Here is a 56,015-nt window from a genome sequence, read left to right as displayed (position 1 = left end):
CCGGAGCTGGCCTATTTCGGCGTTCATCCGGTGTCTCTGCTGATGTTTCTGGCTTATATCTATGGTGTGCGCCTGACTTCGGAGGTGCGCGAACGGCCGATGTGGCGCGCGGTCAACACCGACGAGACGCGCACCGACGAGCCTGAGGACCCCGACGAGGCTCAGCGCTCGGCGTGGGGGCCGGCCATGGCCTTTGCGGGCCTCGTCGTCGTGATGGCGCTTGGTGGCTGGGTGATCGGGCAGTCGGGTCAGGTCTTGATCGCGCGTTACGGCCTCGCCTCCAGCCTTGTTGGCGCCGTCGTTACCGCAGTCATCACATCGTTGCCGGAACTGGTGACCACCCTTGTTGCCGTGCGGCGCGGGGCGCTGCAACTGGCGGTGGGCGGCATCATCGGGGGCAATACCTTTGACACGCTCTTTCTGGTCGGGGCCGATATCGCTTATCGGGATGGCTCGATCTATCACGCGGTGTCGGACAATGATCTTTATTGGCTGGCGACGGGCCTGTTGATGACGGGTGTGTTGCTGGCCGGGCTGATCGTCCGCCAGCGGCAGGGGCCCGGCCGGATCGGCATGGAAAGCGTGCTGATGATGGGGATCTACGGCCTTGCGCTCGTCCTTGTGTTCAACAGTTGAGCGCGCTTGCGATTGACCGCACCGCGCGGCGCCTCTAATGCGATGCCATGACGCATGATGACAAAAAACCGGCCAAATCCGCAGCCGCCGCCAAGCAGAAGCCCAAGCCGAAACCCAAGCGGCAGGAGGTCTATACCCTCTTGGTCGAAATCGGGCGCAAGTCCGGTGACGGCCTGCCCAAGGGCGCGACCGGCGCGGCCCTGCTGATCTATGCCAGCGGCGTGGACGAGGCCGAGGCCGTGCGCGAGACGGTCGCCATTCTCAAGCAGGCGGACACCGCGCCGCTGGATGTCAGCGGCTACGGCACCCTCGCCGAGCGGGAGGCCGAGGGCCACAAGATCGGCGGCGAGGACCGCGCCCTGATGCAGCGCGCGCTGGACGAGAATGCCGTGATCGTTGCGCAGATGACGCCATTCTTTGGCGATGAGGGCCGCACCGAGGCGCTGGATCTGGGGCTGGATGGCGACTGAAGCCTCACGCCCTTGACCTTGAGATATCAGTTGGCGCGCGCGGCGCGTATTGCGCACCCTTCTCCGTCGATAGCTGAGATTCAGATTATGGGACCGCCCTCAATGCCCTTGCGCCGGCTTCAGGCCGCGCGGTGCATCGCCAGGGTGCGGGCCTCGAACGGTTTGAGCACGGGCCAGATCGGGCGCGCATGTTCGGGCAGGCGCGCCGCATCGACAGTGCCCAGCGGCGAGGCGGCCAGCGCCGCACGATCACGGCGCAAACGCCCGATGTAAAGGCTCTCGACCGGGCAACCCGAGGCGACGATCGCCTGATGGTCGGGCAGCAAAACATGGTAATACGTCACCAAATCCGGCCCTTGCGCATGATAGGCGGACGAGCCGTTGACGAGGTGGCGCGCGGGCACCAGCGCGGCTTCGGTGCCGAACATGTATTCCACCTGGCTGCCGCCGATGACGAGCCTTTGGTGCGGTGCGATGACGATGTCGCGCGTCAGGCCGAAGAAGGGGGCGCGCAGCCGCACGGGCCGCAGGGAGCCGTGTGCAGGCACGCTCTGCGTGACCACGCGCAGGATCGGCAGAACCTCGCCCCTCGCTGTCAGCACCGTGTCGCCGCGCCTCAGGCGCGCGATGGGCACCTCGCCGCGCGGGGTGGCGATGCGCACGGTGGCCGTCAGCCCCGGCATGGCGCCAATGGGCTCGACCTCGTCCGAGACGGCGACAAAGCCGACATCGGGGTCCATCACCCGGTGCGCCGGAAATCGCGTCAACATGCGCAGATCCTCCAGCGCGACCGGATGGCCCGGTGGCACCATAGCGCGCCGCACCACTCCGCTGGCCAGATGCTTGAGCGTCAGCATCCCCGGCCCGTCATCACGCCACAGATAACGCACCCGCACCTGATCGCTGCGCCCGTCAAGGTCATGGTTGAGCACCGCGTGCCTCACGTCCCCGCCCAGCGCGTCGATCAGGATGATGCCGCCCGTTGGCACCACCTTCAGCGATAGAAGGCCGCCCTCCGGCACGGCCCTGTCAAAGCTCAGCAGGGTCTGCGGACGCGCGTCGGGGGACAGATACGTATCGATCAGGATCGTGCCCGCGCGGGCATAGCCGTCGAGGGATTGCGGCGGCTCGTGCAGCGCCTTGTCCAGCCCTGCGGGGTTGAACCGTCCGCCGCTATGGTTGGCGATGCCGATCCAGCCCATTAGGCCGCCCGCGTCCCGGCCATCAAGAGCTGCGCCTCATAGCCGCGCAGCATGCGGCGCGCGGCGGGGCTATAGCCCTCGCCAGTCTCGCGGCAAATCTGCGGAAAGAGCGCGCAGATCTCATCGACGATCTCGGCCTCGAAACTGTGTGCGGTTTGCGGGCCGGGCAGGAAGCTCTCGGTCTCAAGCCCCTCGGAGAAGACCACCTGATGGCGGTCGAACAGGATATGGACGTATTCCACCTCGCCGCCGGGCACGCGCCGCACGCTGGTGCCATTGACCAGATCGCGCGCCGCCACCAGCACCTCTCCCTCGCCAAAGAGAAGTTCGGCCAGACTGTCACGGATCAGCACCCGGTGCAGCGGCGACAGCGCCAGCGCGCCGTGGGCGCCGAATGTGCCTGCGTCGATATGGATGGGGGCGAAATCGCCCGTTGCCGCGATGCGGCGGCTGCCGATCCAGCGCAGGGGCTGCGCGCCCTCGTCGCGGGTGATGACCAGATCGCCGGGCACCAGTGCCTCGACCGGTTTTTGCCCGCCGGGTATGCGGATCATCGTGCCCGCGACAAAGCAGGGCACGCTGTCGACCAGAACGAAGCCGGTATCACTGACGCCCGTTGCGTTCTCGACCGTATAGGTGAATGAGAATTCTTCGACGTCACCATCGCCGGCAAGGCCGAGCGTGCCGTCCGCGTTGAGCTGAACCGTCTGGCCACTGTTCAGCGTGACGGTCGATCCGACGGCTACGGCCTGACCGTTGATATGCGTGATCGTCAGGCTGCCCGCGCCATTGTTGACATCGTTGGCCAGCACGTCTAGCGACTTGGATCCGTCTGGGTCCAGCTTGGTCACATCGTCCATCGCCAGAACGCTGCTCTGGATACTGCCGCCCGCGATGATCAGCGTGCTGTCATAATTGGCATCGTTCACATCGGCGATGCCGATCCGGATCGAGTTCGTCTCATTCGCGATGACCGGCATCTTGAGCGTGAGGTTGACGGTAAAGCCGTCCATCTCGGTGTTGTACTGGCTGCTGGTGTTGTCGATGAAGAGGTTGCCGTTGGCCCCGGCGTTGAGGTTGTTGGGGTCGATGTCGCCATCCCCGACGCTCAGCTGGACTTGCTGGCCGTTGATCCAGACGCCAACAAAATCCTGAAAGGCGCCGACCGCGTATTCGGGGTATTCATCCGATGAAAAGACGAACTGCATGGTCAGCATGTCGCCTGATGGGGTAAAGTCGACGTCGATATACGAGGCGTCATAGGTCGGCGCGCCTGCGGCCGCATTGAATTCGGCAACATTATTCGGACCATCCGAGTTGGTGGTCTGGTTCGAGCTGGTGTTCGCGCCCTGCCACCAGCGGGTGTTGCTGGTGAAGCCGCGCAGATCCCCCGTCGAGAACATGACGCCCGTATCGCCGGGCATCACGCCGGGCGAGATCGCGTCACCGTTGGAGTATATGCCCGAACTGTCTCGGTCGCCCGTGTAGGTGGCGCTTTCGATGATGACGTCGGGGCCGAACATCTCTTGCGCCATCTGTTCGGCGGATGCGTTTCTGTTGATAGGTATCTCGGTGCCGGAAACCATATGTCATCCCTCAAATCGGTCCGAGGCATGCACAAACGGCACAGCTTGGCAGAAGCCAAAGGCTCTGCTGCCGCACACCTGAAGCGGCATCAATGATGCGCTTCGCCGTCTTTCGAGAGCTTGCTCATACCCCTGCCGTATTGCCCTGCCTCGGGCCTGTCTTTTTTATTGCTCGAGAAATACCGATCTTTTGACGCAAAGTTAACTTTTTTCACGCACCGCTTTGCAGATTTTTTTGAGAATTTGCAAAGGCAGGGCAACCGGGGTAGCCATCGCCGTGATTTATCCCGTTTGCCGAGGCCCCATGACCCATACGCCCATCGACCCCGCCGCACTGACCGCCGCATTGATCCGCTGCCCGTCCGTCACCCCCGAAGAGGGCGGCGCGTTGGGACTTCTGGAGGATACGCTGTCGGCGGCTGGCTTTGCCTGCTGGCGGGCCGATCGGGGCGGTATTGCCAATCTTTACGCACGTTGGGGCGAAAAGGGCGCGGCGCGCAGCTTTGGCTTCAACGGGCATACGGACGTTGTGCCGCTGGGCGATGAGGCGGCTTGGACGGTGGCCCCTTTTGGAGCTGAGGTGCGTGATGGCATGATGTGGGGCCGGGGCGCGACGGACATGAAATCGGGTGTTGCAGCCTTTGCCGCCGCGGCCGTGGATTTTGTGCAACAAACGCCCCCAGATGGCGCCGTGATCCTCGCCATTACCGGCGATGAAGAGGGCGACGCGCTGGACGGCACCGCCGCGATCCTCGACTGGATGAAGGACAAGGGCGAGGCGATGAGCGTCTGCCTTGTGGGCGAGCCGACTTGCCCCGAGGAAATGGGCGACATGATCAAGATCGGGCGCCGCGGCTCGCTGAGCGCGTGGGTCACGATTACGGGCAAGCAGGGTCATTCGGCTTATCCCCACCGCGCCATCAATCCGCTGCCGGCCATGGCCCGGCTGGTGGACCGGATCAGCCACCATACGCTGGATGAGGGGACCGATCACTTCGACCCCTCGACACTGGCCGTGGTGACCATCGACACCGGCAATGCGGCGACCAATGTCATTCCGGCAACCGTGCGCGCGACGATCAACATCCGCTACAACGATCTGCACAGCGGCGACAGCCTGACCGAGTGGCTCCAAGGCCAGCTCGATAAGGTCTGCGACGAGATGGGCACGCGCGGCGCGATGACGGTCAAGAACTCGGGCGAGGCGTTCCTGACGCCGCCAGGTGATTTTTCGGATCTGATCGTGCGCGCGGTCGAGGCCGAGACGGGACGCACACCTGTGCTCAGCACCTCGGGCGGCACGTCCGACGCGCGCTTTGTCAAGGATCACTGCCCGGTGGTGGAATGCGGCCTCGTCGGCAAGACGATGCATCAGGTCGACGAGCATGTCAGCATCGCACAGATCCACCAGCTCAAGGCGATCTATGGCCGCATCCTGCGCGATTACTTCGGCTAGGGTATGCGCCCGACGCTCGTCATCATGCTGAAAGAGCCGCGTCCCGGCCGTGTAAAGACCCGGCTGGGGCAGGGCATCGGCATGGTCGCCGCCGCGTGGTGGTTTCGCCATCAGACAGCGCGCCTGCTGCGCCGCATTCAGGACCCCCGCTGGCGCGTGGTGCTGGCGGTTGCACCTGACCGGGACGGCATGGCCAGCCGTATCTGGCCCGCACATCTGCCGCGCGTGGCGCAGGGCAGGGGCGATCTGGGCGAGCGGATGGCACGCATCATGCGCGTGATGCCGCGCGGGCCGGTCTGCATCATTGGCGGCGATATTCCCGGTATCGGGCGCGCGCAAATTGCGCGCAGCTTTGCGGCGCTCGGCGCGCATGATGCCGTCTTTGGCCCCGCCTCCGATGGCGGCTATTGGCTGATCGGGCTGAGGCGCGTGGGCGGGATGCCCGCAGGCTTCCTGCATGGCGTGCGCTGGTCGACGAAACACGCGCTCGACGACAGTGTGGCGAGCCTGCCGGGCGCGCGCATCGCGCTGGTAGATACCTTGCGCGATGTCGATACTGCCGCCGATCTGCCGAAGGCGCATTAGCGCGCTCTGCGGCCTCTTTCAGCCGCCATTGCGGCGTGATACGCAAAGCGCATGAACCAGATGCCCACCAAAGCCGAGATCCTGCAATGGATCACCGAGAATCCCACGCTTGGCGCCAAGCGCGAGATCGCCAAGGCGTTCGGCATCAAGGGCGCCGCGCGGATCGACCTCAAGCGCATCCTCAAGGAGCTTGAGGCCGAGGGCCATCTGGAAAAGCGCAAGAAAACCTATCGCGACCCGGACCGCCTGCCGCCGGTCAGCGTGCTGCAAGTCCTGGGCACCACCCCCGATGGCGACCAATTGGCCAAGCCGCTGGAATGGCACGGCGAGGGGGCAGAACCTGTCGTCATGCTGATTCCGCGCGCCTCGGACCCCGCGCTGGGCGAGGGCGAGCGCATATTGGCGCGGCTTCAGGCCGTGCGCGGCGAGGCGCATCATTACGAGGCGCGGCTGATCCGGCGCATTGGGTATAACCCTTCCAAGGTGCTGGGCATTTACCGCAAGGGCACCGAGGGCGGGCGCATCCTGCCCATCGACAAGGGGATGGGCAAGGAATGGCAGGTCGATGCCACCGCCACCGGGGGCGCGCAGGACGGCGAGCTGGTCGAGGGCGAGGCCGCGGGGCCAAAGGGCCGCATGGGCCTGCCGCGCGCGCGCATCACCTCGCGTCTGGGCGATCCATCGGCGCCGCGCGCCGTGTCGCTGATCGCCATTCATCAGCACGGCATCCCGGACGAATTTCCCGATGATGTCATCGCCGAGGCCGACGCGCAAAAGCCTGCGGGCCTGAAGGGCCGCGAGGATCTGCGCCACCTGCCGCTGGTCACGATCGACCCCTCGGATGCGCGCGATCATGATGACGCCTGTTATGCCCATTCTGACGACGCGCCGGATAACGCCGGCGGCCATGTGATCTGGGTCGCCATCGCCGATGTGGCCCATTACGTCACGCCGGGCTCTGCACTGGACGCCGAGGCGCGCAAGCGTGGCAACTCCAGCTACTTCCCCGACCGCGTGGTGCCGATGCTGCCTGACCGTCTGTCGGGCGATCTATGCTCGCTCCACGAGGGGGTGCCGCGCGCCTGCATTGCGGTTCGGATGCGCGTCGACGAATTCGGGCAGAAACTGGACCAGAGCTTTCACCGGGGCATCATGCGCTCTGGCGCGTCGCTGACCTATCAGGAGGTGCAGGCGGCGATGGATGGCGATCCGAGCGCGCGCTGCGCCGAGATGATGGATGACGTGATCCGGCCCCTTTATGCGGCCTATGCGGCGCTGAAACAGGCGCGCGGCACGCGCCAGCCCCTCGATCTGGACCTGCCCGAGCGCAAGGTGGTGCTGAGCGAAGAGGGCAAGGTTCTGAGCGTCAATTTCAGCGAACGCCTTGATGCGCACAAGCTGATCGAGGAATTCATGGTGCTGGCCAATGTCGCGGCTGCCGAAACGCTGGCCGAACGAAAATCACCGCTTCTCTACCGGGTCCATGAGGAGCCGGCGGAGGACAAGCTGGACAGCCTGCGCGAGGTGGCCGAGGCGGCGGGGCTGGTGCTGGCCAAGGGGCAGGTGCTGCGCACCGCGCATCTCAACGCGCTGCTGCATGGGGCTGCGGGGACCGACCATGCCGAGCAGATCAACATGAGCACGCTGCGCGCCATGACGCAGGCGTATTATGCACCTGCAAATTTCGGCCATTTCGGCCTCGCGCTGAAATCCTATGCACATTTCACCTCGCCCATCCGCCGCTATGCGGACCTGATCGTGCACCGCGCGCTGATCTCGGCCCATGGCTGGGGCGATGACGGCCTTGCGCCCTACGAGGAGGATCAACTGGAGGGCACTGCCAAGCATATCTCCGACACCGAGCGGCGCAGCATGATGGCCGAGCGGGACACCAATGACCGCTATCTGGCCGCCTTCCTGTCCGAGCGCGTGGGCGAGGAGTTTACTGGCCGCATCAGCGGTGTCGCCAAGTTCGGCGCCTTCGTGCGGCTGGACGAGACGGGCGCCGATGGACTGATCCCTGTGCGCAATATCGGGCATGAGTATTTCCACTTCGACGCCGATAGCGCGACGCTGATGGGCGCGGATTCGGGCCGCATCGTCACGCTGGGCCAGCGGGTGACGGTGAAGCTGGCCGAGGCCGCGCCGGTGACGGGCGGCATCGCGCTGGAGCTGATCAGCATCGAGGGCAAGGAAATGCCACAAGGGGGCGGCAGGGGCCGCAGCCGCGGCAAACCGCCCAAGCGCAAGCTGGGCGCAGCCAAGAAGAAGACCGCGAAAACCGCACGCAAGGTAGAGCGCAAGCGGCGCAGCTAAGGCGTTACGCGGGCCCGGTCACGCGGTTGACATGGCCCATCTTGCGGCCCGGCTTGACCTCGGCCTTGCCATAGAGGTGCAGCGCACACGCGCCGTCGCGCGCCAGATCCGGCACCACGTCCATATCGTCGCCGATCAGGTTTTCCATCACCACGTTGGAATGTCGCTTGCCATCGCCCAAGGGCCAGCCCGCGACGGCGCGGATATGCTGTTCGAACTGGTCGACGGTGCAGCCATTCTGCGTCCAATGCCCCGAATTATGCACGCGCGGCGCGATCTCGTTTACTATGAGGCCCTTGGGCGTGACAAACAGCTCGACCCCCATGACCCCGACGTAATCCAGCCTGTTCAGGATCTGCGCGGCGATCAGCACCGCGTCGCTGCGCTGTGCGGGCGTCAGCTTGGCGGGGATGGTCGTTGTGCGCAGGATGCCCTCTTCATGCACGTTCTGGCCGGGATCATAGGCCGAGACGTCCCCCGCCGCATTGCGCGCGGCGATCACCGAAATCTCATGCGTGAAATCGACAAACCCTTCATAGATGCTGGGCGCGCCGTTCATATCGGCCAGTGCGGCCTCGGCGTCGTTCGGATCCTTCAGCCGCACCTGCCCCTTGCCGTCATAGCCAAAGCGGCGGGTCTTGAGGATTGCGGGCAGGCCGATCTCGGCCATCGCCTCGGTGATGTCGACACCGTCGTCGATGGCCGCGAAGGGCGCGGTTTTCAGGCCCAGATCATTGAGAAACGCCTTCTCTACCAGCCGGTCCTGACTGACGCGCAGCGCCGCACGGTTGGGATGGACGGGGCGCAGGTCTTCCAGAATATCCAGCGCCGAGGTGGGGATATTCTCGAACTCATAGGTGATGACGTCGCAGGCATCCGCAAAGATGCGCAGCGCGCCCTCGTCCTCGTAGGGCGCGGCGATGTGGCGATCTGCGACATGGGAGGCGGGGCAGCCCTCGCCCGGCTCGAAGATGCAGGTCTTGAAGCCAAGGCGCGAGGCCGCCACCGACAGCATGCGGCCAAGCTGACCACCGCCCAGAATGCCGATGGTCGCGCCGGTTCCGAGGGGTTCAGTCATTGGTGGGCTCCTCCGGGATCGAGGCCGACAGGGCGGCGCGCCAGTCCTCGAGCCGCCCAGCCAGCGCAGCATCGTCATTGGCAAGGATGGCGGCGGCCATGAGGCCCGCATTGGCCGCCCCCGCCGCGCCGATGGCCATGGTGGCGACCGGATAGCCGCGCGGCATCTGAACGATGGAATACAGGCTATCGACACCCGAGAGTGCCTTGGTCTGAACGGGCACGCCGATGACCGGCACACGGGTCTTGGAGGCCATCATGCCCGGCAGATGCGCCGCGCCGCCCGCGCCCGCGATAATCGCCTTGAGGCCGCGCCCCGCCGCCTCGGCGCCATAGGCCCAAAGCCGGTCGGGCGTGCGATGGGCCGAGACGATGCGCAGCTCGTAGGGCACCTCCAGCGCGTCCAGGATATCTGCCGCTTCCTTCATCGTGGACCAGTCCGACTGGCTGCCCATGATGATCCCGACCGTGACTTCAGGCATTGCGCGCCTCCCAGTGATTCAGGCGCGAACCATAGGCGGGCGGGCAGGGGCCGTCCACCACCGCCATGCACCAAAAAGGGCGTTCAGGCGATGATATCGGGCAGCAGGCGATCCTCGATATAGGCGATGCGATCCTTGAGGCGCAATTTTTGCTGTTTGAGCCGTTTGACGGTCAGCGGATCGCGCACCTTGCGCTCCTCCAGCGCCTCGATTGCCTCGTCCAGATCGCGATGCTGGCGGCGAAACTGCTCAAGCTCGACGCGCAGGACGTCGTCTGATTTCATCGCAAGTTCGCTATAGGCGTTCATCGGGGCATGATTCCTGAGATCAAGGATGTGTCAGGGGATAATACGCGCAAACCTGCCCTGCGCCTAGCCCTTGCGCCCCTGCCGTTGAGCGCCCATATTTCACTCAAGGCCCCGCCGCCGATGCATGGGACGGGGCCAATTTGACCAGTCGCTTGACGCAAGGACGTGGCACATGACGAAACTGACGCTGGGGGCGCACCCCTATATGCTGGGCTTTGATCAGCTGGAACGGCTGCTGGAGCGTAGCGCGAAATCCGGCAACGAGGGCTATCCACCCTTCAACATCGAGCAGACCTCCGACAACTCCTACCGCATCACGCTGGCCGTCGCAGGCTTTGGCGAGGAGGATCTGTCGGTCACGGTCGAGGATCGCCAGCTGGTGATCCGTGGACGGCAGGGCGCGGACATGGGCGAGCGGGTTTTTCTGCACCGCGGAATCGCGGCGCGGCAGTTCCAGCGCAGCTTTGTCCTGGCGGATGGCGTGGAGGTGGGCGCGGCGATCATGGAGAACGGACTTTTGCATATCGACTTGACGCGGGCACAGCCCGAGACAGTTGTTCAAACGATAACGATAAACAAACGGAGCCAATAGCCGTCTGAAGGAGGCAATATCATGGATACCGAATTTGAATTCCCGCATGAGGCGGGCCATCGCATCGCCTATGTCCGCTCGGTCGCGGTCGAGGATCTGCCCGAAGACGTGCAGAGCCAGGTCGGCGATCTGACCACGCTCTACGCGGTTCACAGCGAGGAAGGCGAGCGCCTGGCGCTGGTCAGCGACCGCAAGATGGCATTTGTTCTGGCGCGCCAGCACGATCTGGACCCTGTGACGGTGCACTGACGCAGGTGCCCCCTGGCTGGCACCGGATGAGTATTTTTGCCAAGATGAAGGGAGGGGCGCGCACGGGCAGGTTGCCGGTGCGCGCCTTTCTGCGTAAGGGAGGGGCGGTTTTTCCTGCGGAGCGATGTGATGTCCCAGCCTGCGCCCAAGGTGGCGGTCCTGCCCCACGACATGAAGCTGGGGCTGCGCCCGGGCGGTATCCCGCTGGATCGGCTGATCTGGCCGCTGGGCGCGCCCGAGGGCATCGCAGGGCAGACGCTGGCCGATCTGGAGCCGCGCGACCACCTGATCGTCTTTCCGCGCAAATCACTGCACTGGCGCCCCGGTTTTGGCGTCCGTGCGCGCGTGTCGATCATGGTGCTGGAGCCCGAGGCGATCCATGGCGGGCAGTTGAAGTCGCTACGCCGCTCGCACGGGCGGTTCTACAAGGTGCTGAGCCATAATGCGGCGCTGCTGTTGGATATCCCGAATGGCGTGTTTTTCCCCTTTGGCAGCACCTGGGTGCCCGAATGGCGGGGTCTGGATGTCTCCAAGAGCCGGATGATGTCCCTGATCGCGTCAGATAAACGCTCGCAGGAAGGGCACCGGATGCGCCATGCGGTTGCGGCCTGGGCAAAAACCGAGAGAATGGATCTGGACGTGATGGGTCGCGGACATACGCCCTTTGCGGCCAAGGCCGATGGCCTCGCGCCCTATCGCTATTCGGTGGTGATCGAGAACGTCCGCGAGCCGAATTACTTTACCGAGAAGCTGGTGGACGCGATCCTGTGCCGCTGCGTGCCGATCTATTGGGGCTGCCCCAATATCGGGGATTTCTTCGACACGTCCGGCATGATCGTTTGCGAGAACGAGGCCGAGCTCATGGCCGCAATGGCAGCAGCCTCGGAAGAGGATTTCGAGGCGCGCGCGGCCAGGCTGGACGGGGTGCGGGAGGTGGCAGCGGAGTATGGCGATCTCTACGGGCGTGCGGCGCGCGCGGTGTTGGGGCAGATTTGCTGAGTGGGCGGCTAGAGCGCAAAGCTGGAAGACGTGATCCTTCTCCCCGACGGCAGGCCCGCAAGGAACAACACCAAATTGGTGGCCGCTGCGAAGAAGCTGATCGCGGATGTAGCAACCCAAGTTTAGCTGCAAAATTCCGGTATGACCCCGCAGACTGGCCCGCCACACCACATAAAAATCGCCACACCACACGAAGAAGGGGCCGCACTCTTCAGCGCGGCCCCTTTTTCAATCTCACCCGGCGATCAGTCCCATCTGTTCCAGCTTGAGAATGACCTGATGGGCGCAGTTATCGACATCGACATTCTCGGTCTCGACCCGCAGCTCGGGCGTTTCGGGAACGTCATAGGGGTCGGAAATGCCGGTGAATTCCTTGATCTTGCCCTCTCGGGCGAGTTTATACAGCCCCTTGCGGTCGCGGCGCTCGCACTCCTCCAGCGAGGTGGCGACATGCACCTCGACGAAGGCGCCAAAGCTTTCGACGTCCTCGCGCACGGCGCGGCGGGTGGCGGCGTAGGGCGCGATGGGGGCGCAGATGGCGATGCCGCCGTTCTTGGTGATCTCACTGGCGACATAGCCGATGCGGCGGATGTTAAGGTCGCGGTGCTCCTTGGAAAAACCCAGCTCGGAGCTGAGGTTCTTGCGCACGATGTCGCCATCCAGAAGCGTCACCGGGCGCCCGCCCATCTCCATCAGCTTGACCATCAGCGCGTTGGCGATGGTGGATTTGCCTGACCCGGAAAAGCCGGTGAAAAACACGGTAAAGCCCTGATTGGCCCGCGGCGGGCGGGTGCGGCGCAGCTCGGCCACCACCTCGGGGAAGGAAAACCACTCGGGGATTTCAAGAGCCTCTTGCAGGCGGCGGCGCAGCTCGGTGCCCGAGATGTTGAGGATGGTGACATCGTCCTTGTCCTCGATCTCGTCCATCGGCTCGTATTGGGCGCGCTCCTGCACGTAGACCATGTGCTTGAAATCCAGCATTTCGACGCCGATTTCGTCCTGATACTCGCGGAAGAGGTCCTGTGCATCATAGGGCCCGTAGAAATCATCGCCTGCCGAATTCTTGCCGGGGCCCGCGTGATCGCGACCCACGATGAAGTGGGTGCAGCCGTGATTGGCGCGGATCAGGCCGTGCCAGACCGCCTCGCGCGGGCCGGCCATGCGCATGGCCAGGTTCAGCAGGGACATCGCGGTGGTCGATCCGGGGTATTTGTCCAGCACGGCCTCGTAGCAGCGCACGCGGGTGAAGTGATCGACATCGCCCGGCTTGGTCATGCCGACGACGGGATGGATCAACAGGTTGGCCTGCGCTTCCTTGGCGGCGCGGAACGTCAGCTCCTGGTGTGCGCGGTGCAGAGGGTTGCGCGTCTGGAACGCGACGACCTTGCGCCAGCCCAGCTTGCGGAAATAGGCGCGCAGCTCGTTCGGGGTGTCGCGGCGGGCGCGGAAATCGTAATGCACAGGCTGCTGAATGCCGGTGACCGGCCCGCCCAGATAGACGTTGCCCGCCGTGTTGTGCAGGTAGTTGACGGCCGGATGCGCGCTGTCATCGGCGCCAAAGACCTTTTCGGCCTCGCGTGCCTTGTCAGGCGTCCAGCGGTCTGTGACGGTCATCGTGGCAAGGATGACGCCCTCCTGGTCGCGCAGGGCGATATCTTGGCCCAGTTCCAGCGCTTCGGCAAAGGCGTCACTGACATCGAGCGTGATCGGCATGGGCCAGAGCGCGCCCGAGCTAAGGCGCATGTTCTCGACCACGCCATCGTAATCGGCCTCGCTCAGGAATCCCTTGAGCGGGTTGAAGCCGCCGTTCATCAAGAGTTCCAGATCGCAGATCTGGCGCGGCGTCAGATCGAGGCTGACCAGGTCACCGGCCTCTGCCTTGAGCTTTTGCGCCGACTCATAGCTGACGTAGAGTTCGGGAATGGGCGTGAGGTTGTTGATGTTGGTCATGGGATCACTTTCGAAAATTGCCGGCCGGGATGCGGTTTCTTCACGGCGCTCGCACGGCCGTCTGGGCGCCGAGTAGCGCGCCAATGTGGCCAAAGTCTAGCAAAGAGGCTGGTTTTGCGCTCGAAAGGACAGTTTTTTCGCAAAGTGACGCGGCAGGGCCGCATCCGTTCGGCGATCACCGCCCCATGGCGTCAGAATTTACCAAGAGCTCGACCCCCGGCTGAACAGATGCGCGATGCACCTCGCCCGGTGCGGGGGGCGGCGCGGTCATCACATCGGTCAGGCACATCAGAAGGCGGTCGAGAATGGCCGCGCCCAGCACGGGTGCCTCTGCCGATGCCTCGTCCGGCGCATCGCCATGCGCGCCTAGGATGCGTGTGTCGCGCGGCAGCATTGTCGCCAGCCGCCCGGCGGTGCCAAGATACTCCGCCAGTGACGCCCCCGGCACCTGCGCATAAAGCGCGCCGCGATAAAGGTAATCGGCGGCAAAGAAGAGACCCGCCTGTGCATCCCATAGCGATACGCTGTCCGGCGAATGGCCGGGCGTGTGGACCAGTTGCAACTGGCGCCCGCCGAGGTCGATCATCGCATCAAGCTTCAGCCATTCGGCGACGGGAAATGTCGGGGCCTGCCGATCCTCGCGGTCCCCGAGGAACAGCGTGTCGGTGGGCGTCACCTCGCCATTTGCCTCGCAAGCGCGCAGCACCGGCAGATCGGGCAGAACGATCCGGTCAAAGCCAAGGATGTTGCCCAGATGGTCGTAATGCATATGCGAGGGCAGCACGGTCAAAGGCAGATCGGTCAGGCCGGCCACCACGGGCGGCATCGTGCCGTAATAGGATCCGGTGTCGAACAGCAGCGCGCGGTCCGTGCCGCAGATCAGATAGCTCCAGTTCTGCTGGTGATAGCGCGGCTCGCCTATGGCGGTGACGCCCAGCGCGATCTCTTGCAGCTTGTACCACTCCTGTGCGCTCATCCTTCGAACCCCCATCCGTCGGGCAGAAACCCGTGGGGCAGGACAAGCCGCGTCGATGCCTCCTCGCCCAGCCAGACGGACATCGCCGTCGCGGGCTGATCGGGCAGGCAGGCAGCAAGGTAGAGCGTGCCATCCTCATCAGGGGTGCGCGCGGTCTCGAAACCGGCCTCGTTCAGGGCGGCCTCGGCGGCCTCCCAATCGGCGGCGGGCTCGGCGACGAAGGCATAGTCGATATCGGCCACGTCAGGCAGATCGGCCGCTTCGGCTATTTCGGCCCAGACGGCATAGGTTTCGGCCTTCTGGGCCGCGAAATCATGCGTCATGCGTGGCCTTGGCGGTCTGGTCCGTCTGAAGTGCAGGATCGGAGTTCACCGCGTCCTCGTTTTCGGCCATGCCATGCTCGGCCAGCCAGCGCTCGGCCTCCAGGGCGGCCATGCAGCCCATTCCGGCGCTGGTCACGGCCTGGCGGTATTTGTGATCGGTCAGATCGCCCGCAGCAAAGACACCGGGCAGGGACGTCTCGGTGCTGTCCGGCTTGGTCACGACATAGCCGCCCATATGCGTCTCGAGCACATCCTTGACCAGCTCGTTCGCGGGCGCGTGGCCGATGGCGACAAAGACGCCCTTGGCTGGGATGTCGGTGATCTCGCCGGTCTTGGTATGCTTGACCTTGACGCCCTCGACCCCGAGCGGCGCATCGGTGCCATAGACCTCATCGAGCTCGTGGAACCAGAGGGGATGGATCTTGGGGTTCTTCTCAAGGCGGTCGATCAGGATACGCTCAGCGCGCAGTTCGTCCCGGCGGTGGACCAGCGTCACCTTGGACGCGAAATTGGTCAAGAAGAGCGCCTCTTCCACCGCCGTATTGCCGCCGCCGACGACGACGATTTCCTGATTGCGATAGAAAAATCCGTCACAGGTGGCGCAGGCCGACACGCCAAAGCCCTTGAACTTTTCCTCGCTGGGCAGGCCCAGCCATTTGGCGCGCGCACCGGTGCACAGGATGATCGCCTCAGCCACATATTCAGTGCCGCTGTCGGACTGGCAGACATAGGGGCGCTTGGAAAAGTCGATGCTGCTGATGATGTCGCCGATGATCTCGCAGCCCATGGCCTTGGCATGCGCCTCCATCCGGACCATCAGGTCAGGGCCCTGCACCTCGGTGTCGCCCGGCCAGTTCTCGACCTCGGTGGTGGTGGTCAGCTGGCCACCCGGCTCGATCCCCTGCACCAGAACAGGCTCCAGCATCGCGCGGCTGGCATAGACGGCGGCGGTATATCCCGCCGGGCCGGAGCCGATGATCAGAACCTTGGTCTTTTTCGTGCCGGCCATATGCGCGCCCTCTCAAAGCTGTCGTCGTGTGCAGGTCATATAGACCCCGGCGCGCCCCGGCGAAACCCCCGGCTGGCAGGGATGGTGCAAGGGGTTGCATCCCCTCCCGAGGCCGGGGTATGACGCGCAACGATCTTGCGCGCCTGCGCATGATTGTTGCGCAAACCGGCGCGGCTGATATAACAATCGCGAAATCGAATGAGAGCTGAAGCAGTATGGCCACGACCCGTCTGGACCCGATCGACCGCAAAATCCTGGCCGAGCTTCAGGCCGATGGGCGGATGACCAATGTCGAACTTGCCAAGCGCGTCGGAATCTCCGCCCCGCCGTGCCTGCGCCGGGTGCGCACGCTGGAGGAGGCGGGGTTTATCCGTGGGTATCACGCGGATGTAGACCCGCGCGAGTTGGGCTTCGAAGTGCAGGTCTTTGCCAATGTCGGGCTGCAAAGCCAGGCCGAGGCGGATCTGAGCGCCTTCGAGGCGCGCTGCCGTGAATGGCCGCTGGTGCGCGAGTGCCACATGCTGAACGGCGAGGTGGATTTCATCCTGAAATGCGTGGCGCCGGACCTGAGCACCTTCCAGAGGTTTCTCACCGAAGAGCTGACAGCGGCCAGCAACGTGGCCAGTGTCAAGACCGCGCTTGTCATTCGTGGTGCCAAGGATGAGCCGGGCGTGCCCTTTGAAATTCTGGAAGCGCGGCTGGCCCGCGACGCCTGAGGCGCGCGCGTCACGCGATGGCGCGGCCCCCATGGTGGAGTGGCGCGCGGGGGTGCGCCAAGCTGCCGAAATCGGTGGGGCGCAGGATATGTGGAAAAAGCCGCATGAAAAGCGAAAGCTGCTGATATGTCAGCTGGTTCTCGAACCCCGGACCGGGATGATACGTCTCGACGGCAAGGCCAGCGGCGGTGATCGTTGCGTGCCGGCGCAGCGCGATATGAAAGAGCTCCACATCGCCCGGCGGGCTGAGCGCGATCACATGCGTTCCGTCGATCATGTCGTGGATGGGCCGCAGCGTCTGGTCCGCATGCGCGCTGCCCCGCCAGCCGTCCGCGCGCTGGAGCGTGCGCGCGCCGGGGCCAGTCAGAACATCGGCCAGAGGGCGACCAAGACCGAGTGCGCCGGTCTGGATGCGCGTCAAGCGCGCGCCTTCGGGGCGCGCCTCGTTGCGGTTGGCCTGCCATGTCATCCGCCCGATCCAAAGGATGGGCGAGGGACCACGCTCGTTCGTGACGACCCTCATGCCGGGGTCAAGATCCTCGATCGCGACGGGGCCGCGCGTGGTCGTGATGAGCGTGCCGCGCGCAAAGGCCGAGAAAGCGCCGTCAAACACAGGGTGCGGCGGGATCGAGTGCTGCTCAAAGCCGATGCGTGCATCGCTCCGCAGGTAGCTGATTTCGCAGGTGCGCATTCTTGCGCTTGCGCCGCCGCCGCGCATGGCCGGGCCGTCATCGCCATGATGCAGATCGCCGGGCGCGCTGCTGTCGGCGCGCAATGTGCGGGTCAGGCCGAGGTTTGAGGGGGTATAGACCATGAAGTGCGCTGTCCGGAGGAGCTCAGGCGCTGCGCAGGGCGCGGGCCTTGGATTGAACCGGGGTCATCCGCGCGGCCATGGATTTGCGCTGGCCGCGCTGGAACGGCAGGGCGGGGACGTTGCCAGAGGCGCTTTTGAGGGCGGATGCCAGCCAACGCTTCTGCGGTTTGCTCGTGCTCGTCATGTCATGTCTCCTGCGGGTGCCCGCTCTGCGGATCTGGTTGCTATCTCGAAGGATGAAACTGCCAGCGGTTTGCGGCCTTGTTGGGGCAGGCATGTGACATTTGCGGCCCGGAGCGCCAAAAACGCTCCGGCGATCAGGCGGCGGTCCAAACGTGCTGATTCATGGTGGATGATGCGCTTGCCGAGACAGGCGATGCCGCGAGGCTCGAGCCGGAATGCGTGCAATCGGGGCTGATTTGAGGCGCGTTTGCGGTGCCCCCAGCTTAGAGGCGAATGGCCGCGATCAGCCTGCCGTAATCGGCCTCACCCCGGTGGGTCGTGCGGCGGTAGGAATAAAACCGGGTCTCGTCGCCATAGGTGCAATGGCCGGTCCACTCCGCGCGCCCGACCCCTGCGGCGCGCAGCCGCGCGAGGCCGAAGGCGGGCAGATCGAATTGCATCTTGCCGTTCTCACCGGGGGCGAAGTAGCGCGCATGATCGGCGCTCTGCGCGATGAAGGCGGCCACGAAGTCTGCGCCGACCTCATAGGCGGCCTGGCTGATCGAGGGGCCGATGACAGCGGCGATATCCGCGCGCGCCGCGCCGAGGCCCTCCATCGCGTCCACCGTTCTCTCCAGCACGCCGTCCAGCGCACCGCGCCAGCCCGCATGTGCCGCGCCGATCACGCCGGCCTTGGCATCGGCAAAGAGGACGGGCTGGCAATCGGCGGTCAGGATGGCGAGGGCGATGCCGGGGGTGCGCGTCACCATGGCATCGGCGCGGGGCCGCTCGGGTAGGGGCGCGTCCAGCACGGCGACATCCGCAGAATGGACCTGATGCACGGTTTGCAAATGGTCCGGCGGCACATCCATCGCCTCGGCCACGCGGGCACGGTTGATCGCCACGATCTCTCGCTGATCGCTGGACCCGTGACCGCAATTGAGACCTGCAAAGATGCCCGATGACGCCCCGCCACGCCGCGTGAAAAACCCGTGCCGCAGGGGCGCGAGGCTGTCGGCTGTGAGAATTTCGAGCGTCATGACCCCCCTCTCAAGCAAGCAATCCGGGCGGTGGCGCGGCACCCTCGGGATAAAGCGCCATCACCTTGAAGAGCGTCCCCATTTCCGATGGGTGGGTCAAGCGTCGATGTGCAGCGACATGGGCGACCCGCGCCTCCCCGCTCAGCGCCTCGGCCAGCTTTTGTGCGCGCTGCGCGATGCCGAGCCGCTCGAGAAAGACGCCCTGCGCGGTCAGCCGGGTATAGCGCGCGGGTGCGACGGCCAGCGCCAGCGCCTCGAAATCGACATGCGCGGTCAGGTCGGCTTCCCCGGGCGCGCCGAACGGATCGGCCTGCGCATGGGCGCGCAGGGCCTGAAACGTATCGCCAAGACTGCGCCAATCGCCGTAATCCACGATCAGCGTGGCACCGCCCCTCGCGGCGATATGCGCGCCCAGATCGGTGGTGATGCGGGTGGCGGCAGGCGAGAATTCGACGATATCGCCCTCGCCCGTATCCTCCAGCCGGTGCGCCAGCATCGGCAGGAGCGTGGGCGCGCTAAGCGCAAGGGTCAGGCGCTCGCCGTCGCGCGTCACCATGCGCTCGCGCCAGCTGTCGCCGCTCCGCTGGGCCTGCCGGATCGGCAGCGCATCGAAAAATTCGTTGGCCACGGCAAAGAGGGGCAGGTCAGGCAGCGTCTCGACCCCGGCGTGCCACCGGGGCGTATGCCCGTCGAGCGTCTTGGCCTGCACGGCGCGCAAGGCGGCAGATGTCTCGACCAGATGCACCTCGGCCGCGGCGTGAAAGCCGGGCACAGCGCGGGTCGCGCGAAGGATGTCCGCCATGAGCGTGCCGCGTCCGGGGCCCAGTTCGGCGAGTGCAAAGGCGGCTGGCGCGCCCTGATCCAGCCATGTCTGGGCAAGGCAGAGGCCGATCAACTCGCCGAACATCTGGCTGATTTCCGGCGCGGTCGTGAAATCGCCCGCCGCGCCCAATGGGTCGCGCGTGGCGTAATAGCCGTGCGTTGGGTGCATCAGGCAGGCGCTCATGTAGTCGGCCAGCGTCATCGGGCCGTCTGCATCAATCTGCGCGATCAAAAGGCGCGCAAGCTGGGTCATTGGGCCGGGCGCGCCCGCCTCGCCCGCGCCAGCAGGAGTAGCCCGACCGCGATCATCGGCAGGGACAAGATCTGCCCCATGGTCAGGCCCAGCCCGCCGCCCAGTTGCAGCGCATAGCCCATTGGGTTTTCCGGTGACCAGAATTGCGCGTCGGCCTGACGCACGAACTCGACTGCAAAGCGCGCGGCGCCGTAACCGACAAGGAACCACCCGCCAATGCGGCCCGGTGTCTTGAGCGCGCCGCGCCGATAGGCCAGCCAGATAAGGGCGGCGCCGAGCAACACCCCCTCCAGCAGCGCCTCATAGAGCTGCGAGGGATGGCGCGCGCACAGACCCACCACATCCGGGCAGTCCTGCGCGGCGGCCCCCGGAAAGATCACGCCCCACGGCAGATCCGTGGGCCGCCCCCAAAGCTCGGCGTTGATGAAATTGGCGACCCGCCCCAGCGCCAGCCCGATGGGCGCCGCCATGGCAACAAGATCGCCGACCGACAGAACACGCAGCCCGTGGCGCAGCGAAAAGGCGACGCAGGCCACCAGCACGCCCAGCATCCCGCCGTGAAACGACATGCCGCCCTGCCAGACCTGCAGGATATCGGCAGGGTGCGACAGGTAATAGGCGGGCTGGTAAAATAGGACAAAGCCAAGACGCCCGCCCAGAATTACGCCGAGGATAGCCCAGAACAGCAGATCCTCCACCTGCTTGGCCGTCATCGCAGGGCCGTCCTTGCCCCATAGAGCCGTCTTGCACACGGTGGCCCGCACCAGCCGCCAGCCGATGAGGATGCCGACGATATAGGCCAGCGCATACCAGCGCAGCGCAAATTCCATCCCGAAGACGGAAATGGTGAAAAGCTCGGGCGAGACGTTCGGGAAGGGGATGCTGGCTATCATGGCGATGACATGGCCGCGCCGGAGGGGGGAAGTCAACGGGGTTCGGGCATCTTGCCGCTCGGGTTCGCCCGCATCTTGAGATTGGCGCCTGCGCGGCCCATATTGAACGCAACACGCGGCAGTAGCCGCACCATTCCGGGGAGAAAGACATGCAAACTCGCAACAAAGTGATGGACGACATCTCGCAATTGATGACCAACGCGATGGGCGTGGCCCAAGGCGCGCGGCAGGAGGCTGAGACGGCGATGTCCTCGATGGTGGACCGCTGGTTGGCCGATCGCGATTTCGTAACGCGCGAGGAGTTCGACGCAGTGCGTGCCATGGCGCAGAAGGCCCGCGAAGAGAATGAGGCGCTCAAGTCGCGTCTGGACGCGATGGAGGCGGCGGGGGATCGCCGCTGAACCTGTCTGAAGGTTTGAGTGCCGGCGCTGGCCTCGGCCGGCGCTTCGAGCACATTGGGGTGGCTTGCTTGGCCACCGGTCCTCGTCTGATGCTTCGCGCCCCGCGCAATTGGCAAATTGAGGTGATACCGGAGCTGCGGCAGGTGGATGCCCAAGGCGGCGCATCCAAGGCGGGTGCAGGCAAGGATCCGCACACTGTATCTCGCTAGGATTTGCCAGCTTTGATGTTGGCAAGTATTTGCCTTCCCAGAGCCTGACGATGGCCAAGAACCTGCGCGCGTGATATGCATTGACGAGGCGGCCAAAGTTCCACACCTTGGGTGCTCGCGGTCACATATCCGCAGTTTACTATTTAAAAGTGTGTTTTTTAAAGGGGTTCTGCCATGAGATGTTTGGCCGCGCACGAAAGGGTGTCTTGTCTGACAGCATCCCATTCGGTGCTTCCCCAAGCGTCCAGATCAGCGTCCCGATCACAGTCTTGCCCGGCACTTCGGCCCGCACTCATCGCACGCTGCGCGGCCTTCATGGATGAGAGGCGTCAGGAATGAATCAACGGGCTCTCAACCACGTGCGCGCCGTGCAGGATCGTCTTGCACGGCTCCGTGCGCTGCGCCTGATTACGCGCGACTCGCCTGACAAGCTGCGGCGCGACGCGGCCATCATTGCCTATAGCCGCACTCTGGACAGTCTGGTCGAGGATCTGACGGCACTGGACGAGATGGGCCTTCTGAGCGCTTGCCTTCGCCGGCTTGGCTCTCGGACGCAAGAGTTCGGCGCCATGGCGGCTGGCGCGCATGCCTTGGATGCTGAAGGTCAGGATGCGCACCCCAAGGCGGGCGACTGACGCTTTTCGCCGCAAATCCCTGAATCATAGCTCTGGTGGAGCGCGGTGATGCATGGAACCGCTGCGCGCGCAGCGCTGCTGGTCGATGCCTGAGGTCTGCGGCGTGACGCTTCAGGGCTGCACACCGATCGCCAAGCTGACCATTGGTAGTGAGGCGCGCGCGATCTAGCGGGCTGGCACATTCCGTCCACAACTTATTGCGGTTATCCCCAACAAATTGCTTTACAGGTGGGCTTGTGTGCCTCACCATATCTAGTAACGGCATGGGGCGAAACCCCATCCACTTGAGCAGTCATCCAGTGTTTGGGGGCGCCAGATCCCCTCCGCCGGAGCGAACCCAAAGGTGACGACATGGCATTGTCCGAAGAGTTCCTGTCAGACGACATTCACCCGATCGACATGGTCGAAAATCTCGCCGAACATAATGACTGGCAATTTGATCGCGTTGGCGACAATCAGATCGCGATGGCTGTTAAGGGCCAGTGGCGCACCTACTCGGTCACTCTGGCGTGGTCGGCGCATGACGAGACGCTGCGCATGGTCTGCACGTTCGAAATGGACCCTCCCGGCGAAAAACTGCCGGCACTCTTCGAGGCCCTGAACGAGATCAACGATCAGTGCTGGGCTGGCGCCTTTACCTACTGGCGCGAGCAAAAGCTGATGGTCTATCGCTATGGCCTGCTGTTGTCCGGCGGACAGGTTGCCTCGCCCGAGCAGATCGACGGCATCATCACTGCCGCCGTGCTGGGCGCCGAGCGCTACTATCCCGCATTCCAGCTGGTCGTCTGGGGAGACCGCACGCCGCGTGATGCGATGCAGGTTGCCATTGCAGAGGCGTATGGCCGCGCGTAACCTCGCCCCCTGAACCTGAAAACAGGCGAAAGGGATTGAGTTATGGATATGGATTTTGTGGCCGAAAAGGGCCTCGTGCTGCTGGGCTGTGGCAAGATGGGCAGTGCGATGCTGGAGGGTTGGCTGAATGGCGGCCTGCCGCCATCGTCGGTCTGGGTGGTCGACCCCAAGCCGTCCGATTGGGTGAAATCCACCGGCGTCGCCATCAACGGCGATCTGCCTGCCGCACCGGGCATCGTTCTGATCGCGGTCAAGCCGCAGATGATGGGTGATGCGCTGCCCAGTCTTCAGGATATGGGCAACGGGCCGACACTCTTCATCTCGGTCGCGGCAGGCACGCCGATGACGGCCTTCGCCGATGCGCTGGGCGCGCAAAGCCCGATCATCCGCGCCATGCCCAATACCCCCGCAGCGGTGGGCCGGGGCATTACCTCGATCATCGGCAACTCCTACACCAGTGACGAACAGCTTGATCTGGCCGAAATGCTGCTGAAGGCCGTGGGTCAGGTCGTCCGGCTTGAGGATGAGGACCAGATGGATGCGGTCACGGGCGTCTCGGGCTCGGGTCCGGCTTACGTTTTCCACATGATCGAATGCATGGCCAAGGCAGGCGAGGCCGAGGGGCTGTCGCCTGAACTGGCGATGCAACTGGCCCAAGCGACGGTCGCAGGCGCGGGCGCGCTGGCCGAAGAGGCCAAGGAAACGCCCACTGAGCTACGCGTCAACGTGACCAGCCCCAACGGCACGACGCAGGCGGGCCTCGATGTGCTGATGGACGAAGAAAACGGCCTGCCCAGCCTGATGCGCCGCACGGTCGGCGCCGCCGCCAACCGCTCGCGGGAGCTGAAGGATGGCTGAGGACATAAGTTTCGACGATTTTCTCAAGGTGGACATTCGCGTGGGCCGCGTCGTCCGGGCCGAACCCTTTCCCGAGGCGCGCAAGCCCGCCATCAAGATATGGATCGATTTCGGTGACGAGATCGGCGAGCGCAAGACATCGGCGCAGGTGACCAAGCATTACACGCCCGAGACGCTGCTGCACCGCATGGTGATGGGCGTTGTCAATTTCCCGGCGCGCCAGATCGGCCCCTTCATGTCCGAGGTTCTGGTGCTGGGCGTCGCGGATGAGGACGGCGAGATCGTGCTGCTGGCCCCCGATCAGGACGTGCCCATCGGGGGGCGAATGCATTGAGCCGCGTTTTCCTGACCCGGCCCCTGCCCGATAGCGTGATCGCCGCCGCCGAGACGCATTTCGACGTCGAGGTGCGCGCCAGCACTCTGCCGATGAAGCCCGCCGAGATGCGCGCGGCGCTTGCCCTCTATGATGGCGTTTTGCCGACCCTGCGCGACAATTTCGATGCGGGAATTTTCGAGGCAGGGGGGCACCGTTGCAAGGTGCTGGCCAATTTCGGCGTCGGCTACAACCATATCGATGTCGCTGCTGCCCGCGCGTGCGACATCACCGTGACGAACACCCCCGGCGCCGTCACCGACGCCACCGCCGACATCGCCATGACCCTCATGCTGATGAGCGCGCGGCGCGCGGGCGAGGGCGAGCGCATGGTGCGCGGCAATGCCTGGGAGGGCTGGCACCCGACGCAGATGCTGGGCCTGCATCTGGGGGGCAAGACGGTGGGCATAATCGGCATGGGACGCATCGGGCAGGCGATTGCGCGGCGCTGCCATCATGGCTTCGGTATGGATGTGATCTATCAGAACCGCTCGGAAAAGACGCTCGACCTGCCTGCCGAGCGTATGGAGAGCATCGCGGCCCTTGCCGCGCGCGCCGATGTTGTCGTCGTGGCGGTGCCGGGCGGGGCGGATACGCACCACCTGATCGGGACGGATGCCTTTGACGCGATGCAGAGCCATGCGCATTTCATCAACATCTCGCGCGGCGACGTGGTGGATGAGGCGGCGCTGATCTCGGCCTTGCAATCGGGCCATATCGCCGGCGCAGGCCTTGATGTCTATGAGCATGAGCCACAGGTGCCGCCCGCCCTGATGGCATTGGAAAACGCGGTGCTGCTGCCTCATCTGGGGACTGCCGCGCTGGAGGTGCGCGAGGCGATGGGCCTGCTTGCGATTGAAAACCTGCGCGCTTTCTTTGCGGGTGAGACGCCGCCCAACGCTGTGAATTAGGCCGTGGGCACGCCCGCCATCACCGGGAGCGGCGTTTTCACGCCGCCCCATACCATCACCAATGATGAATTGGTGGCGGCGTTCAACGCCTATGCCGATCGCTACAACGCCGATCACGCGGCAGCGATCGACGCGGGCAGGGTCGCGGCCAAGGTCCATTCCAGCAGCGCGTTCATCGCCGGCGCGTCGGGCATCCATCAGCGCTACGTGATGGAGAAATCCGGCATCCTCGACCCCGAGGTGATGCACCCGCGCCTGCCGCCCCGTAGGGACGATCAGCCCAGCCTGATGGCCGAAATGGCGCTGGACGCCTGCCACAAGGCGCTGGCGCAGGCGGGGCGCAGCGCGCGCGAGGTCGATCTGATCATCTGCGCCGCTTCCAATCACGAGCGCGCATACCCAGCGATTGCCGTGGAAATTCAGAGCCTTCTGGGCGCGCAAGGGTTTGCCTTCGACATGAATGTCGCCTGCTCGTCCGCCACCTTCGGGATCAAGGCGGCAGCGGACATGATGCGCGCGGGCGGCGCAAACTGCGCCATCGTGGTCAGCCCCGAGATATGCAGCGCGCATCTGGAATGGCGCGACCGGGACTGCCATTTCATCTTTGGCGATGTCTGCACAGCCGTCATGATCGAACCCGAAGAGCGCGCCCAAGGGCCACATTTTCGCATCCACAGCACCCGCTGCGCGACGCAATTTTCCAACAATATCCGCAACAATGACGGCTTCCTGCGCCGCGCCCATGGCCAGATGGGGGACCGGCGCGACATGCAGTTCATGCAAAATGGCCGCCGCGTCTTCAAGGAAGTGCTGCCACTGGTCGTGAGCCATATCGCCGGTCATCTGGACGAGGCGGAAACAAGCGCCAGCACGCTCAGCCGCCTCTGGCTGCATCAGGCGAACAAGGGCATGAATGATTTCATCGGGCGCAAGGTGTTGGGGCGCGATGCCGCGCCGGACGAGCAGCCGAACGTCTTGCAGAACTACGCCAACACGTCCTCGGCGGGGTCCATCATCGCGTTTTCGCAGCACAGCGATGACCTGCCGCCGGGCGCCAAGGGCATGATCTGTTCCTTCGGCGCGGGCTATTCGGTGGGGTCTGTCTTGGTCGAGCGGGCCTGATCGTCGCGCTGCTGCTTTGCCGCGCGCAGGCCCTGAACGGCGATTTGCGCACCCGGCCATGCAATGCTGAAGGCCGCAACGATTGAGGCCAGAATGGCCCAGAACGACGTGTATCCCAGAACAAAGCACATCACGATCAGCGCGCCGGAAATCGCCGTGCCGCTGAGAAGCGTCAGAAAGACCAATAGCTTGTCCATGGTGTCAACTCCTTGCCCTGCGATGACAACGTTCCGTGCGCCTCTGGCGTTCCGCTGCTCTCAGGCCCCCGCCCGCAGCACCGAGGGCGCAGCGCCATAGCGATGGCGCATCGCGCGGGCCATCGCAGCAGGCGATTCGTAGCCGCAGCGCACCGCGATTTCGCCCACGGTCAGAGCCGTGCTGTCCAGCAGTTTGCGCGCCTCCGACAGGCGCAAATGACGATAGACCGTGCCCGGCGGCGCGCCGAGGGCGCGGCGAAAATGGCGGTCAAGCGTGCGGGGCTGGCAATGCAGGCGCTCTGCGATCGTCTCCAGTGGCAGGGGCCGCTCGACATGGGCGCGCATCTGCGCCAGTGCGGCCTGCACCAGCTTGTCCGATTGTGGCGGCGTCGCCGAGGTATCGCTGCCGTGCATGAACTGGTCCTCGACATCGAGGCGCGCGGCCATCCCGCCGTGATGCGCGATCAACTCCATCATCAGATCGAGCGCGCTCATCGCGCCTGCGCAGGTGATGACCGGCCCGTCGCGCGTCACACGCGCGCGCTCGACCTCGACATCGAGGAATCGCTCGGCAAAGGCGTCCTGAAGATCCCAGTGCAGCGTCGCGCGCCGCCCCGAAAGAAGGCCCGCCGACGCCATCAGCCAAGGCGCCGCATCCATCCCCACCACGCTGCCGGCGCGCTTGGACGCGGCGCGCAGCGCCTTGCGCGCGGCGCTCGTATCATGGCGGATGTGATCGTAACTTGCTAAGATAAATAGATAATCGCAGCGCTCCATCCGCCCCAGCGCGTCATGCGGCAGCACCTGCATACCGCTCGAGCTGCGCGCAGGCTCGCCGGTGAGCGTGGTGATGCGCCACTCGAAAAGCGCGGTCCGGCTGACGAAATTCGCGGCGCGCAGCGGCTCCAGACAATTGGCAAGGCACAGGTTGGAAAACCGGTCGAAGAGCACGAATCCGATTGTCGTGGGGGCGCCCTGCGGTTTTGTCCATTCCTGCATCATTCCTGTCTGATACTGCATCATGGGCGCCAAGGCCAGCGTTAGGATGCGCGGTATATCTGATTCAGAGCTGACACACGTCAGAGCTGACACAAGCCAGACCTCCCGAAAGGACACTTTGATGCCCCTCACCATGAACCGCGACGTTTTCATCACCTGCGCCGTGACCGGCGGCGGCGGCACGCAGGATCGCAGCCCCCATGTGCCCCGCTCGCCCGAGCAGATTGCCGATAGCGCCATCGCGGCGGCCAAGGCCGGCGCAGCCATCGTGCATTGCCACGTGCGCGACCCCGAAACCGGCGCGCCCAGCCGCGACGTCAAGCTATACCGCGAGGTGACCGACCGGATCCGCGCCAGCGATACCGATGTGGTTCTGAACCTGACCTCCGGCATGGGCGGCGACATGATCTTTGGCGACCCCGAAAAGCCCCTGCCGCTGAACGAGGCGGCATCGGACATGGTCGGCGCGTCCGAGCGCGTGGCGCATGTGCTGGAATGCCTGCCCGAGATCACGACGCTGGATTGCGGCACGATGAACTTTGCCGAGGCCGATTACGTGATGACCAACACGCCCGGCATGTTGCAGGCGATGGGCGGCATGATGACCGAGGCAGGCGTCAAGCCCGAGATCGAAGCCTTCGACACCGGCCACCTTTGGTATGCCAAGCAGCTGGTCAAGGACGGCATCCTTGAGCCGGACGCGCTGGTGCAGCTGTGCATGGGCGTGCCGTGGGGTGCGCCCAACGACATGAATACCTTCATGGCGATGGTCAACAATGTGCCCGACACCTGGAACTGGTCGGCGTTTTCGCTGGGCCGCGACCAGATGCCTTACGTTGCGGCCGCCGTGCTGGCGGGGGGCAACGTGCGCGTGGGTCTTGAAGACAACCTGATGCTCGACAAGGGCGTGCTGGCCGAGAACCACCAGCTTGTTACCCGTGCCCGCGAAATCATCGAGCGGATGGGCGCAAAGGTGATGTCGCCCGGCGATGTGCGCGACAAGCTGAACCTGACCAAGCGCGCCCCGAAGTGAGCCCAGAAGTGAGCCAGCGCGTCCTCATCACCGGCGGTGCCTCGGGCATCGGCCTTGGCCTTGCGCTGCGGTTCGCGGCCGAGGGTGCCCGCGTGGCGCTCTGCGATGCGGATGGCGGCGCGGTGGCGCGTGCGGCGTCCCAGATGCCGGACGCCATCGCGCGCCAGGCCGATGTGACCGATGCGGCCCAGATGGACGCCTTTCTGGGCGAGGTCGAGAACGCATGGGGCGGCATCGACGTGGTCTGCGCCAACGCGGGCACCGGCGGCCCGGCGGGCCGGATCGAGGATCTGGACTATGATGCCTGGCAGGCCTGCCTTGCCGTGAACCTGAACGGCGCGTTCCTGACCTGCCGCTGGGCCGCGCGCATCATGCGGGCGCAAGGGGCAGGGACGATCATCATCACCTCGTCTACATCGGGCCAGTGGGGCCACCCCTACCGCGCGCCCTATGCGGCGGCGAAATGGGGGCTGGTGGGCCTGACCAAGACCCTCGCGATGGAGCTGGGGCCCGTGGGCGTGCGCGTCAACGCCATCTGCCCCGGCGCGGTCGAGGGCGAGCGCATGGACCGCGTGGTGGCGATGGAGGCCAAGGCATCGATGCGCCCCGAGGCGGAGGTGCGCGATCAATACGTGCGTGGTGTGTCGATGCGCACATGGGTGACGGTCGATGATCTGGCCGACACGGTCCTTTTCCTTGCCTCGCCCGCTGCCTCGAAAATATCTGGCCAGATCATCGCGATCGACGGCCACACCGAAACCAACGCGCCGTGAGTTCGCATGAACCTGAGCGCATGAAACGGATCTGTATATGACCAAGAAAATGACAGCTGCCATCATCGGCGGCGGTGTGATCGGCGGCGGATGGGCCGCGCGCTTCCTTCTGAACGGCTGGGATGTGCGCATCTTTGATCCCGACCCCGAGGCAAAGCGCAAGATCGGCGAAGTGCTGGACAATGCGCGCCACGCGCTGCCCATGCTCTATGATTACGCCATGCCGGATGAGGGCGCGCTGACCTTCCACGACACGGTAAGCGATGCGGTCAAGGGCGCCGACTGGATTCAGGAAAGCGTGCCCGAGCGGCTGGAGATGAAGCACAAGGTCTACGCCGAGATCCAATCGGCCTGCGATGCGCAAGCCATCATTGGCTCGTCCACCAGCGGCTACAAACCGACCGAGCTTCAGGAGGGCGCCGCGCGCCCCGGCCAGATCATGGTCTGCCACCCGTTCAACCCGGTCTACCTGTTGCCCCTGATTGAGGTCGTCGCGACGGATGCCAGCGACACCGAGACCGTGGATCGCGCCGCCGAACTTCTGACCTCCGTCGGTCTCTATCCCTTGCGGGTGCGCAAGGAAATCGACGCCCATATCGCCGACCGCTTTCTGGAGGCGGTTTGGCGCGAGGCGCTCTGGCTGGTCAAGGACGGTATCGCCACGACCGAGGAGATCGACAATGCCATCCGATATGGCTTTGGCATCCGCTGGGCGCAGATGGGCCTTTTCGAGACCTATCGTGTCGCCGGCGGTGAGGCGGGGATGAAGCATTTCATCGACCAGTTCGGCCCCTGCCTGAAATGGCCCTGGACCAAGCTGATGGATGTCCCCGAACTGACCGACGAACTGGCGCAGATGATCGCGGACCAGTCCGATGACCAGTCCGGCCACCTCACCATCCGCGAGCTTGAGCGCAAGCGCGACGGCAACCTCATCGCCATGATGCGCGCGCTGAAGCAGCAGGGCAATGCCTCGGGCCGCCTGCTGAACGAGCACGAAAAGACGATGCGGCCCGAGCTTGAGGCTGGCACGCCCATGCTGAGCCTGCGGCGCACCATCCCTGTCGATTGGACGGATGTGAACGGGCACATGAACGAGGGGCGCTACGGCCAGATCTTCTCGGACGCTTCCGAAGAGGTGATGGCCTATGTCGGCGCAGATGATGCCTATGTCGCGGGCGGCCACAGCTATTTCACCGTCGAGACGACGACGAAATACCTGGCCGAGACCCACGCAGGCGAGGCCGTCGAGGTCTATAGCCGCGTCACGCAAGGCGAGGGCAAGAAATTGCGCTGCCTGCATGAAATGCGCCGGGCCTCGGACGGCGAGGTCATGGCCACCTGTGACCAGTTCATGCTGCATGTCAGCCTCGAAACCCGCCGCACCTGTGATCCGGCCCCCGATGTCGCCGCCCGCGTGACCGCGCTGGCCGCCGCCCATAAGGAGTGAACCCATGCAATTCGGACTGACCGACGAACAGGAGATGATCGTCTCGACCGTGCGCAGCTTTGTCGAGAACGAGATCTACCCCCATGAGGCCGAAGTCGAGCGCACGGGCGAAGTGCCCGCCAAGCTGGCCGAAAAGATCAAGCAAAAGACGCTGGACCTCGGCTTTTACGCCTGCAATTTCCCCGAAGAGGTCGGCGGCGCAGGGCTGTCGCACCTTGAGTTCGCTCTGGTCGAGCGCGAGCTTGGGCGCGGCTCCATGGCGCTCACGCATTTCTTTGGACGGCCGCAGAACATCCTGATGGCCTGCAACGAGGAACAGCGCGAGCGCTATCTTCTGCCTGCCGTTCGGGGCGAGCGGATGGACGCGCTGGCAATGACCGAGCCGGGCGCCGGGTCGGACGTGCGCGGCATGAAGTGCACCGCCAAACGCGACGGCGGCGACTGGGTGGTGAACGGGACCAAGCATTTCATCTCGGGCGCGGATCACGCGGATTTCATCATCGTCTTCATCGCCACGGGCGAGGACGACACGCCCAAGGGACCCAAGAAACGCATCACCACCTTCCTCGTCGATCGCGGCACGCCCGGCTTTACGATCCGCGACGGGTACAAATCGGTCAGCCACCGCGGCTACAAGAACATGATCCTCGAGTTCGACGATTGCCGCCTGCCGGACGCACAGGTGCTGGGCGAGGTCGATGGCGGCTTCGAAGTGATGAACGAATGGCTCTACGCCACGCGCATCACGGTGGCCACGATGGCTGTTGGCCGCGCGCGGCGCTGCTTTGACCTCGCGCTGAACTATTCGGCCGAGCGCAAGCAATTCGGCCAGCCCATAGGCAAGAATCAGGGCGTCAGCTTCCAGATCGCGGACATGATCACCGAGATCGACGCCGCCGACTGGCTGACGCTCGCCTCCGCCTGGCGGCTTGACCAGGGCCTGCCCGCCAACCGCGAGATCGCCTCGGCCAAGCTCTATGCCAGCGAGATGCTGGCCCGCGTGACCGATACGACACTCCAGATCTATGGCGGCATGGGCCTGATGGACGATTTCCCGATCGAGCGCTTCTGGCGCGACGCCCGCGTCGAGCGCATCTGGGACGGCACCTCGGAAATCCAGCGGCACATCATCAGCCGCGATCTGTTGCGGCCCTTGGGCGCGTGATCTGCGTGGCTCCAAAAGAACCTTTTGCCTCCGGCGGGGATATTTGGAGCAAAAAGAAAGGGGGCGCCAATAATGGCACCCCCCGAAAAGGCTAAACCCTTTCTCCTTGCACGGTCATCGGCGTCCCCGCCTGTACCGTAATTACACTCTGACCAGGAATGGTTAATCATGCGTTACGCCCACCTTCTTCTTGCGAAAAATATCCCCGCCGGAGGCATGAAATCTCTTTTGGAGCGGCACTCGATATGACGCGCGACCTGTCCCGCCTCTTTCGACCAAAATCCATCGCCGTTGTCGGTGGTGGGGTCTGGTGCGCCTCGGTGATCGAACAATGCCGCCGCATGGGTTTTGACGGGCCGATCTGGCCCGTCCACCCGCGCCGCGCCGAGATGGCGGGGCTGGGCGCCTTTCCCTCTCTCGATGATCTGCCCGAGGTGCCTGACGCCACATTTATCGGGGTCAACCGCAGCGCCACGATCGACACGGTGCGGAGCCTCAGCGCCATGGGTGCAGGTGGGGCGGTTTGTTTTGCCAGTGGTTTTCGCGAGGCGCAGGCCGAGACCGGCGATGGCGACGCGCTGCAAGACCAGCTGCTGGAGGCGGCGGGGGCGATGCCGATCATCGGGCCCAATTGCTACGGTTTCATCAACTACCTCGATGGTGCTCTGCTCTGGCCCGATCAGCATGGCGGCGCGCGCTGCGATCGCGGCGTTGCGCTGATCACCCAAAGCTCGAACATCGCCATCAATCTGACCATGCAGGCGCGCGGTCTGCCTTTGGCGTATGTTGCGACCGCCGGCAATCAGGCGCAGACCGGGCTGGCCGAGATCGGTGCGGCGCTGCTGGAGGATAGCCGCGTCACGGCGCTGGGCCTGCATATCGAGGGCATCGGAGATTTGCGCGCCTTCGAGGCGCTGGCGGATCGCGCGCGTGTGCTGGGCAAGCCCATCGTCGCGCTGAAGGTCGGCAAATCCGATCAGGCGCGCGCGGCTGCGGTGTCGCATACAGCATCGCTCGCGGGCAGCGATGCAGGGGCGCGCGCCCTCTTGCGGCGGCTGGGTGTCGCGCAGGTGGCGAGCCTGCCGGCCCTGATGGAGACGCTCAAGCTGCTGCACATGGCCGGGCCGCTCGGCTCGGACCGGATCGTGTCGATCTCTTGCTCGGGCGGCGAGGCAAGCTTGATGGCCGATGCCGCTGTCGGGAGGGGCGTGACCTTTGCTCCTCTGAGCCCCGTCCAGCACGAGGGGCTGCGCGCGGCCCTCGGGCCCATGGTGGCGCTGGCCAATCCGTTGGATTACCACACTTTCATCTGGGATGATGTCGACGCGATGACCCGAGCCTTCACCGCCGCGCTGGCGGGGGACGTGGCGCTGGGCTGTCTTGTCGTCGATTATCCGCGCACAGATAGGTGCAGCGAAGCGGCCTGGGAGTGCACCATCGCCGCAGGCGCCGCTACCGCGCGCGCAGCGGGCAAGCCGCTGGCGGTGGTCGCGACCCTGCCCGAGAACCTGAGCGAGCGGATTGCGCACCGCCTCATCGAGGCCGGGTTGATTCCGCTGCTGGGAATTGACGACGCGATGACGGCGATCGAGCTTGCGGCGGCGCTTGGCCTTCACCGACCGGCGGAACAGCCAATCCTCTTGCCCGGCGCCGCGCCGGAGGCGCGCGTGCTGAGCGAGGCCGAGAGCAAGGCCGCGCTGGCCGCGCATGGGGTTGCCGTGCCGCAGTCAGAGCGTGTCCATGCCGAAGGCGTCGAGGCTGCGGCGGCACGCGCCGCATTCCCGATCGTGCTGAAGGGCGAAGGATTTGCGCACAAGACCGAGGCGGGCGCCGTGGCGCTGAACCTCGCCGCGCCCGGCGCGGTGATCGAGGCCGCCGCGCGGATGCAGGCGCCGGGCTACCTGCTGGAGGAAATGATCACCGGCAGCATTGCCGAGCTCCTGATCGGCGTGGTGCGCGACCCGGCGCATGGCTTTGTCCTGACGCTCGCGGCGGGCGGCACGCTGACCGAGATAATGAAGGACAGTGCATCGCTGATCCTGCCTGTGTCCGAGGCGGATATCATCGGCGCGCTGGACAGTCTGCGCATCGCGCCGCTTTTGGCGGGATACCGCGGCCAGCCCGGCGTGGACCGCCCGGCCATTGTGCATGCCGTCATGGCCGTGCAGGACTACATCACCCATAACGCCCACGCGGTGCAGGAGGTCGAGATCAATCCGCTGATCTGCACGGCCACGCGCGCCGTCGCGGCAGATGCCTTAATCAGAACCGGAGAACACGCATGACCGACAGCCCGATCAAGACGACCACGCGGGGCCACGTGCTGGAAGTGACGTTGGACCGCCCCAAGGCCAATGCGATCGACCTCAACACCAGCCGCCTCATGGGCGAGGTGTTTCGCGATTTTCGCGACGATGACAATTTGCGCGCCGCGATCATCACCGGGGGCGGAGAGAAGTTCTTTTGCCCCGGATGGGATCTCAAGGGGGCAGCCGATGGCGATGCGGTCGATGGCGATTACGGCGTCGGCGGCTTTGGCGGTATCCAGGAGTTGCGCGACCTGAACAAGCCCATCGTGGCCGCCGTCAATGGCATCTGCTGTGGCGGCGGGCTGGAGCTGGCACTGGGCGCCGATATCATCCTTGCCGCCGATCACGCGCAGTTCGCGCTGCCCGAGATCAACTCGGGCACTGTTGCGGATGCGGCAAGTGTCAAGCTGCCCAAGCGGATCCCCTATCATATCGCGATGGAGATGCTGCTGACGGGCCGCTGGATCGACGCCGAAGAGGCCGCGCGCTGGGGCCTCATCAACCGCGTGGTGCCCGCCGCCGACCTGATGACCGAGGCGCGGGCGCTGGCGGGCAGGCTGGCGGGGGGGCCGCCGCTGGTTTACGCCGCGTTGAAGGAGATCGTGCGCGATGCCGAAGGCAGTGATTTTCAGACCGTGATGAACAAGATCGCGCGGAGGCAATATCCCACCGTCGACCGCCTCTACTCCTCCGAAGACCAGATGGAGGGCGCGCGCGCCTTTGCGGAAAAGCGCGATCCCGTCTGGAAGGGACGTTAGGGCGACGGCCGCCTCGCGCACTCCCCCGCCATCTCGGCGGGCGAGTGCGGGGTGGCAAAGAGGATGACACGCTTGCGTTGCAATGCTAGCGTCCAAGTATTCTTGAGCGCGGGTAAACTTAGAACGTGAAACAGACCGATATCAGTGGCCGCACGTGGCTGGTCACGCCCGATTTGCTTGGGTTGTTGGACATGGCGGGCCGATTCGTCGCGGCCAATCCGGCTTGGATGACATTGCTGGGATACGGGCAGGACGAGGTTGCGGGACGCCACTTTGCTGATCTGATCCACCCAGAAGACGTCGAAAACACGCTGAGAGTGTTCGAGCGCGTAAAAGCGGGCCAGCCGATCTTCAACTTCGTCAACCGGTATCGCTGCAAGGATGGCAGCTATCACTGGATTTCCTGGCACACAGTGCCGGAAGATGAATACTTCTTTTGCTCGGGGCGCTGCATTACCGCCGAAAAGGAAAACGAGGCTGCCCTGCGGACGCGCGACGAGGAGGCCAAGCTGCGCGAGCAGTTCATCGCCGTTCTGGGCCATGACGTGCGCAATCCCCTGGCCGCGATCAACGCCGCTGCCCGGATCATTGCGCGCAAGGCGCAAGACGGCGAGACACACGAGATGATCGCGTCAATCGAAGGATCGTCCGCCCGTATTGCGCGGCTGATCGACGATGTCATGGACTTCGCGCGCGCCCGGCTGGGCGGGGGTCTCGATATCGACCGCGAGCAGGAGTATGATGTCAAAGAAATCCTCGAGCATGTCGCCCAGGAGATTTCGCTGGCCCATCCGGATACCGAAATCGTTACCGAATATGATTTTTGCGATCCGATCCGCTGCGATGCGGGCCGCATCTCGCAGATGATTTCCAACCTTTTGGCCAACGCCGTCCTGCATGGCCAGGAGGGCGCGGTGGTCACGATGAGCGCGCAGGACCAGAAGGGGTCTTTCTACCTGTGGGTCACCAACCTCGGCGCGCCGATCCCGGACGCCGTGCGCGCCATGCTGTTCGAGCCCTTTGCGCGGGGCAATCTGGCCCAGTCGCGTCAGGGCCTTGGCCTTGGCCTGTTCATCGCGCGCGAGATCGCCCGCGCGCATGGCGGCGATCTGACCATGACCTCGGATGAGGGCAGCACAGTCTTTACCTTTCGCATGCCGCGCCTCTGACAGGCGGCGCAGGGCTCAGCCGGTGGCGATGTCGCGTTGGTCGGCGTTGCCCATCGACACCAGAAACGGCGCCTCGTCCTGCCGGATTTGAAATGCGGGCTTATCCCCGAGGCCCTGCCAGTTGCAGGCGATCAGCGATTGGGCGACAGAGCCGCCCAATGTGGTGCCGGGGCCTGCGATGATGAACATGTCCGGCGCGATTTCGCGCGCGGCGTGACGAATGGCACGCGCGAAATCGTAGGTCTGACTCACCTGCGCGCCCAGCGTGTAGTCATAGAGCGCGCCCGTATCGGTGGCGCCCGGCCACCAGATCGCGCCGCGCCCGTCGATCATCGGCACCTTCGGCTGGCCAAAGAGATCGCGCGGCAGCGCCGCGCGCCCGGCTTCGGCGATGGGGGCCATGAGATCGGTGTGAAAGGCCGCGTGATGTGGCAGGCGCATGGGAAAGCGATTGTCGATCTGCGGCACGGAAGCCTCGAACTCGGCCAGCCCCTCGGCATCGCCCGCCAGCACCAGCATCCCGCCCAGATCAATCGAAAGGCGCAGCACACCGGCGTGACCGTCGATCTGGCGGATCGTCTGTATCAGGCCCGCGCGCCGCGCGGGATCGGGGCGCCAGTCGGGGCCGGTGCAGGGATAGACCAGCTGGCCACCCGCGCCGCCCTCATGCATCAGGCGGCCCATAGTGTTGACCACCTCGAAGCCTGCCTCCGGGTCCAGCGCGCCCGCTGCGGCCAGCGCGCTATACCAGCCCAGCGAGTTACCGGTGACCGCGACCACCTCGATATCCTCGGCCAGTGCGCGCGCGTCCAGCAGCGAGCTCGCGTAGATCAGCGGCGAGGCGACATCGCCCGTCCCGTGCGTGTCCGTGCTGAACCGCGCGGCGCCATCCAGCTCGCTCAGCGGTGCCTCGCCGGCTGCGCGGCGCATGTCGTCAAAGCGCGCCAGCAGGGCATCGCCCGCGTGGTGGCGCTTGAGGTATCCCAGCTCGGCCTTGTTGTAGGTGCCCCGGCCCGGGCAGATGAGAACGGCGCGGCAGCTCATTCGACGGCCTCCCGTGCGGCGGCGATAATGGTCTCTTTCGAGGGCATCGTGGCGGCATAGGCGGGGCCGGTGGCGACAAAGCTGTCCTCGGCGGTCAGCCGCGCCACGGGCAGTTCGGCGCGTTCGACCATGAGGGCCATCAGCGCCTCGGCCTGCCCTCCGGTGCGGCGGCATTCATCGACGATGAGCACCGATTTGCAGCCGCGCACAGCCTCGAGCAGTGCCTTTTCCGGCAGGGGCGCGATCCAGCGCATGTCGATGACGCGGGCGTTTATGCCCTCCGCTGCCAGCGCCTGTTGCGCCTGCCGCGACAGGTAATGCCCGTTGCCATAGGTGACGATGGCCAGATCGCGGCCCGTGCCGTGGACGCCGACCTCACCCAGTTTGATCCGCTCATCGGGCGCGGGATAGGTGCCCATCCAGCCGCCATCGCCGGCCTCATGCAGATCGCGCATCGGGTAAAGGGCGATCGGCTCGACAAAGACGACCACGCGCTGCTCTTCGCGGGCAAGGCGCACGGCCTCGCGCAGCATCCGGGCGGCATCCGGGCCAGAGGACGGGCAGGCGACGATCAGGCCGGGAATGTCGCGCAGAACGGCGAGCGAGTTGTCATTGTGAAAATGCCCGCCGAACCCCTTTTGATAGCCCAGCCCCGCGATGCGCAGCACCATGGGGTTGGTGAACTGCCCTTGCGAAAAGAACGGCAGCGTCGCGGCTTCGCCCCTGAGCTGGTCCTCGGCGTTGTGCAGATAGGCGAGGAACTGGATCTCGGGAACGGGGACAAAGCCATTATGCGCCATGCCGATGGCAAGGCCAAGGATGCTCTGCTCGTCCAGAATGGTGTCGATCACGCGGTCGGTGCCAAAGCGCTGTTGCAGCCGCTGCGTGACGCCATAGACACCGCCCTTGCGGCCCACATCCTCGCCCATGACGGCAATCTCGCCGTGGGCGGCCATAAGATCGGTCAGCGCCCAGTTGATCAGGCGGCTCATCGGCTGCGGCTGGTCCATCTGCCGCATGTCACTGCCGAAGGCGGCCTCGCGCGCTTCGGGCGTGGGCCCGTTGGTGGGCGCGCACAGGCGGCGGGGCGGAACGATGCTGGCCATTACGTCCTGAGCCGTTTTCAGATGCGGACGCGTGGTGACCTCTGCGGCGACGCGCGCGACCCGCTCGCAGGTTTCGTCATAGATGCGCAGCGCGTCCTTGTGCGGCAGGGCGCCCGCGACATCCAGAAGGCGCACGGAATGCAGCAGCGGATCATTCGCCTCCTCGGCCTCGACCTGCGCGGTGGGCATGTAGGTCGTGGGCAGATCGGCCCCCGCATGGCCGTAAAGGCGCACCATGGTCAGGTGCAGAAACGCGGGCTTGCGATGGGTGCGCACATAGCGCGCGGCCTCGGCGGCGATCTGCGCAGTCTCGTAGAGGTCGAGGGCATTGGCGGTGAAATACTTGATGCCGGGGCGGTGGCGTATGCTGGCTGCGACCCAACCCTTGGGCGTGGGCGTCGAGATGCCGATGCCGTTATCCTCGCACACCAGCAAAAGGGGCAGGGGCACCGATTGCACGGCGGTCCAGCCTGCGGTGTTGATCGCGCCCTGCGCGGTCGAATGGTTCAGCGAGGCATCGCCGAAGGTCGCCACCGCGATCCCGTCGTGCGGCAGGCAGCGATGCTCGGGCGGGCGGCGACGGGCAAGGCCGAGGCCGTAGGCCGCGCCCACTGCCTTGGGCAGATGTGACGCGATGGTCGAGGTCTGCGGCGGGATCATCAGCGCGCGTGAGCCCAGCACCTTGTGTCGCCCGCCCGATACCGGATCCTCGGCGGCGCAAGCAAAGCTCAGCAGCATGTCCCAAAGGATCGACTGGCCGGGCACCTGACCGGCGCGTGCGATCTGAAAGGCAGCGTCACGGTAGTGCAGAAAGGCGATGTCATCGGGGCGCAGGGCATGCGCCACCGCCGCCATCCCCTCATGCCCGCTGGAGCCGATGGTATAAAAGCCTTGGCCAGCCTTCTGCATTGCCCGGCTGGTGCGGTCCAACGCGCGGCTGAGGCATTGCGCGCGATAAAGGCCGATGGCGTCCTCATGACCCAGCGAGGGCGCGGGATCCGCGCCACCGGGCAGATCGCCCGATGCGCTGCGCGTGCGGAAATTCTCGTGCACGATGTCGGCGCGGTCCATCCGGAGTGTCCTTTCAGCAGAGCTTGGCGTGCAAGCGGATTGGCCGGCACCTTGCCCGCGCCCCGCCCGCATCTCAAGCCTTGTTTTACCCATGCCCGCCCGGCTAAGTCATGGCCTCGCAATGCGGAGGACAGGCGCGCGGTGGCATCTTTGCTGAACATAACGAACGTGTCGCTGACGCTGGAGGGGCGGGCCATCCTGCGGGGTGTCACGCTTGAGGCCGATGAGGCGCGTATCGGCGTCGTCGGGCGCAACGGATCGGGCAAGAGCACGCTGGCGCGTGTCATCGCGGGATTGCAGGCGCCGGATGCGGGCCGCGTGTGCATTCACGGCGTCGATGTCGCGCGGGACCGGCGCGCGGCGATCCGCACCATCGGGATCCTGTTCCAGAACCCCGATCACCAGATCATCTTTCCGACTGTGGACGAAGAAATCGCCTTTGGCCTACAGCAGCTTGGCCAGTCCAAGGCCGAGGCGACAGAGGGCGTGCGCGCCATCCTCGCCCGCTTTGGCAAGGCGCATTGGGGCGGGGCGTCGATCCATCCGCTCAGCCAGGGGCAAAAGCAGCTTGTCTGCCTCATGTCGATCCTGGCCATGCGCCCATCGGTGATCGTGCTGGACGAGCCGTTGTCGGGCCTCGACATCCCCACGCGGATGCAACTGATGCGCTATCTGGATGGGGTGGAGGCGCAACTGATCCACATCACGCATGACCCCGCCGTGGTGGCGGGCTATGATCGCGCGGTCTGGATTGCCGAGGGGCGCATCGCCGATGACGGCGCGCCGGAGAAGGTGCTGGCGACGTTCATGTCCGAAATGGAGCGGCTGGGAGACCTCGATGATATCGCTGACCTCACCGATTGAAACCCGCGCGCATCGCTGGCCTGCGGGGGCCAAGCTGGGCGCGCTCTGCATCGCCACGATGGCGCTGTTCGCGATGGGCAGCGTGGCAGGGCATTTGGGCGCCTTTGCCGGGATGCTGGCCCTCTACGCGGCGCCGGGAATGGTGTTCTTTCGCAGCGGCATGGGCCGTCTGCGCGTGCTCTGGCCGTTTCTGGCCATCATCTTCGTCTGGCATCTGGTCACGGCCGCGCCGGGGCAGGGTGCGGTCATTGCCTTGCGGCTGATGACGGCGGTGGGCCTTGCCAATCTGGTGACGATGACGACGCGGCTGACCGATATGATCGCGGTCGTCAAATGGCTGGCCGCGCCGCTGCGCCGCTTTGGCGTCGGCACGCGCGGGCTGGAGTTGGGGATCGCGCTCGTCATCCGGTTTACCCCCATGCTGGCGGGCAAGGGCACGCAACTGGCGCGGGCGTGGCGCGCCCGATCAGCGCGCAGGCCGGGCTGGCGGATCGTGACGCCCTTTGCCCTATGCGCCATCGACGATGCCGAGCATGTGGCCGATGCGCTCAAGGCGAGGGGCGGTTTCTGACCAATTTTCGGTTGCCAGACCGCCCTGTTCTGGCGCACCTATGCGCCAAACCGCCTTTTCAGGAGCTTGCCCCATGGAACGCAATATCGCCCTCGTCGCCCTTTTTGCCGCGCTGATCGCGGCGCTCGGCGTCATTCCGCAACTGACGCTGCCCTTCGGCGTGCCGATCACGGCGCAATCGCTGGGCGTGATGCTTTGTGGCACGGTGCTGGGCGCGCGGCGCGGCACGATGGCGGTGCTTCTCTTCATGTTGCTGGTCTGCCTCGGCCTGCCGCTGCTGTCGGGCGGCCGGGGCGGGCTTGGCGTGATCGTCTCGCCCACCGGCGGCTTCTTTGTCGCCTTCCCCTTGGCGGCCTTCGTTGCGGGTCTCATCACGCAAAGTTGGCGCAGCGTGCCCTTGGCCGTGTCGGCAGGCGTAGCGGCGGCCATAGGCGGGCTGGTCCTTTATGTGTTCGGCATCATCGGGATGGCGCAGGTTCTGGGCAAGACGCTGGGTGAGGCCGCGCTGCTGGTCACTGCTTTTGTGCCGGGTGACGCGATCAAGGCGGTTCTTGCGGGGCTTATCACATCGGCGCTCTACCGGGCGCGCCCCCGCGCGGTGCTATCGCGCGGCTGAGCGCGCTGCCAGGGCGGATGTAATCCAGATGTAATCATGGACATTGCCCGTGACCGCTGATTAATTCGCGAAACTGCCGTGGGGCCGGATGCGAGGAGCATTGCCGGCCCCGCGAGATCCGTCTTACTTGGGAGGTTACCTTTATGGATCGTCGTTCCTTTATCCGCGCGGGCGCCATCGGCACCGCCGCGACCGCGCTGGCCGCACCGGCCATTGCGCAGGGCAATATCACGTGGCGCATGGTCACAACATGGCCCAAGAATTTCCCCGGCCTCGGTGTCGGCGCACAGCGCCTCGCCGACCGCATCACCGCCGCTTCGGGGGGGCGGCTGACCGTGCAGGTCTATTCCGCGGGCGAGCTGGTTCCGCCGCTTCAAAGCCTCGACGCCGTGATCGACGGCACCGCCGAGATGAGCCACGGCGCCGCCTATTACTGGCAGAACAAATCGACCGCGCTGTCGTTCTTTACCGGCGTGCCCTACGGGATGACCACAGCCGAGCTGACCGCATGGGTCCGCTTCATGGGCGGTCAGGAAATCTGGGACGAGATCTATGACCAGTTCGGCGTTCAGGGCTTCTTGTCGGGCAACACTGGCAATCAGGCAGGCGGCTGGTTCCGCGAAGAACTGACCGGCCTTTCGGACCTTGAGGGCACGCGTTTTCGCACGCCTGGCCTTGGTGGCCGTGTGTGGGAGAAACTGGGCGCGACCGTCACCAACATGGCGGGCGGCGAGATTTTCCAGGCGCTGCAATCGGGCAACCTCGATGCCGCCGAATTCGTCGGCCCCTACAACGATCTGGCCCTCGGCTTTCACCAGGTAGCCAAGCACTACTACCTGTCCAGCTTTGTCGAGCCGGGCCTCGCCACCGAGGTCGTCGTCGACAAGGCCAAGTATCAGGAGCTGCCGGACGATCTGCAGGCCCTCGTGCGCGACGTGGCGCAGGCCGAGTATGACATGGTATCAGCCGATTTCGTCGCCAACGATCCGCGCGCGCTGAAAACGCTGGTCGAAGAGCACGACGTGCAGGTGCATCAATTCCCCGATGACATAATGGAAGCAGGCGCCGACGCCGCCAAGGAGCTGATCGAAGAGCTGCGCGCCAGCGACGATCCTTTGGTCAAGAAGACGACCGAAAGCTACCTCAGCGCGCTGGCTCTGGTCCGCTCGCGAACCGAGCAGATCGACCTGCCGTTTCAGCGGGCGCGCGAAAACTTCTTTGACATCTGATGGTCTGAAACACGACCCAAACCAGAAAGGCCCGGCATCGCTGCCGGGCCTTTTTCATGTCTGGCGCTATCCCGCGATCACCTTGGGCAACCAGGTGACGATGCCGGGGAACGCAAAGAGGATCGCGATGGCCAGGATCTGCAGGCCCACGAAGGGCAGGATGCCCTTGTAGATGGCCGAGGTCGGCAGGTCCGGCGGGGCCACCCCGCGCAGGTAGAACAGCGCAAATCCAAAGGGCGGTGTCAGGAAGGATGTCTGCAGGTTCACCCCCACGATCACGCCCAGCCACACGGGATCGACATCCATCATCAAGAGGACCGGCGCGGTGATCGGGATCACGATGAAGATGATCTCGAACGTGTCGAGGATGAAGCCGAGGAAGAACATGATCGCCATGACCATGGCCACTGCCGTCAGCGTGCCACCGGGCAGATTGCTTAGGAACTCATGCACCAGGTTGTCGCCGCCCATCAGGCGAAAGACGATCGAAAAGACCGAGGCGCCCAGCAGAACGATGAACACCATCGAGGTGATCGTCGCCGTGGCAATCACCGTCTCGCGCAGGATGGTCAGGTTCAGTCGCCAGCGCAATGCAGCCAGCACCATCGCGCCCACTGCGCCGACCGATGCCGCCTCGGTCGGGGTGGCGATGCCCCCCAGGATCGAGCCGAGAACGGCGAGGATCAGGATCATCGGAGGCAGAAGCGCCGAGAAGACCTCGCCCATCAGGTCGCCGCGCTCGGCCTCGGGCACGGGCGTGGCCGGGCAAGAGGCGGGGTCGGTGATCGCCTTGAAGACCGTATAGGCGAGGTAGAGCCCGACCAGCAGGAAGCCGGGCAAGAGCGCGCCGGCGAAAAGGTCGCCCACCGATACGGCTGTGGGGGCGAAATTGCCCTTTTCCATCTGCACCTGGCTGTTGATGCCAGACAGCATGTCACCCATGAAGATAAGGACTGTCGAGGGCGGCACGATCTGGCCCAGCGTACCAGACGCGCAGATGACGCCTGTCGATAGCTTGGGGTCGTAGCCTGCGCGCAGCATCGCGGGCAGCGAGATGAGGCCCATCGTGACAACGGTGGCCCCCACGACGCCCGTCGAGGCCGCCAGCATGGCACCGACCAGGATCACCGATATACCCAGCCCGCCCCGCAGGTTGCCAAAGAGTTTGCCCATCGTCAGCAGAAGCTGTTCGGCAATGCGCGAGCGTTCGAGCATCACGCCCATAAAGATGAAGAGCGGGACCGCGACCAGCACCTCGTTGGTCATGAAGCCAATGTAGCGGTTGGGCAGCGCGCCGAAATTCGAGGGGTCGAACACGCCCAAGGCATAGCCGACCCCGCCGAACATCAGCGACACGCCCGCCAGCGTGAAGGCCACCGGAAAGCCCATCAGCAAGAAGCCGATGATGCCAAAGAACATGAGCCCGGCGAGGATCTCGCCGATCAGAATCGGATCCATCAGTGCGATCCCTCTATTGCGGCGGCGGCGGCTTCATCCGCACCGACGGGGTATTGGATACTTTCCGGCACCAGATCGCGGCGCCCCCTGAGGACAAGGATCGAGCGGCAGATCATCGCGATGCCCTGCAAGGCCAAGAGGACAACGAAGGCGATGATGAACGACTTGAGGATGAAGAGGCCGGGCATCCCGCCGACATTCGCCGACGCCTCGCTGTAGGACCAGGCGCGCAGGACGAAGGGCATGGAGTAGACATAGACGACGCTGGTGAAGGGCAGGAGGAAGATGAGCGCGCCGATCAGATCGACGGTGGCCCGCTTGCGCACCGACGCGGGGCGGTAGAAGATATCGACGCGCACATGATCGTCACGCAGCAGCGCAAACCCCGCGACGGCCGTGAACATCGCGCCGCCCAGCCAGATGTAGAGATCCTGCATCCAGACATAGCTGATGGCAAAGACATACCGCTGCACCACGACGGTAAAGCAGACCAGAACGACCCCGAGGGCCAGCCAGGAAAACACCTGCCCGACAATCCAGTTGATCCAACAGATGAGTGTGGCAATCCCGGCGATCAGTCGCATTTTTCGGCCCGCTTTCCTGTGCAAGATCCGCGCGGGGTGTTTTGACCGCGCAGGTTCGCGCCTTAAAACGTGTCGCCTGCGATCAGTCAATGCAAAGAGAGGGTCAGGCGGCACAGCCCGCACAGGATTTTGCGTGTCCTCGCGGCTTGGGCGCCAAGCAGGTGAGGGCGGCGGCGCGCATCCGGGACATGGCGCGCCTCTGGGCCCTTTGGGTGGCGCGAAAGCTGCCTGAACCTGCGCACTTGCGAGGGGCACCGAGGCCCCCGGTCTCTTTCCCGTCTCTTATCCGGCCCTTACAGATCCTTGAGCAGGCGCAGCGCGTCATAGATCGCCGCATGGGTATTGCGCGCCGAGACCGCGTCACCGATACGAAAGAGCTGAAACCGGCCTTCGGGACGCGTCCGGATGTTCTGCGGGTGCCCGGCGATCAGCGCGTCATGATCCACGGCGCCATCATTGACCGAATGTGGCCTGAGCGCATGGTAGAGCTCGTCCAGCGGCATCGTCCCGTAGTTCAGCACCACCTGGTCGTAATCCGCGTGGGTCAGCCGATCGGAATAATCCGTCCCGATGGTCGCACGCAGGCGGTTGCCCACACGCTCGACCGATTTCAGGCGCTTGGTCACCGTGAAGGTCACATCGTCGTGCTGAAGCGTCTTCATGTAGGGCAGCAGGTTCATCGCCATAACCTCGGGCGCAAAGCTGCGGTCGGGGGTCATGATCTCGACGCGCGCGCCCGCCTCGAGCGCGATCTCGGCGGCCTGAAGGCCCGCAGGATCCCCCGCTTCGTCATAGATCAGAACATCGCCCGAGGCTTTGACATCGCCCGACAGGATATCCCAGCTGGTCACGATATGGGGTTGCTCCGCATCGTTTTCATAGAGCTGCGTATGTGCCATGCCGCCCGTTGCGATGATGACAATATCGGGCGCAAGCGCGGTGACGTCTTCTGTTTCGGCGAAGGTGTTGAAGTGAAAGGACACGCCCAGCTTTTCGCATTGCGCCAGCCGCCAATCGACGATGCCCATCAGCTCGGACCGGCGCGGGGTGCGCGCGGTCAGCCGGATCTGGCCACCGGGGGCGTCCGCGGCCTCCAGCACGGTCACCTCATGGCCGCGCTCTGCCGCGACGCGCGCCGCCTCCAGCCCGCCGGGCCCTGCGCCCACGACGACCACGCGCCGGGGCGTCGGCGCGGGCGCGATGGCATGGGGCATTGTCTCCTCGCGCCCGGTGGCGGCATTGTGGATGCACAGCGCCATGCCCCCCTGATAGATCCGGTCGAGGCAGTAGTTCGCGCCGGTGCAGGGGCGGATGTCATCCTCGCGGCCCTCGGTGATCTTGCGCACGATATGCGGGTCGGCCATATGCGCGCGCGTCATGCCGACCATGTCCAGATGGCCCGCCGCGATGGCGTGCCGCGCCGTCGCCACGTCCTGAATGCGCGAGGCGTGGAAGGTGGGCAGGCCGGTCGCGCGCCGGATACCCCCGGCAAAATCGAGATGAGGCGCACTGGGCATGCCCCCGATGGGGATCATATGCGTCATCGCCGGGTCCGTATGGATGCGGCCGCGGTTGACGTTGAAGAAGTCCACCATGCCGCTGTCGCGCAGCATCAGGGCGATCTGAACGCCCTCTTCGGCGGTGATGCCGCCTTTCTCCATTTCGTCCGCCGTGCCGCGCACGCCGATGATGAAGTCGGGGCCCGTGCGCTTGCGCACTGCGCTCAGCACATCCAGCGTGAAGCGCACCCGGTTTTCCAGTGTATCGGCGCCATATGGCCCGCTGAGCGCATTGCTCAGCGGCGACCAGAAGGAATCCAGCAGGTGCCCGCCTGCATAAAGCTCGATCCCGTCCATGCCGCCCGCCTGCATGCGCTCGGCGGCATCCGCGAAATCCTCGATGATGCGCGCGATGTCCCAATCCTCCATCACCTTGGGAAAGGCGCGGTGGGCAGGCTCGCGGTGGGGGCCGGGGCTGACGGCGGGCAGCCAGTCGCCCTTGTTCCAATGCGTGCGGCGGCCCAGATGGGTCAGCTGGATCATCACGGCGCAGTCATGCTCGTGGCAGGCATCCGTCAGCTCGGTGATCCATGGCACCACCTCGTCGCGATAGGCGAGGATATTGTTGAAGACCGGCGGGCTGTCGCAGCTGACGGCAGCGGAGCCTGCGGTCATTGTAAGCGCCACGCCGCCCTTCGCGCGCTCGGCGTGATAGGCGCGGTAGCGGCCCTTGGGCATCCCGTCCTCGGGGTAGGCCGGTTCGTGACTGGTGGTCATGATCCGGTTTTTGAGAGTCAGGTGCTTGAGCTGGTAGGGCTGCAAGAGCGGGTCGGAGGTGGCGCTGTCTTTCATCGGGAATTCCTAGCAGTCGAGGACGATATCGGTCAGTGGGCGGCTGACGCAGGGCAGGATGAAGCCGCGATCGATCTCGCGCTGGCGGATGCCACCCTCATGCGCCATGGTGACCTCGCCCGAGTGTTTGAACGTCTTGCAGGTGCCGCACATGCCGCGCGCGCAGGACGAGGGCAGGGGCAGCCCCGCCGCCTTGACCGCCGCGAGGATCGTCGTCGTCTCGGCGCAGTCAAAGACCTTGCCGGAACGGGCAAACGTCACCGAGCGCAGGCGCGCATCTGCCGCAGGTGTAATCTCGGTCTCGGGCGACGAGAAGTCAAAGCTTTCCTCGCCATAGCTTTCGGATGGCACGCCCGCATCGCGCGCCGTGCTGCGCACCATCTCCATGAAGGGCTGGGGGCCGCAACAGAGAACCGTGCGCTCGGCCATGTCGGGAATAAGGCTCGTCAGCAACTCGGCATTGGGGCGCGCGGCGCCTGCCCCCCGCGTGGGGATGGGGATATGCACCAGCTGCGGCAGGCGGCGTTTGAGCAGCGCGATCTCCTCTGCCGCGATCATGTCCGCATCGGTGGGCGAGACCTGAAGCAGGACCGCATCGACGTCGATCCCGCGATCGGCTGCCGTGCGCAGCATCGACAGCATGGGGGTCACGCCGCTGCCAGCGGTGATTAGCGCATATTTGAGGCCGGGCCATGCCACGGGGCCAAAGCGGCCCGAGGGCCCGAAGGCGGTAATGCTGGCTCCGGGTGTCAGCGTGTCATGCAGATGGCCCGACGCGGCGCCATCCTGCCGCTTGACGGTGATCTCGATGCCGCCGTCGCGCGCCGCCGAGGAGGCGATGGTATAGCACCGCTCGACCGCGCCATCGGGCGTGTCGATGCGAAACGTCATGAACTGGCCGGGATCATGCTCGATCCGGCTGCCATCGGCGGTGGCCAGCAAAAAGGTGCGCACATCCGCCGTCTCGTCCCAGACGCCCTTGCAGATCAAGGGGGCCCAGGTTTCGGGCGCAAAGCGGCGGCGGCGGCGCGTGCCCCATGCCTGGGGATCGGCAGCGCTCATGTGCCAGCCCCATGGCCCGCGCCCTCTGCGGTCATGCGCTCGACATACCACGCCGCGAATTCGTCCAGCGCACGCTCGGTAAAGCGCGAGTAGGGGCCGGGGCGATAGCCCGGCGACAGCGCGCCCTTGTGCGCGAGCGCCACCAGATGCGCGTCCTCGGCATTGGTCTGCTTCCAGACCGAGGTGAGATACTCCAAGTCATAATCCTCGCCCTCGACCGCGTCGCGGTTGACCAGCCACTTCGTGCGCACCAGCGTCCGGTCGGGTCCGATGGGGAAGGCGGTAAAGATCACCGCGTGATCGGCCATCACATGGTTCCACGAATTGATCCCCCACAGATGCACATCGCCCATCCAAGGGCGCTCCGTGTCGCCCAGCGGCACCGATACGGCGGCGCGCGTGTCGGGTGTCTGGCTCTCGCCGAGGCCGGCGATGATCAGGCGCTGGGTGCGGAAATTCGTGGGCCAGCCCACGGTATGCTCGACCGCGGCATGGAGCAGACCCTCCTTGTCCCAATGGGCGCCATAGCGGGCGTAGGCATCCAGCAGCCCGTTTGCCTCGGCCTTCTCGGTCTCGGTCAGCCCGTCGGGATCATAGCCAAAATCGGCCGCATGGAAGGATAGCGACAGCTGCGGATGGTTTGACGCGCAATGATAGCATTCGCGGTTGTTCTCCATCGTCAGCTTCCAGTTTCCCTCCTCGATCACATCCTGCTCGAAGGCGATCTTGGCGTTGCGCAGATCGTAGGGGGCAAGACGCGGCTCCATCACCTGCTCCAGCTCGGTGATGTCGGGCGGGGGCGTGTCCGACAGGCAGGCATAGAGGATGCCGCCCACATCGCGCAGCGCGACAGGCTTGAGGTGGTGCAGGTCGCGCTCGAAATCGACACCCATATGTGGCGCAAGGGCCAGCGCGCCATCAAGGTCATAGGTCCATTGATGGTAGGGGCACACCAGCTTGCCCACGACCGACCGGCCCGGCGGCACCAGCCGCGCGCCCCGGTGCGAGCAGACATTGTGAAACGCCCGCAGCTGATTTGCGTCGTCCCGCAGGATCAGGATCGACGCCGGCCCGATATCCAGCGCGATGACATCGCCCGCCTCCTCGACGTCGCAGGCCACGCCGACCGCGATCCAGTGGCGCGAAAAGATCATGTCGCAATCGGCGTCGAACGCCGCCTGGCTCGTGTAAAGCGCGGCGGGCAGGGTATGGCCGGACTGGCGCGCGGCCAGCAGCCCGGCAATGGAGGTGGTGGTCAAACGGTCATCAAGCATCTTATGGCCCCTCTGTTCGCCGCCACGATAGGCGCACGCCATACACCGGACAACTGCAGAAATAATGCATGTATCCATGATCTGAAGTTATGGATATACTACATGGAAGGCGCCATCGCGTGCTTCATTTTTGCCAGAAGGGTCCGCTGAACTCATGCATCGTTTGCGCCGCTCCCTGCCGTCTTTGACGGCGCTTGTCGCTTTCGAGGCGGCGGCGCGTCATGCCAGCTTTACCGTGGCCGCCGGTGAGCTTGGCGTGACGCAGGCGGCGGTCAGCAGGCGGATCAGCGCGCTGGAGCAAGAGATTGGTCGCGCGCTTTTTGACCGACGCAACCGCCGCGTCTTTCTGACCGAGGCAGGCCAGGAGCTGTTCGCCTCGGTGCGCGCCTCCTTCGATACGCTGGCCAATACGCTCGATACGCTGCGCGGGCCCGCCATGAAGGTGACGGTGGCCGTCTCGGTGGCGTTCGGCCATTTTCGCCTGCTGCCACTGCTCGCGTCGTTTCGCGACGCCGAACCCGAGATCGACCTGCGCGTCATCTCGGAGGATGCATGGCTGGCGCCCGATGATCGGCAGATCGATCTGGCCGTGCGCTATGGCAAGCCGCCATTTCGCGGTATGAGGGTCGTCGGGTCGATCCCGGACACGGTCGTACCGATGTGCGCACCCGCCATGGCTCAGCGCCTTGGGCCGCTGACACTGGCCGATCTGGCGCGCCGCACCGATATTGCCAAGATCGACAGCACCTCACCCGAGCCAAGCTGGCTCAACTGGGCGGGCTGGTTTCAGCAGTCGGGTTGGCGGGATGGCTTTGATGGGGCCAAGCTGCGATTCAGCAGCTATAGCGATGCCGCCTATGCGGCGATGGCCGGCGAGGGGGTTGCGCTGGGGTGGACGCATCTTCTTGAGCGCCCCTTGGCCGATGGCCGTCTCACCGCACTGAGCCTGCCACCTTTGACGCCCAAGGAACGCCACTATGTGCTCGTCCCGGCAACGCGAAACCCCGCGCGCGAGGTCGACGCCTTCTCCCGCTGGCTGGTCGGGGGCAGTTCCGCCTCCGCTTGAGTAAGGCCCACAGCGCCACCTTGAGCGATCGGGTCACGCTGCGGTGTTCCGGCGACATCCATGGAGGTCGTTGGAGAGCGAAGGCCGACGCGCCGACCGCTGTCAGGCGTATTGCCGGCCCCGCCAACTCGCCGGCGCGTTCCTTCCCGGCGCGTCAAACGAAGCGTTCCTGCACTGATGGAGTGCCCAAATCCTTCGAAAATCATTGTATTTCCGAGGTTTCAGGCCTGAACTCTGCACCTCAGAAGCTTTTTGGATGGTCAGGCAGTTTGGTCTTGTAATCCCCAGGTTCGCTTGGTTATACGCGTCAGTGGAGACGTGGCCGAGTGGTCGAAGGCGCTCCCCTGCTAAGGGAGTAGGCCCGGAAGGGTCTCGTGGGTTCGAATCCCATCGTCTCCGCCATAAACCTACATAAGCGCTTGAAATAAAGATGTTATTACTGGCGCCGCCTTTGTTTGCCACCATCCTTGTGGCCAAAGAGATTGCATTGTAGTGCCACTAATTGCAGTCATCTGCATCCCGATCACTATGGATGAGCTTCCCACACCCGACCGCAGAGGTGTTGCTGAATTGATACATTGCGCCGATAAGTAAGCTAAATTGAGCTCACCGCCCGGCGGTTCGCTATAGACTAGGTGCTGAGCAGGTTTGTCCGCACAAACTTGGGTCAGCGTTCAAAACCTTGACCTAGGATTAATGCTCATGAACTCCCTTAGTGAAAACCTCTACCTATCTGTCGACCAGGTTGCCGCTCGTTTTGGCGTGTCGAAGGATTCAATCTGGCGCTGGAAGCGCGAAGGCGACTTCCCGGCCGCCGTCAAGCTCGGGGGCACGACCACGCGCTGGCGCCTCAGTGACATTGAGGAGTGGGAAGGGCAGCTGGTCTGCGGCTTCGTAACCAGCCTCGACTTTGAGCCCGTCGGCATGACGCTGGGCTGAGGCCTCTCCAAGCATCCTGACATCAATAAGGCCTGCGCCAAGGCGCGGCCTCAGCCCTCCCGCCACCGGCGCGTGTCCTCCCGCGCTGGTCTCTCCAGTTATGTTCAAAATGAAAGCACCCCCATGTCAGACATCGTAAACCGCACACCGAACGACGCACCGAACAAGAACGTGCTGCCCTTCCACACCGACACTAGGGAAGCAGCGGCCACATCCACCCCTGCGGCCACATCCACCCCGGCAGCCGCCGCGACGGCCATCACCCTGCAGCGCGATGACGTATTCGCCTCGGATGGCCCGCCCTTAGGTTACATCTCCGACGAAAATGGCATCCATGAACTGCGAGAAAACAAGGACGGCGATGTAGTGTCCACACGCATCTGCTCTCCGATCGTCATGAAGGGGCGGTGCCGGAATGCTGCCAGCCGTGGATGGGGTCGCGTGCTTGCCGTTCAGGACCCGGACGGCAAATGGCACGAGTTGGTGATTAGCAAGCAGCAGCTCAATAAGTCGGCGAACGCGGCTCTGGCTCCTCTCTTCGACGTGGGCTTCGAACTGGCACCGGTCGACAAGGCGGCTGAGAGCGTGATGGTTCTCCTGCGCTCGTGGCAGCCCGATGCTCAGTATCTTCGTTTCGATCGCCTCGGGTGGACCACCGATCGGCATGATGCGTTCGTGCTCGGGAACGGTCATGTGATCGGCGACGCACTGGTAGTCACTGACAGTGTATCTGATGAGCTGATGGCGGCAATCCATAGCAAGGGCACGCTCACAGCATGGAAAAAGGCGGTCGCGGCGCCCTGCATCGAAAATCCGCTCATGATGCTAGCGGTGTCTCACGCCTTCACGGGGCCGCTGTTGTCCATCCTCGGGTTGAACGGAGGCGGGTTTCATCTGCGCGGATTATCCTCGCGCGGCAAATCGACAATTCAATATGTCGCCGCCTCTGTCTGGGGTGAGCGCGCACTGCTGCAGAGCTGGGATGGAACGCCGAGTGGCTTTGAGGGGATCGCGGCTGCATTTAATGATACCTTCTTGAACATCGAGGAGTTGCACAAAGCTGATCCGAGGACGATCGGAGACACTGTCTACAAGCTGGCTGACGGAGAGGGTCGGCTCAGGGCAAAATCGAATGGGACCCTGCAGACATCACAGCGTTGGCGTGTGCCCCTTCTGTCGAGCGGCGAGGTCTCTCTCGAAGACCACATGGCCAGCGCCGGTCGCAAGATATTTGCAGGCCAAGACGTGCGTCTGATCAATCTCGAAGCGGACTGTCGGGCGCATGGTGCATTCGACACCTTGCACGGTGCGTCCAGTGCCAAGGCCTTTGCGGAGCGGGTCGATCGCGCCTGCCTAAAGACCTACGGTCATGCCGGGCCGCAGTTCGTGGGGGCCATAATGAGGAACACTCATAAGAAAGAAAACTGGCGGTCCGTCATCGATGGTTTCTGCCGTGATACCGCGAAAAAGGCCGACGTGCCGCCTCACGATGGACAGGTGCATCGCGTCTTGGTCCGCTTCGCCGTTGCGGCACTCGCGGGGGAGTTGGCCACGAAACTCGGACTGACTGACTGGTCGGTGGGCGCTGCCAACGCGGCAGCAAGGGAGATGTTTCTGGAGTGGTTTGAGAACCGGGAGGGCACAACAAACAAAGAGATCAGTGCGGCAGTGCAGCGCACACAGGACTATGTTTCAAAGCACCCTGATCGGTTCCAGACGATCGACACCAGAGACCATGATCCGATAGACGGCTGGCGGGACCAAGGCTGGTTCTACATCCGGCCCGACTGCTGGCAGGCGATGCATCCGGAGCACGACCCGGTCGAGATGGCTCGCTTGCATGCAAACGGCGGCCTGCTGAAAACCCAGAAAGGTGGCGGTTATCAGGTGCGAATGGGAAGGAACATCCCGGGTCGCCCTAGGGCATATGCTGTTCATGCCTCCAAGATCCTCGGAGCGGCCGAGGCCTGACCGACGATCCGACTAGGGGCTTGATAAGAGAGAGGCGAAGAGCCTCTCTCATCCATCACCTTTCACCCTCAGAACATTTTGGCCACGTGGACCAGGCGGACCGATTGGACCGAGAAAACGTTTTAAATTCAATGTGGTCCGACTGGTCCAACTGGTCCGGCCGACGCATCTTCCGTTTCATCTCCCAAGCAGCCCCAAGCACAGAGTCGCTATAAATATGACATGCAGCGCGTGCTGCGTCACATAATGAGAGAGAGCGATGACCAAGAAGCCGCATGAAGATACGAAGCTCGCAAAATACATAGAGCGTCGGGTGCTTGAACTGAAATCGAGGAAATCCCAGCTGCAGATCGCAAACGAGGCAGGCTTTCCCAATCCGAATATGGTGAGCATGATCAAAAATGGCGCCAGCAAGTTGGCCATAGATCGTGTGCCGTCGATGGCTCGCGCAGTGGATTGCGATCCGGGCTACCTGATGCGGCTGGCCCTCGAGCAGGCAGTAGGCGATACGGCTGCGGCCGCCATCATCGAGACTTTCGGGACCCCGACCACGGCTAACGAACTCGGCTGGCTTCAGGAGATCCGCGATGCGTCTGATCACAGTGATCCTCGCATGACCGCAAGAAGTCGAAATACCATCCGTGGGATCTTCGGCAAGTGAATGGCGACATGACAGTCAACAAGCACCCCGCAGCAAACAGGGGGTTGGCCCATAAGGGCCGGCCCACCTTTGGTCCCGCGGAGCTGACCGAAAACGAAATCGCCTGGGTGGAATTCTTGCGTTTGGTCACCGATGGAAGTGATCCGGGGCCGACATTCCGGCGAGTGTATCTGTTGCGGCGCATTCTGCGCTCTTGGAGACGAGACAAAGCTCCTAGAGCGCGTTTGTAACAAACCGACTCATTCGTGATGGTCGGTTGGTTGCATGTGGTTGCGTTTTGGTTGCGTTTTGGTTGCCATCCGGTTGCATAAGGGGTCTCTGAACCGTGAAAATGGTTGCATACTTGGCGATATCTGGTCCCTGCGGTTGACATTTTTCGCCAGAGGCAACCATTCATTGCGTTTTTTAACAATAGCTTACGCCGGATCGTGGTTGCATAAAGTGGCAAAAGACGGTTTTTTTTTGGGGAGGTTTCGATGCTCTGCAGTCGAGGAGCAAAGGGCTAGAATTGGCGAAAGGAGGATTGGCTCATAAAGGCTGCGCTGGTCGCGAACGCTCGGGCGGTCCTGTCCTCCATGCTGAGTGGCTTGAGGTTGTTGCCCCAGCCTCCAAGCCGCCGACCTTATAGCATTCATCCAAATCTGCCTTTGAGCGCAGGGCAGCGCAATTCTGCCCACGTCTAGGTCACTGCTCTAATGCCTCGTTTCCATCAAAGTTGCGACGTTGGAATGCCGCTCATCCGAGCAGGCTCTGGTCGTGGTTAGCACGAGCACTTCGAAGCCTGGCTGTAAGTTTTAACAAGCGCGCCTCCTACTTCGGCAACATGAAGAACTCTTCGCGGCTGATCTTGCCATCCTCGACCGTATAAACCGCGATTTCGCACAAATTCATTTGCTGACCCGTGGCTTTCTGCGTCACCTCCACCTCGAACCGCACTGCAAACCGGTTGGGCGGATGGACATAGGGCCCATCTGCGTCAAGCTTGTGGATCTCATGCGATGACGCCCAATCCGTCCGCTTCGCTTTGATCGCACCCCGGCCCTTGGCAATACGCACATCTCGATTGGGAGGCACGACCGCCTCGACCGACTGCGCGTTCTCGGCATAGACTTCGTCGACATGCTCGATGCCGCGACCATCCCGCATCGCCTGAACGAATTCCCGTCCGAGTTCGACTAGATATTCCATAGCACTCCTCCTATTTCCACCACCGACCGTGGCACGGCTGGTCAGCGCGCAATTTGACCGGGATCAAGGTCCATGAGGTAATTCGCTCAATCAGCGTAGCTGACAACCGACGCGATCGACACAAAGATCAGTAAGGCGCGGAGTTGCCAAGTGATCCAGCTCCTGTTTCACCGGACACTTAAGCGGTTTCGGTTTTGGCCCTGATGAAATCGCGAGGCGAGCGCCATTTCAGGCTGCTGTGTGGGTGGTTCTCATTATAGTCTTCGATCCAGTCTCCTATCAATCTCAGCACAGTGTCAGCGTCTGGCAACGGATTTACGTGGACGTAGTCGCGCTTGAACGTTTTCAGGAAGGCTTCTGACATGCCGTTGGATTGCGGGCTGGCGACCAGCGTGAAGCATGGCCTGGTCACGCTATCATCCCCAGTCAACGCAATGCTGCCTCCTTCAAGCATCAGTTTACGCCAACGATACAGCAGATTGGGGGACACGCCATTACGACGGACAACGGCGGATATGTGTCGAATTCGTGCTAGCCTGTTGCGGCTCGCTTGCGCAGGCCGAAGAGCCGGTTTGTGAACTCCATGCCGTCGTCAGCCGAGGAGAAACGTGATCATCCGGGATGGAACACTTAACCTTATCGTCACAGCGCCCCCTCACCTTCACACCGCAAAATAGAGTGCTGGTGAAATTTTATTACCACCAATCACAATCCTGTGTTACGAAAATATGTCTGAAGGCAGCCGCAAGAGCTTGCAGACACGTCATAGGGAGATGAGACAGTGGACGGTAACCTCAATGCACTCACGACCATTTTCACCGAGTTCTACT

General features: G+C 64.2%; 55 protein-coding genes, 1 tRNA gene and 1 pseudogene (1 of these 57 running past the window's edge). 32 read left to right on the top strand and 25 right to left on the bottom strand.

The window, feature by feature from the left end; all coding sequences use genetic code 11:
• On the top strand, nt 1-636 hold the 3' portion of the coding sequence (locus V8352_RS14140; RefSeq protein WP_336424945.1) for a sodium:calcium antiporter. The gene continues 393 nt to the left of window position 1, outside the view; the window shows 636 of its 1,029 coding nt (coding positions 394-1,029); its start codon lies off the left edge, out of view; its stop codon occupies nt 634-636.
• Between the two features lie 47 nt (nt 637-683).
• A complete protein-coding gene (locus V8352_RS14135) occupies nt 684-1,106 on the top strand; it encodes a hypothetical protein (RefSeq protein WP_336424944.1) in 423 nt (140 codons plus the stop codon).
• Between the two features lie 119 nt (nt 1,107-1,225).
• Here V8352_RS14135 and V8352_RS14130 read toward each other — a convergent pair whose 3' ends face one another.
• A complete protein-coding gene (locus V8352_RS14130) occupies nt 1,226-2,308 on the bottom strand; it encodes a Hint domain-containing protein (RefSeq protein WP_336424943.1) in 1,083 nt (360 codons plus the stop codon).
• Entirely contained in the window at nt 2,308-3,894 is a 1,587-nt protein-coding gene (locus tag V8352_RS14125) for a Hint domain-containing protein (RefSeq protein WP_336424942.1), read from the bottom strand. The genes V8352_RS14130 and V8352_RS14125 overlap by 1 nt, the downstream gene beginning before the upstream one ends.
• Before the next feature lie 304 nt (nt 3,895-4,198).
• On the opposite strand from V8352_RS14125, the gene dapE reads away from it, so the two are divergent.
• From dapE to rnr, 3 genes are read left to right on the top strand one after another with little or no spacing between them, the layout of a single operon-like run.
• The gene (gene dapE / locus V8352_RS14120; protein WP_336424941.1) at nt 4,199-5,350 is read left to right on the top strand and encodes a succinyl-diaminopimelate desuccinylase; all 1,152 of its coding nucleotides are present in this window, start codon (nt 4,199-4,201) and stop codon (nt 5,348-5,350) included.
• A gap of 3 nt (nt 5,351-5,353) precedes the next feature.
• The gene (locus tag V8352_RS14115; RefSeq protein ID WP_336424940.1) at nt 5,354-5,935 is read left to right on the top strand and encodes a TIGR04282 family arsenosugar biosynthesis glycosyltransferase; all 582 of its coding nucleotides are present in this window, start codon (nt 5,354-5,356) and stop codon (nt 5,933-5,935) included.
• A 51-nt stretch (nt 5,936-5,986) separates the two neighbouring features.
• Nucleotides 5,987-8,251 carry a ribonuclease R gene (rnr, locus tag V8352_RS14110; protein WP_336424939.1) on the top strand — a complete coding sequence of 755 codons (2,265 nt, stop codon included), beginning with the start codon at nt 5,987-5,989 and terminating at the stop codon, nt 8,249-8,251.
• A gap of 4 nt (nt 8,252-8,255) precedes the next feature.
• On the opposite strand, the gene V8352_RS14105 is transcribed toward rnr, so the two are convergent.
• The 3 genes from V8352_RS14105 to V8352_RS14095 all read right to left on the bottom strand — a co-directional run bounded on the left by V8352_RS14105 (nt 8,256) and on the right by V8352_RS14095 (nt 10,118).
• The gene (locus tag V8352_RS14105) at nt 8,256-9,329 is read right to left on the bottom strand and encodes a 5-(carboxyamino)imidazole ribonucleotide synthase (protein ID WP_336424938.1); all 1,074 of its coding nucleotides are present in this window, start codon (nt 9,327-9,329) and stop codon (nt 8,256-8,258) included.
• Complete coding sequence (purE, locus tag V8352_RS14100; RefSeq protein ID WP_336424937.1) at nt 9,322-9,810, bottom strand: 5-(carboxyamino)imidazole ribonucleotide mutase; 489 nt, start codon at nt 9,808-9,810, stop codon at nt 9,322-9,324. Before purE ends, V8352_RS14105 begins: the two co-directional genes overlap by 8 nt.
• An 83-nt stretch (nt 9,811-9,893) precedes the next feature.
• On the bottom strand, nt 9,894-10,118 hold the full coding sequence (locus tag V8352_RS14095; protein WP_336424936.1) for a YdcH family protein: 225 nt from the start codon (nt 10,116-10,118) through the stop codon (nt 9,894-9,896).
• Between the two features lie 172 nt (nt 10,119-10,290).
• Here V8352_RS14095 and V8352_RS14090 point away from each other — a divergent pair, with 172 nt between their 5' ends.
• From V8352_RS14090 to V8352_RS14080, 3 genes are all read left to right on the top strand, one after another.
• Nucleotides 10,291-10,710: an Hsp20 family protein gene (locus V8352_RS14090; RefSeq protein WP_336424935.1), complete on the top strand. Its 420-nt coding sequence runs from the start codon at nt 10,291-10,293 to the stop codon at nt 10,708-10,710.
• 21 nt (nt 10,711-10,731) lie between these two features.
• On the top strand, nt 10,732-10,959 hold the full coding sequence (locus V8352_RS14085; RefSeq protein ID WP_336424934.1) for a DUF1150 family protein: 228 nt from the start codon (nt 10,732-10,734) through the stop codon (nt 10,957-10,959).
• Nucleotides 10,960-11,088: 129 nt separating this feature from the next.
• Nucleotides 11,089-11,958, top strand: coding sequence for a hypothetical protein (locus tag V8352_RS14080; protein ID WP_336424933.1), 870 nt, complete (start codon nt 11,089-11,091; stop codon nt 11,956-11,958).
• 234 nt (nt 11,959-12,192) lie between these two features.
• On the opposite strand, the gene V8352_RS14075 is transcribed toward V8352_RS14080, so the two are convergent.
• The 4 genes from V8352_RS14075 to trxB form a co-directional block, all read right to left on the bottom strand.
• The gene (locus V8352_RS14075) at nt 12,193-13,908 is read right to left on the bottom strand and encodes a bifunctional sulfate adenylyltransferase/adenylylsulfate kinase (protein WP_336424932.1); all 1,716 of its coding nucleotides are present in this window, start codon (nt 13,906-13,908) and stop codon (nt 12,193-12,195) included.
• 175 nt (nt 13,909-14,083) lie between these two features.
• The gene (locus tag V8352_RS14070) at nt 14,084-14,884 is read right to left on the bottom strand and encodes an MBL fold metallo-hydrolase (protein WP_336424931.1); all 801 of its coding nucleotides are present in this window, start codon (nt 14,882-14,884) and stop codon (nt 14,084-14,086) included.
• Nucleotides 14,881-15,207: a ribonuclease E inhibitor RraB gene (locus V8352_RS14065; protein ID WP_336424930.1), complete on the bottom strand. Its 327-nt coding sequence runs from the start codon at nt 15,205-15,207 to the stop codon at nt 14,881-14,883. Before V8352_RS14065 ends, V8352_RS14070 begins: the two co-directional genes overlap by 4 nt.
• Nucleotides 15,197-16,216, bottom strand: a complete 1,020-nt coding sequence (gene trxB / locus V8352_RS14060) for a thioredoxin-disulfide reductase (protein WP_336424929.1) — start codon at nt 16,214-16,216, stop codon at nt 15,197-15,199. Before trxB ends, V8352_RS14065 begins: the two co-directional genes overlap by 11 nt.
• Nucleotides 16,217-16,431: 215 nt before the next feature.
• Between trxB and V8352_RS14055 the strand changes: the two genes are divergently transcribed.
• A complete protein-coding gene (locus V8352_RS14055; protein WP_336424928.1) occupies nt 16,432-16,932 on the top strand; it encodes an Lrp/AsnC family transcriptional regulator in 501 nt (166 codons plus the stop codon).
• A 10-nt stretch (nt 16,933-16,942) separates the two neighbouring features.
• Here V8352_RS14055 and V8352_RS14050 read toward each other — a convergent pair whose 3' ends face one another.
• From V8352_RS14050 to lgt, 5 genes are all read right to left on the bottom strand, one after another.
• Nucleotides 16,943-17,746: a Hint domain-containing protein gene (locus V8352_RS14050; RefSeq protein ID WP_336424927.1), complete on the bottom strand. Its 804-nt coding sequence runs from the start codon at nt 17,744-17,746 to the stop codon at nt 16,943-16,945.
• A gap of 22 nt (nt 17,747-17,768) precedes the next feature.
• Nucleotides 17,769-17,930 carry a hypothetical protein gene (locus V8352_RS14045; protein WP_336424926.1) on the bottom strand — a complete coding sequence of 54 codons (162 nt, stop codon included), beginning with the start codon at nt 17,928-17,930 and terminating at the stop codon, nt 17,769-17,771.
• Nucleotides 17,931-18,192: 262 nt separating this feature from the next.
• Entirely contained in the window at nt 18,193-18,948 is a 756-nt protein-coding gene (gene pgeF, locus V8352_RS14040; RefSeq protein WP_336424925.1) for a peptidoglycan editing factor PgeF, read from the bottom strand.
• 10 nt (nt 18,949-18,958) lie between these two features.
• Nucleotides 18,959-20,023, bottom strand: coding sequence for a class I SAM-dependent methyltransferase (locus V8352_RS14035; protein ID WP_336424924.1), 1,065 nt, complete (start codon nt 20,021-20,023; stop codon nt 18,959-18,961).
• The gene (lgt, locus tag V8352_RS14030) at nt 20,020-20,916 is read right to left on the bottom strand and encodes a prolipoprotein diacylglyceryl transferase (protein ID WP_336424923.1); all 897 of its coding nucleotides are present in this window, start codon (nt 20,914-20,916) and stop codon (nt 20,020-20,022) included. The genes V8352_RS14035 and lgt overlap by 4 nt, the downstream gene beginning before the upstream one ends.
• Before the next feature lie 149 nt (nt 20,917-21,065).
• On the opposite strand from lgt, the gene V8352_RS14025 reads away from it, so the two are divergent.
• From V8352_RS14025 to V8352_RS13995, 7 genes are all read left to right on the top strand, one after another.
• The gene (locus tag V8352_RS14025) at nt 21,066-21,317 is read left to right on the top strand and encodes an accessory factor UbiK family protein (RefSeq protein ID WP_336424922.1); all 252 of its coding nucleotides are present in this window, start codon (nt 21,066-21,068) and stop codon (nt 21,315-21,317) included.
• 544 nt (nt 21,318-21,861) lie between these two features.
• Entirely contained in the window at nt 21,862-22,161 is a 300-nt protein-coding gene (locus V8352_RS14020) for a hypothetical protein (protein WP_336424921.1), read from the top strand.
• Nucleotides 22,162-22,512: 351 nt separating this feature from the next.
• Nucleotides 22,513-23,013, top strand: a complete 501-nt coding sequence (locus tag V8352_RS14015) for a YbjN domain-containing protein (RefSeq protein WP_336424920.1) — start codon at nt 22,513-22,515, stop codon at nt 23,011-23,013.
• Nucleotides 23,014-23,055: 42 nt separating this feature from the next.
• Nucleotides 23,056-23,871: a pyrroline-5-carboxylate reductase gene (proC, locus tag V8352_RS14010; RefSeq protein WP_336424919.1), complete on the top strand. Its 816-nt coding sequence runs from the start codon at nt 23,056-23,058 to the stop codon at nt 23,869-23,871.
• Nucleotides 23,864-24,205, top strand: coding sequence for a tRNA-binding protein (locus V8352_RS14005; protein ID WP_336424918.1), 342 nt, complete (start codon nt 23,864-23,866; stop codon nt 24,203-24,205). The genes proC and V8352_RS14005 overlap by 8 nt, the downstream gene beginning before the upstream one ends.
• A complete protein-coding gene (locus V8352_RS14000) occupies nt 24,202-25,155 on the top strand; it encodes a 2-hydroxyacid dehydrogenase (protein ID WP_336424917.1) in 954 nt (317 codons plus the stop codon). Before V8352_RS14005 ends, V8352_RS14000 begins: the two co-directional genes overlap by 4 nt.
• Before the next feature lie 3 nt (nt 25,156-25,158).
• Entirely contained in the window at nt 25,159-26,277 is a 1,119-nt protein-coding gene (locus V8352_RS13995; RefSeq protein WP_336424916.1) for a beta-ketoacyl-ACP synthase III, read from the top strand.
• Here V8352_RS13995 and V8352_RS13990 read toward each other — a convergent pair.
• Together V8352_RS13990 and V8352_RS13985 are read right to left on the bottom strand one after the other, a co-directional pair.
• Complete coding sequence (locus V8352_RS13990) at nt 26,241-26,474, bottom strand: hypothetical protein (protein ID WP_336424915.1); 234 nt, start codon at nt 26,472-26,474, stop codon at nt 26,241-26,243. The genes V8352_RS13995 and V8352_RS13990 overlap by 37 nt on opposite strands.
• Before the next feature lie 60 nt (nt 26,475-26,534).
• Nucleotides 26,535-27,494, bottom strand: a complete 960-nt coding sequence (locus V8352_RS13985; protein ID WP_336424914.1) for a GlxA family transcriptional regulator — start codon at nt 27,492-27,494, stop codon at nt 26,535-26,537.
• Between the two features lie 100 nt (nt 27,495-27,594).
• On the opposite strand from V8352_RS13985, the gene V8352_RS13980 reads away from it, so the two are divergent.
• The 7 genes from V8352_RS13980 (at nt 27,595) to V8352_RS13950 (ending at nt 36,130) form a co-directional block, all read left to right on the top strand.
• Nucleotides 27,595-28,506 carry a 3-keto-5-aminohexanoate cleavage protein gene (locus V8352_RS13980; protein ID WP_336424913.1) on the top strand — a complete coding sequence of 304 codons (912 nt, stop codon included), beginning with the start codon at nt 27,595-27,597 and terminating at the stop codon, nt 28,504-28,506.
• Nucleotides 28,507-28,514: 8 nt separating this feature from the next.
• On the top strand, nt 28,515-29,279 hold the full coding sequence (locus V8352_RS13975) for an SDR family oxidoreductase (protein ID WP_336424912.1): 765 nt from the start codon (nt 28,515-28,517) through the stop codon (nt 29,277-29,279).
• 37 nt (nt 29,280-29,316) lie between these two features.
• Entirely contained in the window at nt 29,317-30,729 is a 1,413-nt protein-coding gene (locus V8352_RS13970) for a carnitine 3-dehydrogenase (RefSeq protein WP_336424911.1), read from the top strand.
• 4 nt (nt 30,730-30,733) lie between these two features.
• Nucleotides 30,734-31,894: an acyl-CoA dehydrogenase family protein gene (locus V8352_RS13965; RefSeq protein WP_336424910.1), complete on the top strand. Its 1,161-nt coding sequence runs from the start codon at nt 30,734-30,736 to the stop codon at nt 31,892-31,894.
• 245 nt (nt 31,895-32,139) lie between these two features.
• Nucleotides 32,140-34,179: an acetate--CoA ligase family protein gene (locus V8352_RS13960; protein WP_336424909.1), complete on the top strand. Its 2,040-nt coding sequence runs from the start codon at nt 32,140-32,142 to the stop codon at nt 34,177-34,179.
• Nucleotides 34,176-34,961: a carnitinyl-CoA dehydratase gene (locus V8352_RS13955; protein WP_336424908.1), complete on the top strand. Its 786-nt coding sequence runs from the start codon at nt 34,176-34,178 to the stop codon at nt 34,959-34,961. Before V8352_RS13960 ends, V8352_RS13955 begins: the two co-directional genes overlap by 4 nt.
• 125 nt (nt 34,962-35,086) lie before the next feature.
• A complete protein-coding gene (locus V8352_RS13950) occupies nt 35,087-36,130 on the top strand; it encodes a PAS domain-containing sensor histidine kinase (RefSeq protein WP_336424907.1) in 1,044 nt (347 codons plus the stop codon).
• Nucleotides 36,131-36,145: 15 nt separating this feature from the next.
• Here V8352_RS13950 and V8352_RS13945 read toward each other — a convergent pair whose 3' ends face one another.
• Both V8352_RS13945 and V8352_RS13940 read right to left on the bottom strand, forming a co-directional pair.
• Entirely contained in the window at nt 36,146-37,174 is a 1,029-nt protein-coding gene (locus V8352_RS13945) for an ACP S-malonyltransferase (protein WP_336424906.1), read from the bottom strand.
• The gene (locus V8352_RS13940) at nt 37,171-39,351 is read right to left on the bottom strand and encodes a thiamine pyrophosphate-dependent enzyme (RefSeq protein ID WP_336424905.1); all 2,181 of its coding nucleotides are present in this window, start codon (nt 39,349-39,351) and stop codon (nt 37,171-37,173) included. The genes V8352_RS13945 and V8352_RS13940 overlap by 4 nt, the downstream gene beginning before the upstream one ends.
• 141 nt (nt 39,352-39,492) lie before the next feature.
• On the opposite strand from V8352_RS13940, the gene V8352_RS13935 reads away from it, so the two are divergent.
• The 4 genes from V8352_RS13935 (at nt 39,493) to V8352_RS13920 (ending at nt 42,631) form a co-directional block, all read left to right on the top strand.
• Nucleotides 39,493-40,215, top strand: coding sequence for an energy-coupling factor ABC transporter ATP-binding protein (locus tag V8352_RS13935; protein ID WP_336424904.1), 723 nt, complete (start codon nt 39,493-39,495; stop codon nt 40,213-40,215).
• Nucleotides 40,190-40,786 (top strand): energy-coupling factor transporter transmembrane protein EcfT, encoded by a 597-nt coding sequence (locus V8352_RS13930; protein ID WP_336424903.1) that lies wholly within the window; start codon nt 40,190-40,192, stop codon nt 40,784-40,786. Before V8352_RS13935 ends, V8352_RS13930 begins: the two co-directional genes overlap by 26 nt.
• Nucleotides 40,787-40,859: 73 nt before the next feature.
• Nucleotides 40,860-41,402, top strand: a complete 543-nt coding sequence (locus V8352_RS13925) for a biotin transporter BioY (protein WP_336424902.1) — start codon at nt 40,860-40,862, stop codon at nt 41,400-41,402.
• A gap of 143 nt (nt 41,403-41,545) precedes the next feature.
• The gene (locus V8352_RS13920; RefSeq protein ID WP_336424901.1) at nt 41,546-42,631 is read left to right on the top strand and encodes a TRAP transporter substrate-binding protein; all 1,086 of its coding nucleotides are present in this window, start codon (nt 41,546-41,548) and stop codon (nt 42,629-42,631) included.
• Between the two features lie 66 nt (nt 42,632-42,697).
• Here V8352_RS13920 and V8352_RS13915 read toward each other — a convergent pair whose 3' ends face one another.
• The 5 genes from V8352_RS13915 to V8352_RS13895 all read right to left on the bottom strand — a co-directional run bounded on the left by V8352_RS13915 (nt 42,698) and on the right by V8352_RS13895 (nt 49,360).
• Nucleotides 42,698-44,089, bottom strand: coding sequence for a TRAP transporter large permease (locus tag V8352_RS13915; protein WP_336424900.1), 1,392 nt, complete (start codon nt 44,087-44,089; stop codon nt 42,698-42,700).
• Nucleotides 44,089-44,673 (bottom strand): TRAP transporter small permease subunit, encoded by a 585-nt coding sequence (locus V8352_RS13910; protein WP_336424899.1) that lies wholly within the window; start codon nt 44,671-44,673, stop codon nt 44,089-44,091. Before V8352_RS13910 ends, V8352_RS13915 begins: the two co-directional genes overlap by 1 nt.
• 293 nt (nt 44,674-44,966) lie before the next feature.
• Complete coding sequence (locus V8352_RS13905) at nt 44,967-47,024, bottom strand: NADH:flavin oxidoreductase (protein ID WP_336424898.1); 2,058 nt, start codon at nt 47,022-47,024, stop codon at nt 44,967-44,969.
• A gap of 9 nt (nt 47,025-47,033) precedes the next feature.
• Entirely contained in the window at nt 47,034-48,086 is a 1,053-nt protein-coding gene (locus V8352_RS13900) for a flavin reductase family protein (RefSeq protein ID WP_336424897.1), read from the bottom strand.
• Complete coding sequence (locus V8352_RS13895; protein WP_336424896.1) at nt 48,083-49,360, bottom strand: aromatic ring-hydroxylating oxygenase subunit alpha; 1,278 nt, start codon at nt 49,358-49,360, stop codon at nt 48,083-48,085. Before V8352_RS13895 ends, V8352_RS13900 begins: the two co-directional genes overlap by 4 nt.
• Before the next feature lie 154 nt (nt 49,361-49,514).
• On the opposite strand from V8352_RS13895, the gene V8352_RS13890 reads away from it, so the two are divergent.
• The 5 genes from V8352_RS13890 (at nt 49,515) to V8352_RS13870 (ending at nt 53,997) form a co-directional block, all read left to right on the top strand.
• Nucleotides 49,515-50,426, top strand: coding sequence for a LysR substrate-binding domain-containing protein (locus tag V8352_RS13890; protein ID WP_336424895.1), 912 nt, complete (start codon nt 49,515-49,517; stop codon nt 50,424-50,426).
• Nucleotides 50,427-50,738: 312 nt separating this feature from the next.
• Nucleotides 50,739-50,828 (top strand) — tRNA-Ser (locus tag V8352_RS13885).
• A 300-nt stretch (nt 50,829-51,128) separates the two neighbouring features.
• Nucleotides 51,129-51,365 carry a helix-turn-helix transcriptional regulator gene (locus V8352_RS13880; RefSeq protein ID WP_336424894.1) on the top strand — a complete coding sequence of 79 codons (237 nt, stop codon included), beginning with the start codon at nt 51,129-51,131 and terminating at the stop codon, nt 51,363-51,365.
• 123 nt (nt 51,366-51,488) lie between these two features.
• Nucleotides 51,489-53,336: a DUF927 domain-containing protein gene (locus tag V8352_RS13875; protein ID WP_336424893.1), complete on the top strand. Its 1,848-nt coding sequence runs from the start codon at nt 51,489-51,491 to the stop codon at nt 53,334-53,336.
• A gap of 259 nt (nt 53,337-53,595) precedes the next feature.
• Entirely contained in the window at nt 53,596-53,997 is a 402-nt protein-coding gene (locus V8352_RS13870) for an XRE family transcriptional regulator (protein WP_336424892.1), read from the top strand.
• A gap of 810 nt (nt 53,998-54,807) precedes the next feature.
• Here V8352_RS13870 and V8352_RS13865 read toward each other — a convergent pair.
• Nucleotides 54,808-55,185, bottom strand: coding sequence for a nuclear transport factor 2 family protein (locus tag V8352_RS13865; RefSeq protein ID WP_336424891.1), 378 nt, complete (start codon nt 55,183-55,185; stop codon nt 54,808-54,810).
• A gap of 178 nt (nt 55,186-55,363) precedes the next feature.
• Nucleotides 55,364-55,591 (bottom strand): annotated as a pseudogene (locus V8352_RS13860) (integrase core domain-containing protein); the annotation flags it as partial.
• Nucleotides 55,592-56,015 lie beyond the last annotated feature (424 nt).

Source organism: Roseovarius sp. D0-M9 (assembly GCF_037083805.1).
Lineage (GTDB): Bacteria > Pseudomonadota > Alphaproteobacteria > Rhodobacterales > Rhodobacteraceae > Roseovarius.
This window is presented reverse-complemented; position numbering and strand designations above follow the sequence as displayed.

Coding starts and splice junctions, on each gene's coding strand:
- V8352_RS13985 (WP_336424914.1), bottom strand. CDS start 27,494: ATGCAGTATCAGACAGGAATGATGCAGGAATGGACAAAACCGCAGGGC.
- V8352_RS14125 (WP_336424942.1), bottom strand. CDS start 3,894: ATGGTTTCCGGCACCGAGATACCTATCAACAGAAACGCATCCGCCGAA.
- proC (WP_336424919.1), top strand. CDS start 23,056: ATGGATATGGATTTTGTGGCCGAAAAGGGCCTCGTGCTGCTGGGCTGT.
- V8352_RS13875 (WP_336424893.1), top strand. CDS start 51,489: ATGTCAGACATCGTAAACCGCACACCGAACGACGCACCGAACAAGAAC.
- V8352_RS14050 (WP_336424927.1), bottom strand. CDS start 17,746: ATGGTCTATACCCCCTCAAACCTCGGCCTGACCCGCACATTGCGCGCC.
- V8352_RS14115 (WP_336424940.1), top strand. CDS start 5,354: ATGCGCCCGACGCTCGTCATCATGCTGAAAGAGCCGCGTCCCGGCCGT.
- V8352_RS13865 (WP_336424891.1), bottom strand. CDS start 55,185: ATGGAATATCTAGTCGAACTCGGACGGGAATTCGTTCAGGCGATGCGG.
- purE (WP_336424937.1), bottom strand. CDS start 9,810: ATGCCTGAAGTCACGGTCGGGATCATCATGGGCAGCCAGTCGGACTGG.
- V8352_RS14130 (WP_336424943.1), bottom strand. CDS start 2,308: ATGGGCTGGATCGGCATCGCCAACCATAGCGGCGGACGGTTCAACCCC.
- V8352_RS14065 (WP_336424930.1), bottom strand. CDS start 15,207: ATGACGCATGATTTCGCGGCCCAGAAGGCCGAAACCTATGCCGTCTGG.
- V8352_RS13905 (WP_336424898.1), bottom strand. CDS start 47,024: ATGAAAGACAGCGCCACCTCCGACCCGCTCTTGCAGCCCTACCAGCTC.
- pgeF (WP_336424925.1), bottom strand. CDS start 18,948: ATGACGCTCGAAATTCTCACAGCCGACAGCCTCGCGCCCCTGCGGCAC.
- V8352_RS14085 (WP_336424934.1), top strand. CDS start 10,732: ATGGATACCGAATTTGAATTCCCGCATGAGGCGGGCCATCGCATCGCC.
- V8352_RS14090 (WP_336424935.1), top strand. CDS start 10,291: ATGACGAAACTGACGCTGGGGGCGCACCCCTATATGCTGGGCTTTGAT.
- V8352_RS14035 (WP_336424924.1), bottom strand. CDS start 20,023: ATGACCCAGCTTGCGCGCCTTTTGATCGCGCAGATTGATGCAGACGGC.
- V8352_RS13920 (WP_336424901.1), top strand. CDS start 41,546: ATGGATCGTCGTTCCTTTATCCGCGCGGGCGCCATCGGCACCGCCGCG.
- V8352_RS14015 (WP_336424920.1), top strand. CDS start 22,513: ATGGCATTGTCCGAAGAGTTCCTGTCAGACGACATTCACCCGATCGAC.
- V8352_RS13930 (WP_336424903.1), top strand. CDS start 40,190: ATGATATCGCTGACCTCACCGATTGAAACCCGCGCGCATCGCTGGCCT.
- V8352_RS14070 (WP_336424931.1), bottom strand. CDS start 14,884: ATGAGCGCACAGGAGTGGTACAAGCTGCAAGAGATCGCGCTGGGCGTC.
- V8352_RS13870 (WP_336424892.1), top strand. CDS start 53,596: ATGACCAAGAAGCCGCATGAAGATACGAAGCTCGCAAAATACATAGAG.
- trxB (WP_336424929.1), bottom strand. CDS start 16,216: ATGGCCGGCACGAAAAAGACCAAGGTTCTGATCATCGGCTCCGGCCCG.
- V8352_RS13960 (WP_336424909.1), top strand. CDS start 32,140: ATGACGCGCGACCTGTCCCGCCTCTTTCGACCAAAATCCATCGCCGTT.
- rnr (WP_336424939.1), top strand. CDS start 5,987: ATGAACCAGATGCCCACCAAAGCCGAGATCCTGCAATGGATCACCGAG.
- V8352_RS14025 (WP_336424922.1), top strand. CDS start 21,066: ATGCAAACTCGCAACAAAGTGATGGACGACATCTCGCAATTGATGACC.
- V8352_RS13915 (WP_336424900.1), bottom strand. CDS start 44,089: ATGGATCCGATTCTGATCGGCGAGATCCTCGCCGGGCTCATGTTCTTT.
- V8352_RS13990 (WP_336424915.1), bottom strand. CDS start 26,474: ATGGACAAGCTATTGGTCTTTCTGACGCTTCTCAGCGGCACGGCGATT.
- V8352_RS14075 (WP_336424932.1), bottom strand. CDS start 13,908: ATGACCAACATCAACAACCTCACGCCCATTCCCGAACTCTACGTCAGC.
- V8352_RS14045 (WP_336424926.1), bottom strand. CDS start 17,930: ATGACGAGCACGAGCAAACCGCAGAAGCGTTGGCTGGCATCCGCCCTC.
- V8352_RS13925 (WP_336424902.1), top strand. CDS start 40,860: ATGGAACGCAATATCGCCCTCGTCGCCCTTTTTGCCGCGCTGATCGCG.
- lgt (WP_336424923.1), bottom strand. CDS start 20,916: ATGATAGCCAGCATCCCCTTCCCGAACGTCTCGCCCGAGCTTTTCACC.
- V8352_RS13895 (WP_336424896.1), bottom strand. CDS start 49,360: ATGCTTGATGACCGTTTGACCACCACCTCCATTGCCGGGCTGCTGGCC.
- V8352_RS13900 (WP_336424897.1), bottom strand. CDS start 48,086: ATGAGCGCTGCCGATCCCCAGGCATGGGGCACGCGCCGCCGCCGCCGC.
- V8352_RS14105 (WP_336424938.1), bottom strand. CDS start 9,329: ATGACTGAACCCCTCGGAACCGGCGCGACCATCGGCATTCTGGGCGGT.
- dapE (WP_336424941.1), top strand. CDS start 4,199: ATGACCCATACGCCCATCGACCCCGCCGCACTGACCGCCGCATTGATC.
- V8352_RS13945 (WP_336424906.1), bottom strand. CDS start 37,174: ATGAGCTGCCGCGCCGTTCTCATCTGCCCGGGCCGGGGCACCTACAAC.
- V8352_RS14020 (WP_336424921.1), top strand. CDS start 21,862: ATGAATCAACGGGCTCTCAACCACGTGCGCGCCGTGCAGGATCGTCTT.
- V8352_RS13910 (WP_336424899.1), bottom strand. CDS start 44,673: ATGCGACTGATCGCCGGGATTGCCACACTCATCTGTTGGATCAACTGG.
- V8352_RS14095 (WP_336424936.1), bottom strand. CDS start 10,118: ATGAACGCCTATAGCGAACTTGCGATGAAATCAGACGACGTCCTGCGC.
- V8352_RS14055 (WP_336424928.1), top strand. CDS start 16,432: ATGGCCACGACCCGTCTGGACCCGATCGACCGCAAAATCCTGGCCGAG.
- V8352_RS13980 (WP_336424913.1), top strand. CDS start 27,595: ATGCCCCTCACCATGAACCGCGACGTTTTCATCACCTGCGCCGTGACC.
- V8352_RS13880 (WP_336424894.1), top strand. CDS start 51,129: ATGAACTCCCTTAGTGAAAACCTCTACCTATCTGTCGACCAGGTTGCC.
- V8352_RS13890 (WP_336424895.1), top strand. CDS start 49,515: ATGCATCGTTTGCGCCGCTCCCTGCCGTCTTTGACGGCGCTTGTCGCT.
- V8352_RS13940 (WP_336424905.1), bottom strand. CDS start 39,351: ATGGACCGCGCCGACATCGTGCACGAGAATTTCCGCACGCGCAGCGCA.
- V8352_RS13955 (WP_336424908.1), top strand. CDS start 34,176: ATGACCGACAGCCCGATCAAGACGACCACGCGGGGCCACGTGCTGGAA.
- V8352_RS13965 (WP_336424910.1), top strand. CDS start 30,734: ATGCAATTCGGACTGACCGACGAACAGGAGATGATCGTCTCGACCGTG.
- V8352_RS14135 (WP_336424944.1), top strand. CDS start 684: ATGACGCATGATGACAAAAAACCGGCCAAATCCGCAGCCGCCGCCAAG.
- V8352_RS14080 (WP_336424933.1), top strand. CDS start 11,089: ATGTCCCAGCCTGCGCCCAAGGTGGCGGTCCTGCCCCACGACATGAAG.
- V8352_RS13970 (WP_336424911.1), top strand. CDS start 29,317: ATGACCAAGAAAATGACAGCTGCCATCATCGGCGGCGGTGTGATCGGC.
- V8352_RS14005 (WP_336424918.1), top strand. CDS start 23,864: ATGGCTGAGGACATAAGTTTCGACGATTTTCTCAAGGTGGACATTCGC.